We start from the raw sequence: 57,671 nt of genomic DNA, 5'->3' as shown, positions 1-57,671 counted from the left end.
TTACTCGCCTAAATTATATGATGAAATTGACCTAAGACTTAAGCTTTACTAGGCATTTCAGCATATCTACCTAGTTACCCACAAGTTATCCACACTGTTGGTATCATTTAGAATCGTTTTTTAGTAAAATGATGAACATTTTATGTGATTGACTGCTGACATTACCGTTCACCATCTGGGCCAATGCTGTATGGTGGTCATAACACATGCCCTAATTTTTTAATCTAGGAAAGGTTTATGCAAAAGATATTTCGGGTGATGATCATCATTGCGATGTTAATCACCGCTTATCTGCTGATTTTGGCATGGCGTGATGATTATGCAGATGCCCCAGCTGTAGACACGGTGCCAGAAACTGCAGCTTCAGTAGGAGCCGATATTCCTTCTACTAGCGGTGCAGCAGGTGATATTCCAGTACAGACGCTACCTGTCGACAACGGTACAGTTGATAGCGCTGTGACTGCTACACCTGCTACTGATGCAGGACTAATCACAGTCACTACTGATCGTTATGACATCAAAATCAATCCAGAAGGCGGTGACATCGTTTATGCTGCGCTAAAGCAGTATGATGCGACCCTTGATAGCGATAAGCCTTTTGTATTGCTAGAAAACAACAGTAACCGCGTTTACGTGGCTCAGTCTGGTCTGATTGGTCAAAATGGTATCGATACTGCAGAAGGTCGTGCCAAATACAGCCATACCGCCAACAATTACGTGATGGAAAAAGGCCAGCAAACCTTATCAGTGCCGCTTACGTATAAAAAAGATGGCGTGACAGTCACTAAGACTTTTACCTTTACTCACGATAAATATCCTATCGATATCAGCTATAAGATTCAAAATGCTTCTACAGCGGCGTGGCAAGGTCAGATGTTTGCGCAGCTAAAGCGTGATGATAGTAAAGATCCTGGTATGTCTGATAAAGGTGCGCTTAGTATGGCAACCTATTTGGGCGGCGCTTGGGGTACACCCGATGATCCCTATAATAAGCTGAAGTTTGGTAAGTTTAATGATGGTGAATTGACCACAACCAGTGATAAAGGTTGGGTTGGCATCGTACAGCATTACTTTGTGTCAGCATGGACGCCTGAAAACTTTACTGGTAAATTCTTTAGCCGCGAAACAGGTGATGATTACTTTATCGGTTTTAACAGTCAGCCTGTCAATGTTGCACCAAACAAGCAAGTAACCTTAAATGCCACGCTATACGCAGGTCCAAAGGTACAATCTGAGCTTAAGGATGTAGCAGTAGGGTTAAATCAGACGGTCGATTATGGTCTATTATGGCCAATATCAAAGATATTGTTTGGTATTTTGGATGGCATTCATAAAGTCATCGGTAACTGGGGCTGGTCAATTATTCTATTGACTATCTTAGTGAAGCTGGCATTGATGTGGTTTTCAAACAAGAGCTACTATTCAATGGCGAAAATGCGTGCCATTGCACCACGCCTTGCTGCATTAAAAGAAGAGCATGGCGACGATCGCATGAAAATGTCGCAAGAAATGATGGCAATGTATAAAGAAGAAAAAGTCAATCCAATGGCGGGTTGTTTGCCGATTCTAATGCAGATGCCGATTTTCTTAGCCTTGTATTGGGTACTGGTTGAGAGTGTTGAACTACGTCATGCACCATGGATCTTATGGATTCAGGATTTATCAGCGATGGACCCGTGGTTTATCTTGCCACTATTAATGGGTGCATCGATGTTTATTCAGCAGCAGCTTAATCCACAGCCAGCTGATCCGATGCAAGCGAAAGTCATGAAGTTCTTACCTATTATTTTCACCGCGTTCATGCTGTTCTTCCCAGCAGGTCTAGTACTATATTGGACTGTGAATAACTTATTTAGTATGACGCATCAATATATCGTCAATAAAAAAGTAGAAGAAGAGCAAAAGCTTCGTACGGTTAAGGTACTGGATTAATCATTTAATAGTTTAGAAGTTTAAAAAACCATCGCTACGGCGGTGGTTTTTTTATGCCCTTAATGTCATATCTGGTATGAATACCTACTTAAGACTACGCCATAGTCGCTGCAGCCAAGCTAGATGATATTGGAAAAGACTTACAATGAGGAGATTACGCTCTTTAAAGATTGCTTTGTCAGTGTGCGTTAAGCCGTCTATAATGGAGTTTTTAGTTATTGAGAGTGCTTGTGGATTCCCAAGAGTTGGCGTTAGCCGCCCCTGAGTCATCAAAAAATCTCGGTTTTTCGAGTCTGCCTACCATTGCCGCTATTGCTACACCGCTTGGACGGGGTGGGGTCGGGGTTATTCGTCTGTCTGGCACACATGCGTATAGCATTGCTTGTACACTGACAGGAAAATCAGCATTTAAACCACGCATGGCGAGCTTCTGCCGATTTTATCAAGCAGATGGTACGGTCATCGATGAAGGGTTGGTGCTGTATTTTAAGGGTCCGCACTCGTTTACTGGCGAAGATGTGATTGAACTGCAAGGTCATGGCGGCATGATTTTGCAAAATCAGTTGTTGGCACGTGTGTTTGAGTTAGGGGCAAAACAAGCCAGCGCTGGAGAGTTCTCTTATCGTGCCTTTGATAATGATAAGTTGGATTTGGTACAGGCAGAAGCCATTGCAGATGCGATTGATGCTACCAGCGCCGCCGCTGCTAGCAGTGCTATTCGGTCACTCAGCGGCGAGTTTTCACAAAAGATTAATCAGCTACTTGAGCAGTTAATTCATCTGCGACTTCATGTTGAAGCAGCCATCGATTTTCCTGATGAAGAAGACGTTGATTTTTTATCTGATGGGGTTATCCAAGATAAGCTTGAACAGACACAAGAAAAAATCCAGCAGGTCTTGGCGACTGCTAAGCAAGGACAATTATTACGTGATGGTATTCATGTGGTGTTGGCAGGTAGACCTAATGCTGGTAAATCAAGCCTGCTCAATCGCTTGGCAGGGCAAGAGCGTGCTATCGTCACTGATGTGGCGGGTACAACGCGTGATACACTACAAGAAACCGTTGTCCTCAATGGTTTGACGCTACACTTGACTGATACGGCAGGCCTGCGCGAGACAGAAGACACGGTCGAGCGTATCGGCATTGAGCGCGCGCGTACAGCGATTGCTCAGGCAGATATGCTGTTAATGGTTTATGATGTAACCCGTGATCTTGAAGAAGAAAGTACCCCATTACAGCTTGCTGAGCAGCTATTTGGTGAGCTACCAGAAGCCAAGCGCTTGTTAATTATCGCTAATAAAAGTGATTTATTAAACAATAGTAGCAGCAAAGAAATAACCTCTATTTCGCAACAAGAGATTCATAATCGCGGTTACGAGCAAGTTAATGTTTCATGTGAAACAGGCGCAGGTATTGATGATTTAGTCGAAACTCTGTGTGCCAAAGTAGGGTTTCATCCACCGGAAAATAGCTTAATCGCGCGAACACGTCATCTAGATGCGTTAAGAAGAACGGCTGAATATTTAGCAGAAGCTCATGAGCAGCTAACCGTTTTTAAAGCGGGTGAGTTAGTTGCTGAAAGTTTGCGTCAAGCTCAGCATAGTCTGGGCGAGATTACCGGGGAATTTAGTGCAGATGATTTGTTGGGCAAGATTTTTGGCAGTTTTTGCATTGGTAAATAATCTTATTTACGGTTATAAATTTGAATGATGTAGCTGTAAAGATGGGATTATGACTCGTTTAATAGTGCTTCATATAAAGACAAGGAAAGCCGTATGCATTGCCCTTATTGTAATGCGTCAGAGACAAAGGTAATCGACTCGCGTCTTGCTGCTGAAGGTGCGCAAGTGCGCCGCCGCCGTTCATGTAATAGCTGTCAAGAACGTTTTACCACCTTTGAAGTGGTCGAAGTGGTGATGCCTCGTATTATCAAGTCCAGCGGTAAGATTGAACCTTATGATAATGATAAACTACGACGCTCAATTTTATTACCACTACAAAAACGTCCTATCACTATCGATGAGCAAGAAGGGATGATTAGCCGGATTGAAAAGCGTGTACGGCAAATGGGTGAACGTGAGGTCAGCAGTAAAGTGCTTGGCGAAATCATTATGAGTGAGCTTAAAACGCTTGATGATGTTGCTTATGTGCGCTTTGCTAGTGTTTACCGTGACTTTCAGGATATTGATGCTTTTCATCAAGAGATTGCCAATATACGCCCTAATGATAAATAACATTGAGTTAAGGTTTTGATGCTTTCTTAAGCCTATAATTTTATGCAACTTCATGAAACCATTTATAATAATATCTCATCATTTATTAAGCCCTTTTTTATGTCAAATTTAGACCATTCTCAAGATGCGAAAGACCGCTATTTTATGATGCTTGCTATTGAGCAAGCAAAGCTTGGCTTGTATACCGCTCGACCCAATCCTGCTGTAGGGTGTGTCATTGTTCAAGCAGAGGAAGTTGTCGGTCAAGGCTTCCATCCTAAAGCTGGTCAGCCGCATGCTGAGGTATTTGCTCTAAAAGATGCTGGTATAAGAACAGTTGGTGCTACCGCTTATGTCACTTTAGAGCCTTGTAGTCATACAGGTCGTACGCCGCCTTGTGCAAAAGCACTGATAGAATCTGGCGTTATAAGAGTTGTCGTTGCTGGACAAGATCCAAATCCACAGGTGACAGGTCGCGGTGTGAAATTGTTAGAACAAGCGGGTATTGAGGTGACGGTTGGTATCCTTACCGCGCAGGCAGAAGCGTTAAATAAAGGCTTTCTAAAGGCCATGCGTACCCAAATGCCTTATGTCAGGCTTAAGATTGCGACCAGCCTTGATGGTCGTACGGCGATGGCGACAGGTGAATCAAAGTGGATTACAGGTCCAGCTGCGCGCGAAGACGTACAAAAACTGCGTGCGCAAAGTGGGGCTATCATTACTGGTAGCGAAACGGTTATTGTCGATAATCCACAACTAAACGTACGCTCTAGCCAACTGGGTATCGCGCCTGAACAAGTTCCACATCCTAAAGTGGTGATACTTGATAGGCGAGGTCGTTTAAACCATGATCTACAGTCTGACTATCAGTTATGTCGTCGCCCAGATACTCTGTATTGGCGTGAAGATAATTTAAGAGAACTATTAAAGGTATTAGTCACTGAGTATCAGTGTTATGACGTATTGATAGAAGCAGGTGCCAGTGTTGCTGGTAGCTTCTTACAACAGCAATTGGTAGATGAGTTGATTGTGTATCAAGCGCCATGTCTGTTAGGGCAAAAAGCGCGAGCGATGGTTAAAATTAACCCCTTATCGCTAGCTCAGCAGTTGCGTTTTGATATTCAATGTCATGAACAGCTTGGTTCTGATCTGAAATTGACCTTATTACCCATTTAATTGTTAATTATCTATCCACATTCTTAAGGCAAGATATAATTGTTAGGAGTAAATAATGACTACTAATATTAGTTTCACATGAAACTGTGTATAACTTTGTTCCACATGAAACTTTTTTTTTGGCCGAATGTTAATTTTATAAATAAATTGTAGTAAAATCAATTACTTGTATTATAGTGATTAGATATAAAAATATTGAGTGAAAACAATATTAATTGTGGATAACTTGTTAATAACTAAGGCTTTTAAGCTTACAGGTAAGTGTTATCCATTACTTATCCACAGTTTATCCCGAAATATATGTCATATAGCACATTTATTACTGAGAAAAGCTATGTATAACGACAATGAAATAATGAGAAGAGGTTGATATGTTTACCGGAATTATAGAAAGTGTGGGAAAGGTTAAGTCGATGCAACCTACAGGCGGCGACATTCGCTTGACTATAGAGTCTGATGGCTTAGATTTTAGCGATGTGAAGCTTGGAGATTCTATAGCTTCTAACGGTATTTGTCTGACGGTTGTAGATTTTGGTAGTAATCATTACTCCGTTGATGTTTCACGTGAAACTATAGCGCGAACAGCGCTAGAAGATTTGAAACCGGGACATATTGTCAACTTAGAGAAGGCAATGCTACCGACTACACGTTTTGGTGGGCATATTGTCGCAGGTCATGTCGATGGAGTAGGGGTCGTTAGTAAGTTGCAAAAGGATGCACGTTCTATATATATCGAAATTGAGATACCAAAAGAGCTGGCGCATTATACAGCGACGAAAGGATCTATTACCATTGATGGTATTAGCCTCACGACTAACTTAGTGCGTGATAATATTGTTTCACTCAATATCATTCCGCATACAGCTCAAGTGACCAATATTGCACAGCATTGGTTGGTAGGAGAGAAGGTCAATGTGGAGGTAGATATTGTGGCTAGGTATTTGGAGCGTTTATTAAATAAGTCGCAGGAAGACAATGCAAATATTAGCCCGCAAAGCAATATTACTGAAGCTTTTTTAGCAGATAATGGCTTTATGAAGTAAGTCATATTTGATACAACAGTCTTATCTTGCTGCGAATTTTATATTAGCAGTAAGTGAAAAGTATAGAAGCTATCTTGTTTTGGCATGGTTTTGTGTAAGTGATCACTAACATCCCTTATGAGTTTTAGTAGTGTTTTTTAGGGTTTAATCAGTGCTGTTAAGACGTCTTGTAGTTTATCCTTATTAATAGGTTTGGCTAAAAACTCATCCATACCTACCTTTAAGCACGCTGAGCGGTCTTCTTCAGTATTGTTGGCTGTAAGTGCAACGATAGGAATATCATCGCCTTGCGCTCTAATTGCCTGAGTTGCTTGCAATCCATCCATCACTGGCATCCGGCAATCCATCAGAATAAGATCAATCTCTTGACGCTGCGCTTGCAGTATATCTAATGCTTGCTGACCGTCTTCTGCCACCACACTACGATAACCAAGTTTGGCGAGCATTTTGCAGGCAATTTTTTGATTGGTAGGACTGTCTTCTACCACTAAAATCAGAGGTGAGATGATTTCATTAGATCTATTATCTGCTGACACTACAACGCTGTCGTTATACTTAATATCTGCTGCTTGTATGAGTATCTGTCTGGTAGGAAGTGTTAAGCGCAGTAGCTCAGAGAGCAGTAAATTCACATCTAGCGGCTTGGTTAAAAATCCATCACATCTATCCAGTAGTATAGAAGCGATACGGCGCTCAGACTTCATACTGAGTAATATCTTTGGTAGCGATACATTAGCCAATAAGTGATTTAATGTATGCTGTTTGTCAATATTGCTAGATAACGTATTTGCTAAATCTTCTTCTTTTATTTGTTCCTCTACCATATTGGCATGGAGGCTTTTTTCATCTTTCATCTTTGATTGATTAGATAAAGCAAGCGTAATGCTTTCATAATAATCGTAGTCGAGGAGCAATATTGGAGCGAGTGTACGCTGGTTTTGCATCAGTTCGTCGTTGAGCTGCTGTAGGGTCACGCTATCAGTAGACGTAAAAATAGTGACTGTTATAGATAAATGGGTACATAGGCGTTTTAGATGTTCAGCGGCAAGTGGTTGATTGATGATGGCAATAAGATGCAATCGCGTTAACTGCTGATTGAGGTGGTAGATGGGTTGATAGTTTGGATTTTGGCAAGGCAGATAAAGATCAAAGGTACTTCCGATATCAGGTGTGCTATGTAAATCTATAAAACCACCCAATAATTTAGCAAAACTATGAGCCGTTGTCAGTCCTACATCTGCTTGACTGACTTGAGTATGAATTTGACTGGCTTTTTGCGAGTAACTCGACTGGTCTAATTGCGTATTTTCTAGTTGAGCTGTTTGATTAAAATAACTATGAAGTTTATCTCTCTGGGTTGTCTCTAAGCCAATGCCACTATCTTGGATACTAAAGCGCACCCAGTCATGCGCTGGGTTTGTCTTTTTGTTGGTATTATCAGGCACTAATTTATTAGTTGCACCGTTCACTAAATCATTAACCAGAATGGTATTTTTGGCAGATAGTTGTTCCGTATTCATAGCTTCAATCGTCAGTACAACGTAACCTGAACTGGTATATCTAATAGCGTTATCCAGTAAGTTACGTAAGATTGTCTGCAGACGTTTATGGTCGGTATCGATGAGGCGAGGGCAATCAGGAGTGAAAAAGTATAGTAATTCAAGCCCATGTTGTCTCGCATCTTTTGTGACTAAATGACTGACATGTTGCCCTATTTTATAAATGTCGACAGTTTCAATATTCAAACGAGTTTTTCGAACTTCTATCTCCCCTATATCCAGCATCTCGTTGAGCATAATAAGCATAGCATGACTGGTTTCAATCAGAGTATTGACAATCTGGTGCTCTTTGACAGTCAAAACGCTAGTATCAATCGGTTCTAAAGTATCAATCATAGCCTCTAATGGCAGCCGTAAGTCATGACCCATCGTTGATTTGAGTGCATTAAATTCATCAAGTTGTCGCTGTATTTCTATATTTTGTTGCTGCAGCTGTTCGTTTTGGCTTATCAAATCATTTACATTATTCAGTAATACGGTAAAACCGTGAACCTGACCATGCTCACCAAACCACGGGGTAATATGTAGCTGATAAGCTTTTTTATTAGCCAGCCCATATACCATAAACGTACGCGTAACACGAAGATTTTCTAGTTGTTGCAGCAGTAGCTGGGTAGATTCATCTTCAGTAAAAACAAAATCTGTTAATTTATAATTGCTGTCATTTTGAAAGGCAGTAGAGAATACTTGCTCAAAACGTTGATTAAAGAAGCTAATTTGACCTTGTCTCATAATCATCAGCATCGGTAGTGGGGCGTGATCAACCAAACGCTCTAGGCGATGCTTTAGAGTGGTAATATGACGATGATTGTTATGCAATTGATAGTTAATCCGACTAAGTGCATGACCCAATTGCAAAAATTCAGGCGTAGATTCTTTGCTGACAAACGGTGGTGGTGTATATGCCTCTTTTGCATGACTGCTTAAGTTGTCGGTATAAAGCAGTAACTGTACCCAATTGGCGCGGCGTTTTAAGGTATATAGTAGTGCCAAAGTAAAAAACATGATGGCGGTCATTAAAGGCAACCAATAGCGATAAGATACCCAGTTAATATTGAGCGGCTTATGACGCAAAATGGTATAAAATTTATGACCACTTTTAAGCTCGATGGTTCCGACTAGTTTTTCGTTGGATAACGTATAGGTGCTATGAGTATTCTTATTTGATAATAACGAAGTCTCAATGCTTGGAAACATAATCCCCGTAAATTCAGGTTCATCAGCTTCAGTTTGATGGTAAATGAAAGTTTGGCCGGAGGGCATCATAAAAATCAGCTGATAACTGATTCCTGCCAAAAAAGGCTTCTCTACTATCTTTTTGACGGCGGGGTTTATAGGATTGCTAAGCTCGGAAATCTGATACTGCAGGGTATGAAACGTCTCTACACTGTGCTGCTTACTCTCATTCTTCATCTCATGAAACATGATGAAATAATACAATGACAACATGGCGAGTAATGTCAAAGTATAGAAAGCCAACAGGCGTTGCAGAGACTGAAATTGTGGCATAAAGGCATGACCCTAAGTCGGCATAATAATACACAGTAAATTTAAAATGGTTTGGTTAGATTTTACTGCTATATTCTTTATTATTAGCCTACAACAAAGCAATAAACAATATTGATAGCTAGCTAGTATATGACAATGTGAAAAATGAGACTGAATCTTATTGCTATTATAAAGATAATCAGACGCATTAGTAGCGCTTGATTGTGGCTATTACAATCATGGCACAACGCCACAAACTCACCTATAATAGCTTTATTACTTATTAATATTGCCTAAACTATGACCACACTTGCTTGTACTCCTGATGTATCTCTTAATAATGATAACTTTAAACCGACGTGTACAGAGCCGTTAAGAGTGGTATTTGCTGGCACGCCTGAGTTTGCCGCTGTGAGTCTTGAGGCATTAATCAAGCAGCAACAGGCATTGAATATCAGTATTGTGGCGGTCTATAGTCAGCCTGATCGTAAAGCTGGCCGCGGACAAAAGCTGGCGGCATCTGCGGTCAAGCAAGTAGCATTGGCACATGATATCGCTGTTGAGCAGCCAGAGACCTTTAAAAAATCAAGTGTAGAAGGGGTAATAGCAAGGCAAACTTTGCAAGATTATCAACCTGATGTAATGATTGTTGCTGCTTATGGGTTGATTCTTCCTATTGGTGTCTTGAATACGCCGACTTATGGTTGCTTAAACATCCACGCCTCATTATTACCACGCTGGCGTGGTGCAGCGCCTATTCACCGCGCATTATTGGCTGGTGATAGCGAGACTGGCATTACTATTATGCAGATGGATAAAGGGCTTGATACTGGAGACATGCTTTATAAAGTCAGTGCTAGTATTGAGTCTGATGATACGGCTGCCAGCCTACATGATAAAATGGCTGAGCTTGGTGCGACCGCTATTATTACTGTGCTACAAGATTTACCACATTATCAAGCTCAGGCTATAGTACAAGATGACAGTCAAGCCAATTATGCTGAAAAGTTAGTCAAAACTGAGGGTGAAATTGATTGGACGCAGTCTGCCACTGTGATTGAACGACAAATTCGTGGCTTAACTCCTTGGCCTGGTGCTTATACTTTTTTGGCAGGTCAGCGTGTCAAAATTTTAGCCAGCTTGCCTGTGAATGCATCGCAACCAACCGATAAACAAGCAGGTACAGTTATTAGTGTGGGGCGCAAGGCAATTTTAGTCGCTTGTGGTAAAGATAATAATATTGATACTGATGTAAATAGCGAAAAACCGCAAGCCAGTACTTTAGCGATCACTCAGCTACAGTTTGCAGGTAGCAAACCTGTGAGCGCCGAACAAATCTGCCATAGCAATCAGCTTAATGATGGCGTCCAGTTTAGTAAAGAAACGAAATAACTCCATTTAGATATACCTAATCCAAATCGCACAAGACGCTAACTATTAGACGTCAAGGAAATTCAATTTAATGAGACAAACCAGCACTGCACCAAGAAACAACAAGCTCAAACCATCAAGCAACCTTATCATGAATGGTAGCGTCCGCGTCCGCGTGATTCGCACTTTGCTGGCGATTCAAAACGGTCAGTCGCTTGCAAGCGTCCTTGATCCGTTACTAAATAGTCTGCATGATGGGGATAAAGGTTTTGCTCATGCGTTATTGCTAACGACGTTGCGCCAATGGTACGCCCTTGAGCGCCTACTCGATAGTCTAGCTGATAACTCGATTGATGAAAAAGAAGTACGTACGACGATTCAAGTAGGTTTGACGCAGCTGCTCTATTTGCAAGTGGCTGACCATGCGGCAATTCATGAAACGGTTGAAGCAGCAAAAGAAATCGAATTTGCGCATGCGACGGGTTTAATCAATGCCATCTTGCGTAAGGTTGCTAAGAACCCAAGTAAATTCCGTAAAAAGTGTGATAAAAAGCACAGCTTACCCAATTGGCTTGCCTATCAGCTTAAGCAAGATTGGAGTGAGCAGTATGACGATTTGATGCAGGGTCTACGTCAACCTGCGCCAATGTTTTTGCGAGTGAATACAGCGGTTACCTCGGTAGAAGATTACCAGCAAGCATTGGTGGAGTTTGAAGTTGAAGCGGACTTAGTTGAGCTAACAAGTGGCTTACAACTCGACAACTCATCGGATACAGCCACTTCTAATAGTATATTAACCAAAGGTCTTAGACTACATCAAAGCACTGCAGTCAATGCCTTACCACAATTTGCCCACGGGGCGGCTAGTGTACAAGATATGCATGCTCAGCTTGCAGCACCGCTTATCCATAGCGCTCTACTCAATAAGCTGAGTGTTAAAAACGATGATGCAGACGGCGATATGGATACGAGCAACAACGAGATCCGCATTTTAGATGCCTGTGCAGCGCCGGGTGGTAAGCTTGCTCATTGGTTAGAATTAATCAGCTCAGATGAGCAATCGCCTTTGTTTCACGTGAAACAAAACGATGAATTTGTTTCTCTAGTTTCGAAAGTGAAGCTAACTGCGATAGATAATGAAGCGCCGCGTATCGAGCGTATTTACGATAATTTACAGCGCTTGAATTTAAGTCAGCACGACTTACAGCAAGCTGAGAAAAATATTGAGCTCAATATTGTCTGTGCTGACGCGACGACATGGCAAGGGGCTGGTAAGAAAAAGAGCAAGCTCGTATTTGACGCTATATTGCTAGATTCACCTTGTACGGCGACTGGCGTGATTCGTCGTCATCCTGATATCAGTATCTTGCGTACTGAAGAAGACGTCGAGCAAACAGCACTTTTGCAAGCCGATATCTTGCATAATCTATGGGCACAACTTAAAGTTGGTGGTTATCTGTTATACGTTACTTGCTCTATTCTAAAGCAAGAGAACGTCGAGCAAATGCAGGATTTCATGACTCATTATAATAATGTAGTAGCTGTTGAATTTAGCGACGATTGCAACTGGGGTATCGAACAAGCGATTGGTCGCCAGTGTTTGCCAATTGATAGCAAGAGCGGTGATGGTTTTTATTATGCCTTGCTGCAAAAAACTGCTGAATAAACTGTTTTAATTAATCATCTCATTGTAGACAGGACAATCTAATGAAATATATCAGTACCCGTGGTCAGACAGCGCCGATGGATTTTAGTGATGTGCTATTAATGGGTCTTGCGCCAGACGGTGGTTTGATGTTGCCTGAGCATTATCCGAATATTGATAGTGCCACGCTTACTGAGTGGCGTGCGCTGAGCTATCCACAGCTTGCGATGGCGATTATGCAGCGCTTTGCGACCGATATTCCTGCGGCTGATCTGCAGGATATTATTGAGCGCACTTACACCGCTGATATATTTGGCTCTGATGAGATTGTTCCTGTCCGCAAGCTTGAAGATGATTTATACATTTTAGGCTTGTCGAACGGTCCGACATTGGCATTTAAAGATGTTGCTATGCAGTTCTTAGGCAATGCCTTTGAATATGTACTGAAGAAGAAAGACGCGCGCATCACCATTATCGGTGCAACCAGTGGCGATACAGGCAGTGCAGCAGAATATGCGCTACGCGGCAAAGAGAATATCGAAGTCTTTATGCTGTCACCGCACGGCAAAATGAGCGAATTTCAGCGCGCACAAATGTATAGCCTGACTGATAAAAACATCCATAATATTGCCATCGACGGCATGTTCGATGATTGCCAAGATATTGTCAAAGCGCTACAACAAGATGCTGATTTCAAAGCGGCTTATAACTTAGGCACAGTTAACTCGATTAACTGGGGTCGTATCTTAGCGCAGATTGTTTATTACTTTAAAGCTTACTTTGCCGTGACTTCAAGTAACGACGAAAAGGTTAGTTTTAGTGTGCCATCAGGCAACTTTGGTAATATTTGTGCTGGTCATATTGCACGTGAAATGGGGCTGCCAGTTAATCGTCTAATCGTCGCGACTAATGAGAACGATGTACTGAACGACTTCTTTAATCAAGGTGCTTATCAGCCACGTCCGACTGCCAAAACCTATATTACTTCAAGTCCTTCAATGGATATCTCTAAAGCTTCTAACTTTGAGCGTTTTGTTTATTTGTTATTAGATAAAGACAGCGCCCGCGTCCATGAATTATTTGAAGGTGTGAAATCTGGTCAAGGTTTTGATTTGCCTGATTTGATGGAGGCGGTCAACACTCGCTACGGTTTTGCAGCAGGTAAGTCGACCCACAATGACCGTTTACAAACCATTAAAGCGCTTTATGAGCAGCATGGAGAGTTGGTTGATCCGCACACCGCTGATGGTATCAAAGTTGCTAAAGAGTTACAGCGCGAAGGTGAAGTGATTGTTTGTGCCGAAACAGCACTACCGGTTAAGTTTGCCGATACGATTGTTGAAGCAATAGGTCAAATAGATATTGCTCGTCCAGCCCATACCGAAGGTTTAGAGAGCTTACCGCAACATGTGGTGGTGCTTGATAATGAGGCTGAGTTGGTTGCTGAGCAAATCCGTCAACAGGTCACGCCAAATCCTGCCTAGTCGATTTTATTTTTAGTTAATTGTTAAGATGAATATCCAGTCTAAGGTTACGCTATTGTAAAAAAGTGTTTATCATTGTGTTATGGTAGATATAATTGTAATATTAGAAAACGCGTCAGTAGGTCATCGGTTTACCAGACGCTTTTTTAGCAATCATACCTGTCACTCATATCAGTCACTAACACTGAATAGCTGCTCTATAGACGTTATGATAAGGTGCTATAAGTCTTTATTTTTCCTTAATTCTTTATTGTTATTTTTAAATAAAGGTAAAATAAGCCAACTTAAGTAGCCTTGATTATGGCGCTAACAGCGTTACATATTGTGGATATAACCATGAAGATGAGCTTAAAAAATATCGTAAAAGCGCTATTGGTGACAACCTTTAGTGGTGCAATGCTGATGAGCACCGCCCACGCTAATAATCCGCCGCCGACCATTAAAGCGGATGCGCCCAATCGCTATATTGTCAAAAAAGGCGATACTTTGTGGGATATCTCAGGACGTTATCTGGATAGTCCATGGCGCTGGAAAGAGATTTGGGCGACCAATAAGCAAATCAAAAACCCTCATCTTATTTATCCTAATGACGTTTTGATTTTATGCGTCATACAAGGTAAAACTCTGATCGGCGTTGATACGGGCGAGGGTTGTGCAGGGATTGAAAAACAGTTAACAGGCAATGTGGTGACTACGACAGTCGCTGTTACCTCTGCTGTCAATAGCATTCCACCGATTCCTTGGTCTGCCATTCAGCATTGGCTTGATAAGACACTGATTGTCAATCCGCAAGATTTTAATACCACGCCTTATATTCTAGCCTCTAAAAAAGGCAATTTAATTACGGCTAGTGGTGACAAGGTTTATGCCAAAGGCGTGCCACTGCTTGTAGGTCAACGTTATGGTATCTACCGTGAAGGCGAGATGTATATCGAGCCAAAAACGCAAAAAGTCATTGGTTTAGAAGTCACACAAGTGGCAACGGGATTGGTTACGTCTACGGCAACCAATGGCGTGACGAGCTTGCAGCTTATCGACAGTTACGGTAAAGAAGTTCGTGAAGGCGATCGAGTATTTGTTGAATTAGACAATGCTATCCCACCAGTCTTTTATCCGACGCCTGCAACCGTTAATCGCGGTGGTATGATTGTTCGTGTGATGGATTCTATAAGCTCAGCTGCCAAAGGTAGTGTGGTGGCAATTAACTTGGGTCGCATACATGGTGCGAAGCCGGGTGATGTGTTGACTGTTTATCAAAAAGGCGCAGTCATACGTGATATCAAGGACAATGATACACCGGTACGTTTGCCGAGTGAGCCAAGCGGTATGGTGATGGTGTTCAATAGTTTTGACAATATCAGTTATGCTTATGTGCTTGAGTCTGAGCTGCCACTGAGCATTGGTGATCAGCTGTTGCCACCTCCTTATTTATAACCCTGCCTCAAGTTTTAGCGAGCAGATCTTAAATAAGCCTATAAGAGTCATACGATGATGACGGTAGCCACTTTTACTTTATCAGATGAGCAGCGTGCAATACTGGCGCTTTGGTTTGAGCTAAACGCGTCATTATCGTCTTATCATAAACTTATCCATACCTATGGCAGTGCGCAGCTTGCATGGCAAGCTGGCGTAGAGTCGTGGCGTCAATTAGGGATTCATCATAGCCATTTAACTCGTCATGAACATCCAGAGAAAACGCGCGCAAGCATCGATACCATTCAACAAGCATTGATAGAAGAGAAGTACGGTCTATTATTTGCCGACCAACCTAATTATCCTGCTCAATTGTTAGAAATCTACGATCCGCCGCCGCTGTTATTTTATCGAGGTAATAGTGAATTGTTGCGTTGGGCGCAAATCGCTATTGTTGGCAGTCGCAAGCCGACGGCACACGCGCAAAAAATTACCTTTGATATGGCACAGTATCTTGCACAAGCAGGCTACGTCATTACCAGTGGACTTGCCATTGGTGTGGATAAACGTGCCCATCTTGGCGCATTGGCACAGACCGATGCAGCGTGCCAAGGTCGCACAGTCGGCGTTATGGGGACGGGTATTGATATTAATTATCCCAATCATCACGATCATCTGTTTAGCCAAATTATTGAGCAAGGTGGTTGCATCATCAGTGAACTATTACCGCATACGCTACCACATAAGCATACTTTTCCACGTCGCAACCGCTTGGTTGCAGGGTTGAGCCTTGCGACCATCGTCACTGAGGCAACCATTAAAAGTGGCTCGCTTATTACTGCGCGCCTCACATCCGAGCAAGGCAAGCAAGTTTTTGCAATTCCAAGTCATATAGACAATAGTAATGCTGAAGGGTGCCATCATCTAATACGTGAGGGTGCGACCTTGGTTTATCATCCTCAGCAAGTATTGGATGATATCAGTGTGCAATTGCCAAGCCAGTCTCAGCAGCATCAACTTGATCATAATTCAAAAGCACAAAGTCTTGATAAGTCAGTATTTAAGCAGTCTGCTACCATTAAAAAAACAATAAAACCTCAGGAAGTGAAGCCAGCGCCTAGTATTACTGTACCTGAGCATCTAACCACCTTGTTTGAAAAGTTGGACTGGCATGGTCAAGATTTGGATGCACTTATCCTTGTGACTGAGCTTGTGCCCGCACAATTGATTGGGCAGTTGATGGAGCTAGAGCTATTGGGCGCAGTGACGATCCAAGGTGGACGCTATTTACGTATTTAATGATACTAATATTTTTAAATATACTTGCAGCACTGCATTTTTTGTAAAATAAATTCACGCTATCTCTTTTCATTCTCTTTGTTCTAAAGGCATTATTTATGTCCTTATCTATACCCCTTATTACTGACTCTACTATTCAAGCGGCTACTTGGCTTAAAAAGGGGCAGCTACTTGCTTATCCAACCGAAAGTGTGTGGGGCATTGGTTGTGACCCATTCAATAAGCAAGCAGTCATGCGGCTACTTGATATCAAGCAGCGCCCAATAGAGAAGGGGATGATTGTGGTCACTGATAGTCCCAGCCGCATTACGGCTCTGCTAGAAGGTTTGAGTATTGACCAACGTCAAAGGGTGCTTGATAGCTGGCAAACTGATTCGAAAGACGCTACTGTTAAACAAGCGCATACTTGGCTACTACCTATTCCAAAAAATCTGCCGATTACTATTCCATCGTGGATTACGGGTACTCATGATAGTGTTGCCGTGCGTGTTATTGGTCATCCATTGGTCAAGCAACTGTGTGCGCAAATGGTGTCAGTTAGCAATCCTTACGGTTTTGTCGTCTCAACAAGCTGCAACCCATCAGGAAAGCCACCTGCTCTGTCACTCATCGAAGCACAGAGTTATTTCTTAGGTGACAATGTAAACTCAAATGAGTACGTTGGTTATCTTAAAGGGGAAACACTAGGCTATCAATTGCCAAGCCAAATAGGCGATGCATTGACAGGACAAGTTATTCGATAGTTTAATATTTAATAGCCAAAATTTCGTATAACTATCTCTGCTTCTCATTACTTAGCCCTAACGTCTACACTTGTCCCCTTGTTTTCATAGTGTGCTTTTTGTCACACTGATGAGAATATAATCAATAATAAGGATAATAAGTGATGAATATTCTAATCAGTGGTGGTTCGGGATTTTTGGGTAGTACTTTTAGCCAAGAGCTCTTGAAGCGCTATCAAGAGATGGGAAAAGAGTTACAGATTACTTGGTTGACCCGTGATAGTAATCAAGCACATCCTAGTGATATCACAATGATGACCTATGATGAACTTGCAAAGTCAGATGCATACTTTGATGTGATTTTAAATCTAGCGGGTGCAGGTATTGCTGATGCGCGCTGGAGTGACGATCGTAAAGAGCAATTGCTAGCCAGTCGAATGAAGCCGACAAAAGATATACTGGCATTTGTTGCCCGCAGTCATGTAAAGCCAAAATTGCTTGTTAGTGGTTCCGCGATTGGTTGGTATGGCAATCAAGGCGTTAAACCCTTGACCGAGAGCAGTGGTTTTCAGACAGATTTTGCCCATCAGTTATGCGATGACTGGGAGCAACTGGCGTTACAAGCAACTGAGTTTGGTGTGCCAGTGACGCTTGTACGTACGGGTGTGGTCATCCATCCTACAGGCGGTATGCTTAGCAAGCTTTTAACCCCTTTTAAAATGGGTATTGGTGGGCAGTTAGGTAATGGCCAACAAATCATGAGTTGGATCAGCCGTGATGATTGGGTAGCGGCAGTAACATTTATTATAGAGCAGCAGCTTGATGATAGTGCTTTTCAGGTTAATGAGAATACGCTCCATCCAGCAAGCAATAACGACATGAAAATTTATAATCTAACCGCGCCAAATCCTGTCACTAATCATACTTTTACCAAAACATTGGGCGCTTGGCTACATCGTCCGACCTTTTTTACTTTGCCGGCGTTTTTACTTAAGCTGATATTTGGTGAAATGTCGACCCTGCTTATTGATGGACAGAAGGTGCTGCCGAAAGCCTTGCTTGATGGTGGGTTTGAGTTTAAACATCAAACGTTTAAAGAAGCCTTGGAACAACAAGCAGTAAAATAGTACTCATCAAATCTGGCATAATAAATCTATAGTAAGCGCTATAGCTATTTCATAGACTAAAAAAGCGGATTGTTTCATGTGAAACAATCCGCTTTTTTGGTTTTTATAAAGGGATAAGCACATAAATAGTGTCAGGTTTCAATAAACAAAAACTCTGTCTTCAACAGGTAAGAATATTGACGTACTATACGTGCGTCTTTGGCTGGTTAAATTTTGTTATGTGGCTTTTTATAATAGGTACGCAACTACTGGTGTTTATGACGAGTATGATATTTTGGTGGTTAATCAAACCAAAATCTCGCTTTAGTCGTATAAGTTTAGTCCTCAGTATTTTTGTGATTAATAATACTTTTCTTATCTACGGGCTGAGTGAGTTTTGGCGAGAGCGCTTTCATGTCTATCTGGCCGCCAGTATTTTGCAAGGCTTTATGTTGTATGCTGGTTTGGTCACCGCTATTATTTATACTCAGGTTTTTAAACGGAAGCTCAATAACGTATCCATTCGCGCGTTTGCAGTCGCTGTTTATACGGGGATTATAAGCTTGGCAGTGTTTAATGCCTACTCTCCAGTCATTCATCATTTGACGGTAAAAACGGACAAAAACTTAGTCAAACCGATGAGAATAGCCTTAGTTTCTGATACCCATTTGGGTAGATGGTTTGGTAATCAGCAGATAGATAAAATGGTTGCGCTAATAGATGGGCAAAATCCTGATGTGGTGCTTATCGCTGGTGACGTCATGAACGACTCTACTGATGCTTATGATAAAACCAATATGCATGAGCATTTATCAAAATTAAGAGCGCCACTTGGTGTCTATGCAACTTTGGGTAATCATGATTACTCTGGTAATGAGATTGCGATTGCCGAAACGATTGAGCGTGCCGGCATACAGGTGATTGATAATAAAAGCGTATGGTTGGATGATGCTGTATTGCTGGTTGGGCGTTCAGATGCGACAGACCCTAAGCGTCCTGCGGCAGCAGATTTGATGGGTGACATTCAAACTGATAAACCAGTGCTGTTTTTGGAGCATAGTCCTGAGGCTTTAGCAGAAATAAAGGATTTGCCAGTTGATTTACATTTATCAGGGCATACCCATGGCGGTCAAATATTTCCTTTAACCGTTTTACTAAAATGGTTTACGCCTTTGGTTTATGGCTTTAAAGCAGTAAATGGTAGCCGGTTTTTGGTCACTTCAGGCTATGGTATGGGGGCGGTGCCATTTAGGCTAGGGACGCGCTCTGAGATTTGGTTGATTACTTTACAACCAACCTAATGCGCTTCAATATATTGTGATTAAATGAATTTAGCTCAGAATAAAAACACAGTGCTTAAACCCCACTCAAGGATTTGCTCATGCGTTACGCCTTTATTCTCACCATTATTGTGCTGCTAGAGCTTTTTAGCACGGGTGCAGCGCTCAGCTTGCAGTGGTGGCTGCAGCCTTGGATAGATTCGACAACTACATCGATTGCGGTATGGATAGGGGTGTTTTTAATCACTCATGTTTTATTATTACTAAGCGTTACCAAGCTATTTTCTAATAGTTATCGCTGGATGAGTGGTTGGATGTTGGTGATGCATTTCATGATGCTGACTGCGGTAGCGACTGGTATATTGTATGGAGGGTCTTGGCTTTTAATTCCTTTACTTGATAGTACGCTTGACCATTCAGAGATAATTGCTGCTGGATTACGCATTTTTGCGCTGTTGTTTTTTATAGGGCTGTTTGCATATGCTTTATATAGCGCTTATATACCCGTTGTGCGTGAGCTGTCGATTCATATTCATAAAAATTTAAACAATCCATTGCGTATCGCGGTCGCTAGTGATTTACATTTAGGTCGGTTATTTGGTAATAAAGCTATTGAGCGGCTGCATACCATGCTAAGCAAGTATCAAGCAGATATCTTATTGATGCCAGGCGATATCATGGATGACAATACACAGGCATTTAACACTTATAATATGAAAGATAGCTTGGCAAAACTTGTCGCCAGTTTGCCATATGGTGTCTATGCGACGTTGGGTAATCATGATTTATATGGTCATGAGCAGCCCATCAGTAACTCTTTACGCGCGGCGGGCGTGCAGTTGTTAAATGATGAAGCAACACACTTCATCCATCAAGGAGAAGTGGTATGGCTTATGGGACGCTTTGATAATCACAAGCGTCAGCGTGTCGCAACGACTGAGCTGCTCGCACAAGTCAATAGCGCTGAGCCCGTGGTTCTTTTAGATCACAGACCCAGTGCTATCATCGAACACAGTCAGCTAGCAATAGATTTGCAAGTATCAGGACATACCCATAACGGTCAAATATTCCCTGCTAATTTTATCGTCAGCGCGATTAACCGTTTAGGTTATGGCTATGAAGCCATTGGCAAAGGACATTTTGTGGTGTCCTCGGGCTATGGATTTTGGGGGATACCGTTTCGACTAGGCTCCCGATCAGAGATTTGGATAGTCAATCTTATAGGGACCAATATAGGTACTCAAATTTAAAATCAATAAGCACTCAAATATTAAAATTCTAATTAAGCGCTCAATAGCGCCCTTGTTTTTATGATTTCACGCACAAAATTAGCAAACCCTGTGATGATATGCTGAGTTTCTTGCCCTAATCTTTGATGAACGCTCATAAAGTGAATAAATCCATGCGGTGCGCCAAGTACCGTATGGGTTTGTACGGCTATACCAAAACTCTTTAGCTGATTGGCATAAGCAAACGCTTCATCACGTAAGACATCTAATTCTGCTGCAACGACATAACTTGGACAAACCTGTCGATTGTCCCCAAGCATCGGTGAAGTCAGGATATGCTGACGCGGTAACGGACTATTTTCTAAACAAGCGGCATCAAAAATGGCAACGTCAGCATGGTCGAGTAATAGACCTTCACCATATAGTTCCCAGCTTGGATAATCGGTCTCAATATCGGTCACAGGATACAAGGGCATCTGTGCCATAGGATGTGGTAAACCTTGTAATATATCAAAGGTCTTTTGACCTTCATCACCTAGATCCAACCAAGCCTCTTTATTTGGCGTGATGATTTGCTGAGCCATCAAAGTAGATAATCCACCACCTGCGCTATCACCTGCTAATACAATGCGTGATGGCAAAGCACCAAATTCTTCACAATGTTCAGCCAACCAAGCATAGGCACTGATACAGTCTCTTACGGCAGCAGGGGCAGGGTGTTCAGGTGCTAAGCGATAATCAACACTAACGACCGGCCAACCCGTCTGCTCACAAATAGCATGACAAAATTCATGATGGGTATTAAGGTCACCAATACAAAATCCACCACCATGAAAAAACAATAGCACGGTCTCATCAGGATTACTGGTTTGCTCTTTTTTAAAGCCAAAACCATTATCAGAGGTCTCATTTTGATAGCAGCGAATGGTCATATCACCGTCGTCGGCATTGGCAATCGTTCTATCTTGCCAACTGATAGCGCTATCGCCTTTTTTATGAAACTGTTTCAAATTGCTAAGCAGGTTGTCAGAAGCTTGTTGCCATACTTTTGGTGCTTGCATAGCGACCGCATCTGTTGCAAAGCGTTTACGCAGCTCAGACATCTCTATCAGCTGCAAAGGCGTTTTTAGCTTGCTATTGACCGCAAGTATTAAGCGCAGATGGGCATCAACATGCAAATATTGCTTTGAAGTAGGTCCATCTAAACACTTTATCAAACTCTCAAGAATCGGCGTAGGTAAGCAGCCAAAGCTTTTTATGGCATAGTGCAGTAGATGTGGCTGATAGTTGGTCATCAGATGGTGCTCGAGTATCTTTTCTTTAATAGATAAGCCTTTATCCTCGCGACTATCTTGCAAAGCACTCTCTTCTATATCTATTATTTCAGCTGATACATTGATATCAGGGTTTTTGGAGTTCTTATCTTGTCCAAATGACATAAGATTTAGGGTCTTCACCGCTTTATTGAGTAAGGTGTTGACTGATAGTACTGTTGAATTAGACATAACACCTCTTATAAATCATGGTGAGTGCTTATTAATGATAAGTACTCACTGTTAGTATTTTGCTAACATTTGGCAAATGTGTAATGACTGTTATGCAGTCAATTTTGATTATAGCAATCATAAAATAATCAAAAATTAAGTTGGGTATTCTTTGGTAATAGTTTGGGTACAAAGCGTAAAGGATTGGGAATAAATGACGACTTTTTGTACCTTTTGTTGGCTTAACTACATATTTATGGTTAATAAAGATCAGCAATGTGTATGCAAAATTGATAGATATCCGGCTGTTTTTTCTTTATTTGCATAGTGTTTTTTATTGGTGAGAAAAATTCCTTGCATTGGGCTTGAAATTTGCCTGCACAACCTTTATCAAGCAGCTATTGAAAGGTGATTACATATAGTTATACAAAGAACCAGTAATAAAGGTTAAGTAGGCAGTATAAGCCTATGAATTATGAGTAAATGCATTAGTAATAACCACAAAGTGGCGAGCGCTGTGCCAATTTTTTGTGTGCTACATTGCATCATTATTACGACACTATTAAATAATGACACTATTAAATAATGACACTATTGAATTATGACGCTATTAAATTATGACACTATCAAGGAGTTATCATGAGCGAGCAAAATAACAACCACGAATCGATCGATCAAAATGTTTCACATGACAATGTTTCACATGATAATGTGGTACACGATGAGAGTATCTTAGAAGAGACTTTAAAAGAATTTGACCCACAAAATAATGCTGGTGAAGAAAATGTCATCGAAAATGATATTGATCTTGATACTTTTAAAGCCCGTATCGCTGAGCTAGAAGGCGAAGTTAAACAAGCTAAAGAAAGTACCGCTCGTGCCAATGCCGAAACTTACAATGCGCAAAAGCGTATGGAGCAAGAGGCAGATAAGAGCAAACGTTTTGCACTACAGAAATTTGCCAAAGAGCTTTTGGAAGTGGTGGATAACTTGGAGCGTGCGATTGAAAACGTCAATGCAGACGATCCTGTTACTGAAGGCGTGAGACTGACACATAAAGCATTGCTAGATGTGCTGAACAAAAATGGCGTCGAAGTGGTCGAGCCACAAGGCGAAAAATTCAACGCTGATTTTCATGAAGCGGTCGGTATCGACGCTGATGCGCCAGCCGATACTGTTGGTACAGTCTTGCAAAAAGGCTATAGTTTAAATGGACGTCTATTACGTCCGGCGATGGTACGTGTCGGTCAGTAGTAAGTAGGACAGGCGCTAAAGCGGTAGTATGCTAAGCATATAACGTCGCCAATGTAGTCCTAGATGCTTATAGAGTATATAGGCAAAAGATATTCAGTCTTTAACTGTGCTAAACCTTATTATTAGTGAGGGTTTTCACAAAAAATCACACAAAAGGCATTATTTGCATGGTTATCGACTTGAAAAAATACATAAGCAAACCGATATAAAGCAACAAGTGACCGACTACGATCTAGTGATCGACGGTCTGATGAAATAAAATTTTATTTAAAAATAAATTAGGAGCAATTCATTATGGGTAAAGTCATTGGTATTGATTTAGGTACAACCAACTCATGTGTCGCAGTAATGGAAGGTGATAAAGTTAAAATCATCGAAAATGCTGAAGGTACTCGTACCACCCCATCGATTGTCGCTTATAAAGATGACGAGATCCTTGTTGGTCAGTCAGCCAAGCGTCAAGCGGTTACCAACCCAAACAACACGCTTTTTGCTATCAAGCGTTTGATTGGTCGTCGTTTTGATGACAAAGTCGTGCAAAAAGACATTGGTATGGTGCCTTACAAAATCGCCAAAGCCGATAACGGTGATGCATGGGTTGAAATCAACGGCAAAAAACTAGCACCACCACAGGTTTCTGCGGAAATCTTGAAAAAAATGAAAAAAACAGCCGAAGATTATCTTGGTGAAGCCGTTACTGAAGCAGTCGTTACTGTACCTGCTTACTTTAATGATTCACAGCGCCAAGCAACTAAAGATGCCGGTAAAATCGCCGGTCTTGATGTAAAACGTATCATCAACGAACCAACTGCTGCTGCTCTTGCTTATGGCATGGACAAAAAGCAAGGCGATAGCACTGTTGCAGTTTATGACTTAGGTGGTGGTACCTTTGACGTATCAATCATCGAAATCGCTGATGTTGATGGTGAGCAGCAGTTTGAAGTATTAGCGACCAATGGTGACACTTTCCTTGGTGGTGAAGATTTTGACTCAGCATTGATTGACTTCTTAGTCGCTGAATTCAAAAAAGACCAAGACGTCAACCTAAAAGGTGACTCTCTTGCGATGCAGCGTCTCAAAGAAGCGGCAGAAAAAGCAAAAATTGAGCTATCAAGTGCCCAAAGTACTGAAGTAAACTTGCCGTATATCACTGCTGATAGCAGTGGTCCTAAGCATTTGGTTGTGACTATCAGTCGCTCAAAACTTGAGAGCTTAACTGAAGAATTGGTACAACGTACCATGGGTCCTTGTAAGATTGCCCTTGAAGATGCAGGTATAAAAATCGGCGATATTGACGACGTCATCTTGGTTGGTGGTCAGACTCGTATGCCTTTGGTACAGCAAAAAGTGCAAGAATTCTTCGGTCAAGAGCCACGTAAAGACGTGAACCCTGATGAAGCAGTAGCAGCCGGTGCAGCTATTCAAGGTGCGGTATTGTCTGGTGAAAAAACCGACGTATTGCTACTTGATGTGACACCATTGACGCTTGGTATCGAAACCATGGGTGGCATCTTGACGCCAATCATTGAGAAAAATACCATGATTCCGACTAAGAAATCACAGGTATTCTCAACGGCTGAAGACAACCAGCCAGCAGTTAGCATTCAGGTTTATCAAGGCGAGCGTAAAATTGCGAACCAAAATAAACAGCTTGGTCGTTTTGACTTAACTGATATTCCACCAGCACCACGTGGTTTGCCACAAATCGAAGTAAGCTTTGACATCAATGCTGACGGTATCATGAATATCTCAGCGACGGATAAAGGCACTGGTAAAGCTCAAAGTATCCAAATCAAAGCGGATTCTGGTTTATCGGACGAAGAAGTTGAACAAATGATTCGTGATGCTGAAGCCAATGCTGCTGAAGATGAGAAATTCGCAAATCTTGCGCAAGTGCGTAATGAAGCGGATGGTCGTATCCATGCAGTACAAAAAGCGCTAAAAGATGCGGCTGATAAAGTATCTGACGATGAAAAATCATCAGTAGAAGCGGCTATCTCTGAGCTTGAAGCAGCGGCGAAAGAAGATGACCATGAAGAGATCAAAGCCAAGCTTGAAGCATTAGACAATGCCTTCTTACCAGTTAGCCAGAAGATTTATGCTGATGCAGGCGCTAGCGCCGAAGGTATGGATCCAAACCAGTTCCAACAAGGTGCGGATAATGCTGGCGAGAGCAACCAAGCAGACGACGATGTGGTCGATGCTGAGTTCACTGAAGTAGAAGACGACAAAAAATAATTATACTGCTAATAAGTAGTTAAATAAAAAACGCATCCTTCGGGGTGCGTTTTTTTATTTCATTAATAAGATTGCAATTCACATGTCACGCTTTAAAAGCGCTTATCATCAGTACATCATAAGTCAAATTCACATGAGGTTGACCATCTTTATTTAATTCAGAAAACTGTTGCCAGTAATCTTGCTCAAATTGTTTTAGACGGGACTTGGTCCATGTAAATGGCTGACCACTACTTGACTGATCTTGCGTTCGATTAGTCGAAACCCCTGTCAGCTTCATATGTTTAAGAACAGCGTAGGGATTGGCAAAAGGTACATCAAAGCGCTGAGTTAATAGTTTGATATTCTCAAAACCTGCGACTTCTAATGCTGATTGCCACTCACTGATAGCTGGATAATGTAACCCTTGACCCGTTAGTTGCTTAATTTGCAAAAAGTTATCTGGCGTAAAAGTATTAAAGACTAATTGCCCTCCTGCTCGCAAACGCTGGGCAGATTGTTTTACAAAGCTCAATGGGTTATCAAACCACTGTACCGCATTTGCACTGACTATTAGGCTGTGCTCTATCAAACTAGGGTTTATTGAATTAGAGCCTTTGGATAATTCTATGGTCTCAGCATCGCCAATCATTATGTTGGCTGTTGGTACTATCGATTGCAATATCGCTGCCCTTTCAGAACATAGATCATTGATAAACCAGTGCTGACTTTGAACGTTCTCTGCCAACAACCGTGTCATCTGGCCTGTGCCTGCACCGATTTCAAATACGCTATCTTGCTTAGTACGAGCGATAAGGGCAAGGAGATGCTGACAGATTTGCGCTTGAATATGGGCATGCTGGTCATAATCGCTAGCAGTGGCAAAGTGACGCGCGATGGTTTGTTTTCTTGTGCTGAGAATGTCAGGTATAGCAGGAGGTTTCATGTTGTTTGTTGCATCCAAATAATTCGCTTAACGCTAAAAGAAAGTAGTTACTAAAAAATAATCGCATTATAAATGCGCTATCAGCCGCTGACACTCCTCATGGCTAAGCGCTGCATTCATCACTAAGCGAATACGAGCAGTATTGGCAGGAACAGTAGGCGGTCTGACAGGTAAGGCATAAAATCCTGCTGCTTGTAGCTGCTTTGCTTTTTTGACAGTGAGCGCATTATCGCCTAGTATATAAGGCACGATAGGGGAGGCATAGCCTGCATCTTGATGAATTAACGACACGCGATATCGTTCGGGAATAGCGTCACTAAGCGTGGCGGATAGCCGTGCCAAATGAAGGCGCTGCTCCGTTAAGTTTGGCATTTTTGCTAAAATAAAACGTGTCCATGCGTGATTAATGGGTGGTAATGCGGTGCTAAAAATGAGGGGGCGCATCTGATTAATTAGCCAGTGTTTGACGACACCATCACACATGATATAAGCGCCAATAGAGGCAAAAGCTTTACCAAAAGTTCCCACCAGATAATCAATATCAGCCAGTGTTTGGGTTTCTTCTGCCAATCCTAAACCTGAATCACCTAAGATACCGATAGCATGGGCTTCATCGATATACAGCTCAATACGAGCATCTTTTGCTTTTAGTTGTACCAATTGCGCCAAGTCAGCGCGGTCACCATCCATACTAAAAATACTCTCCGTGACAATAATAATGCGCTCAACACTTGAATCTGCTTGCTCAATAAATTTGGCTAAATGCTCATAGTCGTTGTGACGGTAACGACGATAGCTAACCAGCTTACTTTGGCTGAGGCGTATGCCATCAATAATACTAGCATGCACCAGTTTATCTGCCAAAATGAGCGTTTTGATTGGCAATGTCGTCAGTGCAGGCAAAATACCTATATTGGCATGGTAGCCGCTGTTGAATACCAGTACCGATTTTGATGGGGATAGGTTTTTCTTGTCTACAGCGTTTTGATACCATTCTTGTAGTTCAGACTCCAATGCTTGCAGATGTTCATCGTTACCTGTCAAGAGCCTAGAGGAGGTGGCACTCATCCTAGGCATACTATCGACTGGAAATTGATTGAGTTGATTAAGGAAATCGCTCTGGAGTTGCTTATTACTGCCCAAGCCAAGATAATCGTTGCTAGCGATATTGAGTAATCGCTTGCCTTCGATAATCACATATTGCTCGTGGTGTTGTAAGTTAGGTATCTGACGGTATTGATTCGCTGCTTTTAGCGCGTTGAGCGACTCTTGCAGACGATTGATAATAAGAGCAGTCATTGATGTCCCTTTTTTTATTTAGTCGCTTTTATTTGATCGTTTTTACTTATTAAAATGAGTTTCTTAGTAAATCGTCTCAAGAATAAGTAGGGATTATTGCACAAACTGAGTGGTTGTAACAAAAGATTTCATATATCGGCCTTTGTAACTTGAACACTGATAAACACTTGCAAAACTTAACTTTCTTACCATTAAACACTGACAGAGTTTCTGACATGGTTTGTTACTATGTATACATCGTTAGCAAACAAGGCGATATGACTAAAAAGTCCACATAAATAAATAACTTGTTTGTCCACAGTGATTTTAAGGAGATACACATGAAAACTCTACAGAAAACTCTAATTGCATTAGCAGCCGGTTCATTACTAAGCATGGGTGCACAAGCTGCCGTTTCTTATGGCAACGGCTACACTGGTCAACCATACGTTGGTGCTAAAGTCGGTCAATTTGATTTAGACGTTGATGGCGCTGATGATCCAACCGCATATGGCGTATACGCAGGCTATAATTTCGATCCTAACTTTGGTATGGAAGCTGAATTTGTAGGCTCAGATGACGCAGATTACAGAGGCGGTGACATCGACGCAAAAACTTACGGCGCTTATGGTACCTACCGTTATGCTTTCCCAAATACTGGTTTATATGCTAAAGGTAAGCTAGGTGTTGCAAGAACTGAAATAGAAGCGACTGGTACTTCTCCAGCAGGTTTTTATAACGGTTCAAACAAAGATACTAGCTTAGCTGGTGGTGTAGGTCTTGGCTACTCAGTGAACCCTAACTTCAGTGTTGAAGCTGAATATGACAAGCTAGGTAGTGACGCAGATCTTATGACTGTTGGTGCACAGCTAAAGTTCTAATTTCTTGATACTTAATCTCTTTATATTAAAGTATTAATAAGAACGCCCAAAATAAAAAACGATCGCTTCGGCGGTCGTTTTTTTTTGCTTTTTTTAAGCACAATATAACTAGTCTTAGTTTAAGGCAAATATGGATGTGCTTTAATACTAAGAAAGTTGATAGGATTAAGACATTGTTTTTATAGCGCTTTTAAAACGTCCTTGGAGGAGGAAATGTGCTACATTGAAAGCTAGGATAACAAAGATAGGGAATAAAGCAATGATGGAGACTCTTTGGATGATTGAACCTTGGCATTGGCTGGTATTAGGCTTTTCGCTGCTGATTGTCGAGATGTTTGTGCCAACCTTTGCCAGTCTTTGGTTTGGTGCTGCTGCTATCATAGTGGCTGCGCTTGCATGGCTTCTGCCTGTTTCGGTATCCGTACAAATCATTATCTGGTTACTCCTCTCCGCTATCTTTTTGCTGGCATGGTTTAAGTTTATCAAACCTTTATCGGTTGATCGTACTAAAGCAGGACTTGGCGGCAGTGTGATCGTTGGTGAAACAGGTATGATTATTGCGCAGCCGCAGCCAGATAGGGCGGGCATGGTGCGTTTTAATGTGCCTATTGTGGGTGCCACTGAATGGATGTGCCGTACTCGAGGTGAGCAAGTGGCAGTCGGTGATCGAGTAGTGGTAACAGATATCGTTGGTAACGAGCTGATTGTGAGTAGCATGACATCGAAGGCAGCTGTGAACCAAAATATGCGCGTATAATAATAAGGATAAATTATGGAAAGCTTTAGCATTGTTATGGTGGTTTTGGTTGCACTGGTAGTCTTTACCGTGTTTAAAGGTGTGCGAATCGTACCACAAGGGTATAAATGGGTGGTACAGCGCTTAGGGAAATATAGCCAAACGTTAGAGCCAGGTCTAAACCTTATTATCCCTTATGTCGATGATGTTTCTTACAAAGTCACGACCAAAGACATCGTCCTTGATATTCCGTCACAAGAAGTGATTACCCGCGATAACGTAGTGATTATCGCTAATGCTGTGGCTTACATTAATATTATTCGCCCTGATAAAGCGGTCTATGGCATCGAAGATTATGAGTATGGTATTCGTAATCTGGTACAAACGTCTTTACGTTCAATCATCGGTGAGATGGATCTTGATAGTGCCTTATCTAGCCGTGATGAAATAAAAATGAAGCTAAAGCATGCCATCTCAGAAGATATTGCAGATTGGGGTATCACGTTAAAGACAGTAGAGATTCAAGATATTAATCCGTCGCAAACCATGCAGGCATCAATGGAAGAACAGGCAGCGGCAGAGCGTCTACGCCGAGCGACAGTGACCCGTGCTGATGGTCAAAAGCAAGCGGCTATCTTAGAAGCAGATGGGCGTTTAGAGGCCTCACGCCGTGACGCTGAGGCGCAGGTGGTACTGGCGAAAGGCTCAGAGGAGTCTATCCGTCTAATCACTGCGGCAATGGGCACTGAAGAGATGCCGATTGTCTACTTACTTGGCGAGCAGTATATTAAAGCGATTCGTCAGCTGGCTGAGTCTGATAACTCAAAAATGGTGGTATTACCCGCTGACATTCTAAGTACCGTAAAAGGCATGGTCGGTGATAAGCTTAAGGTTTAAGCAGCTGTGCTTTGACCACATGCTATAAGCACAACGTATAAAAAAAGCCAGTGAGTATGCTAAGCACTGGTTATTTTTTTGCCTTTAATTTATCTATCATTTTTTATGAAATACCGTTTTTGAATACTAAGAATATTGAGATAAGGAAAATGATAATGACTGAGCAGAAGCTAAATATAGAAATAATCTCAATTGTGGATTTTCCGCAAGGCAGTCCATTACCTTATAGCGTGCTTGACGCAACGCATACTAATGCTGCCTATCCTGAGAAAAATTTAGAAATACGCGGTGGTGGTTATGGTTCAGATGCGGCGGCACATCCAAGCAATGCTAATCAATTCTATGTACTTACCGATCGAGGTCCCAATGCCGACTTTGATGGTATTGCTGGTAAAGGTAAGCAGTTTTTAGTGCCCAATTATACGCCGTCTATTGGATTGTTTGAGTTACAAGCTGATGGCAAAATCATCAAGGTAAAAGAGATATTGCTTAAAGATAGCAATGGCAATCCTATCTCTGGACTACCGAATCCAAAAGCCTTTGGCGGTACCAATGAAGTACCTTATGATATTAATGGTCAACCGATGACGGTGAATCCAGATTTGCCGTTTGATGAAGTGACCAACCCTATCAGAAGTGATATCAATGGTTTAGACCCTGAAGGACTTGCGGCACTCATAGATGGCAGTTTTTGGGTCAGCGATGAATATGGTCCACATCTCGTCCACTATGACGCGAATGGGGTGGAAATTGCCCGTATCAATCCTTTTGCGCATGACGAACGCAATAATGTGATTATTAACGGTAAGCAGGTGTTATTACCGGCAGAGTTTACCAAGCGCCGCGCCAATCGTGGTATGGAAGCATTAACCATTACGCCTGACCAGACTACGCTTGTAGGTATCATGGAGTCTTCTATGGACAATCCTGACAAATCGGGTCGTGGCTCTAGTTTGGTTCGTATCGTCACTATTAACTTAGTTTCAGGGAAAATAGAGCAATATTTATATCGTCTTGACGCAGCAGAGCATGTAGCGTCAGGGATAGTCGCTATCAATGAACATGAATTTTATCTCATTGAACATGACCGCAAGTTTCCATTACAAGATAAATCGGCAAAAAAACTCATTTATAAAGTCGATATCTCTCAGGCAACAGATATCGAAACCATTATCAGTGCTGATAATCCACATATCATCCAACAAGATCATACTTTCGGTTTGACTATTGACGGTCAAACGCTCGAGCAATTGATAGCAGAAAACGAAGTAAGCTGGCAACTACTCGAAAAGCTAGCTATCAAGCCTGTTAAAAAAACTTTGGTCGTCGATGTGCTTGCTACGCTAAATTATCCGCATGATAAGCTTGAAGGATTATGGTTACGGCAAGACGGCTCGTTAGGTTTGCTCAATGATGATGATTTTGCGATGACAGATACAGAGATAGTGGATGCAAAAAGCACGATTGAACAAAAATACCTAGATAAAGAAAAAACCATAGAGGATGCCAATCGATTATATCTTGTGATGCCTACTGCATAAAGACGGTCTCTAATAATAAGACATTAAATTTATCACTAACCAAAAAAAGACCTCAATCGAGGTCTTTTTTATTATTTATATTTTAGAGGCCAATGATTTAAATAACTTTTGAGAAGCGGTCTTTATGTTTTTTATCCAGATATTCATCGAATACCATGGCTACATTACGACCCAATAAGCGACCTCTTGGTAACACGCGAATGCCAGCAGCATCCATATCAATCAAGCGGTCTTCTTGCATTTCACCAAGCTGTTGAATCTCATGAATAAAGTAGGTAATAGCATCGATGCCAAATTTCTGATTGATGTCTCTAAAATCCATATAATCGTGACACAGTAAATTCATAATCACGTATTCGCGTAAGCGATCTTTGATAGAGGTTTTAATCACGTTGACCGCCGGCATGATGGTAGGATTATTACGTGCTGCATCGATAGTGTCTTTATATACCTGCAAATCGGTGTGATTTTGTAGGATATAACTGCTGTTGGCATTGGCAATTTGACTGATTGAAGACACGCCAAAGCCCAGTAAATCACAATCGCCCATGATGGTATAGCCCTGAAAATTACGATGCAACTTGCCTTCACGCTGGGCGATGGCCAGCTCATCATCAGGTTTGGCAAAATGGTCAATACCAATATATTGATAACCGGCTTCAGTTAAGGTATTGATGGTATTACCGAGCATTGTGAGCTTATCAGATGGAGTAGGTAAATCGTCCTCTTTGATTTGACGCTGCGCCTTAAAGCGTTCAGGCAAATGAGCATAATTAAATACCGACAAGCGATCTGGTGACATCTCGATAATACGGCGTATGGTTTTATCAAAGGTTTCAGGCGTTTGATGTGGTAAGCCATAAATCAAATCGACATTGATAGAATGAAAGCCTAATTCGCGCGCCTCATTTAATACATTTTCAATAAGCTCTGCTGAATGTACACGATTAACGGCAATTTGTACGGTCTCGTCTAAATCCTGTACGCCTAAGCTGACGCGATTAAAACCTAAATTACGCAATATTTTTAAGGTCTCGCTACTGAGCTCGCGCGGGTCAATTTCGATAGAGTAATCACCTTGATCTTCTGGTAAAAACTCAAACTGGGTCTGCAAAAACTCCCACAGTTGTATCAACTCATTGTCTTGTAAAAAGGTTGGTGTACCACCACCGAAATGTAGCTGTTTAACCAGTGGTTTTTTACCGTCTTCTGGTGGCGTTAATAAGCTACGTTTGTGTTTAACTTCAGCAATTAGATGCTCTAAATAATTGCCTGCATCGCTATTCTTTTTGGTGATGATTTTATTGCAAGCACAGTAATAGCAAAGATGGCGACAAAACGGGATATGGAAATAAAGCGATAACGGCGCATGGACTTCGCGCGCTTGCAGAATTTTTGTCTCAAGCCCTTCTGGTATCGATGAAAACTCTAAAGCAGTTGGGTAAGAGGTATAGCGTGGTCCCGAACGATTATACTTATTAATAATATCTTGATCGAATGCTGGCAGCTGTTTGCTGGTGATGCTGCCACGAGTACTGGCATATGGATTGTCCGGTTGCATAACAGGACGCACTGTAGTGGGCTGCTCGCTCGCATTGATGGCGTGTTCAGGTGTGCTATTGATATCAAGTTGTTCTGACATGCGAGATTCCTCGTTTGACTGTATCGATCGCTATTTTGAATAAGACATTTATGGCTTTGCTAATAGCTGTATTTCTTAAGAAAGTGAATAAAAAACGATTGAAATAAGTAATGACTAGTATAACAAATCACAGCTTATAGTGGCATGGACAGCGAGGTTAGTTATACAGCGACGTTAACCATATAGCTATAAAGTTGTATAGCTAGGTGATAAAAAAAAGACTCTAGGATTGTCCTAAAGTCTTTTCTATTACTATCAAATATTACGCTAATTTTATTCTCTTAATTGAATCTTATTGCCAATGGCTTGCTTAGATATTTCACCAGCGCTAAAAGGCAGACGAATCCAGTCTTTAGCAGAATAACGACGGGTCTGATCACGATGGAAAGGACGAGTCGTATCACCAGCTTGCGAGAAGGCTAACAGCGCTTCAACGACAGGGCCTTTACTATCAAACGTTACTGATTGCATATAAGTTGGACCATTGGTCACTGGACCATAAGTGCCATCGCTGTTTTGACTTGAGCTTGCGACGTTGAAGACGCCTTCAGGACCAAAGCCACCATGCATAGGAATTTTCTCACCGTTTTTGCTTGCATCAATAACGAATTGCAAGCTGCCTAATGGGGCATCAAGCGCGATATTTTTACTGTTAAAGTAAGCAATTGAGTCACCTAATGCTCTACGCGTGTTCTCATTAATGATTAGATCACGTGGTGTATTCACTGGATCGGTTTCGTTAAAAGGAGTTCTGAATCCTGCATTAGTAAGTCCACTAACACGAAGGTTGGTCCAAAATTTTCTAAAGATATGAGCGCCTTTGCTATCAAGATTATTACGACGATCCCAAGTAGCTAAGACATTACATGCTTGAGTAGCATCGATAGTACTACCGCCAGTCAGAGGTAATATAGGAAGTTGCTTACAATTAGCTATTACATCATTGAGTACCAGTTCAGCCGCATAACTACGATTACCATAGACAACTTCTTCCATATTTTTTATGTTAAAAGTAGTACCACCTAAACCATCTTTATTATCTAATCGATCCAAGATTTGCGTAAACGCCATGCGAGTCCGCAATGACAATGGAGTGGCTTCAGGAGTTGATACTCCAGCGAAAGACACTAAATTACGTTGTAGTAGTGGTGAGAATCCAGTTAATGGTTGTTTTGCATTACTGAGCCAATAACTGTCGTTAGAATTAAGGGCATAATCATCACGTATTATGAATGGTAAGTTTGAACCACCAAAAATCCCCGCTTGCGGAGAGTCAGCATCATTACCCCATTCACAGGCAGCAGTACTACCATTAAGTGCAGGTAAGTCTGAGGCAATCAGCAGAGGAAGAGCAGCTCCAGCGTTAGCACTACAGGCTGCTAGCTTTTCTCTAGTGACATTAGGTACGGTTGAAATATCAGCATAAAGCGCTTTACCGTTACGATCAGTAGCAATGGTATTGACAAACCCTAGGCCTAGAATGTTTTGCATTCTATCGACGAGATCCTCAACGCTAGTGGCCATATTCATACTGCGCCACTGATTAAGTGCTCTTGGGTTTTCAGAGGCAGCATCACGGATAGTATAAACGACGTTATTAGCATCACCCCATGCTGGTAAATTAGGATTAAGTAGTTTAGCGTTTAAGATTGGTCCATATTGTGAAACATATATGTTTCGAGTCATTGTTTGATTGTTTGGCATCTTAATAGTGACTGGAACCGTTTCAATATCACGTTGTTCAACCATGCCTGCGCTGTTGACATAGTTGTATTTAAAAGGATTACCCTTGACTAGACTAAGCTGATAAAGCGTAAAGCGCTTAGCAGTCGATACCGTATGGCTCCAAGCCACGTCTTTATTAAAGCCGATATTGATAAAAGGTTGCCCTTGCTGAGCTGAACCCATCACGTCAAGCTCATCTGGTATTGTGGTATGAAACTCATAAAAACGCTGTACGCCTTCCCATGGTTCATGCGGATTGCCATACATCACGCCACTATCAGTACCTGTTACTTCACTACCAAAGGCATAAGCGTTACTACCGCCATCTAATACATTAATAGTCGTCATATCGAATTTTTCAACCGACTCTGCTGTAGGTTCAGGGCTACTCATTCTAGAGCTACCCATGACGATACCTGACACTGGGGGAGCTGTGTCTACGATTTGTCTGACGAAGTTAGAGAGTCCGCCACGTAAGTTGGCTTTGCCATAAACCGTCAACAAATCATCTAGCGTGATCTCACGTACCCATTCGGCATTGGCACAAGCAGGATCAATGTTAGCCACACCTGTATCACGTAGATAACGGCTAAAGCCTGCAGCATAGCCTGTGACCGCATCGATAGTTTCAGGGTCTTGCGCTGCTAAAAATTCAGCACGCCTGGCGGGGGTGTTATACCAGGTGTAAAAAACGTCGCTTCCTTCGTTACCTTGAGCACCTAAATAAAGCAGGCTTTCACCTCTAGCAACGACAACTTCACGCGCTAGCGAACAAAAATTATCTTCGGCAAAGGCATAACCTACACCGTAGCCCAAGCCTTTATAGTCTTTAGCGGTGATATGCGGGATACCAAACTCAGTGCGCTGGATATCTACTGCATAGGTGTCATTAGTATTTCCATTGCTACTAAGATTGTCACTATCCGAACAACCAGACAATCCCAACGAAACTGCCGCCGTTAATAGCGTAAGTGTGTACACACGCCGATTAAGCATTTTGATGCTCATAAGCTTACCCATCCATGGTTAATTGGTATTATTTAAAGCTGTAACAGAAAATCATTCAACATGCTTTAAACGATCAATAAATTCCTTTTATTGCTCATGCTTTTTTATTGTTTAGGTTTATTAACCGTCAGGCTTTTCAGTGGTTAATCGTGATGTCAGTTAAAACATCAAAATGTACTTAAAACCTATAGAAATTTGATGAATAAGATAAACAAAAAGCATTTCTCAATCATATAACAATTTCAAACGTCTACGCTAGTGAATAAACCAAACAAATAAATACGCAACATTTGCGCACTTGTTAATAATCCTCTATGATCGATAAATCTCTCTATAGGAAAGGCTTATGTCGTTTGCTCAAGTCTATACCCGCTCGGTAGTCGGGCTGCACGCACCTGAGGTCATCATTGAAGTACATTTGTCGCAAGGACTGCCAGCATTGACCATTGTTGGTTTGCCTGAAGCGGCGGTACGTGAGAGCAAGGATAGAGTGCGCTCAGCGATACTCAATTCTGGATTTCAGTTTCCTAATAGACGTTTGACGATTAATTTAGCACCTGCCGATTTACCAAAGGATGGTGCTCGTCTTGATTTACCGATTGCTATCGGTATTTTGGCAGCCAGTGATCAGTTAGATCCAACGGTATTGTCAGGGTTTGAGTTTATTGGGGAGTTGGCGCTCAATGGTGAGCTGCGGCAAATAAGCGGTAGTTTGGCGGTTGCACGAGCAATGAAAGCTGAAGTATTGGCGACGCAACTGTTAAAAGGTGATGAGAAGATGATGTCGTCAACACGGCAACTCATTGTCCCAACCATCAATGGGGCAGAGGCTAGCCGTGTAGAAGGAATAACCGTATTGGCAGCGCCAAATTTAAAGGCTGTATGCAATCACTTGCAGTCACTTACCGACAGCAGTTTTTTGGATGAACGCTTAACCGAAGTAGAACCGAATCAAATACAGAAGCATATAGGCTATCAAGTAGATTTGGCAGACGTAAAAGGACAGCATCATGCACGGCGTGCCTTAGAGATTGCAGCGGCAGGTGGTCATTCATTGTTACTTACAGGACCACCGGGTTCAGGCAAAACCTTGATGGCGTCACGCCTGCCAACTATTTTGCCGGATTTGAGTGCAGAAGATGCGTTAGAAGTTGCCAGTACGTATTCGGTTGCTGATAGTGATTATGATTATGGCACACGACCTTTTAGACAAGTTCATCACACCATATCAGCAGTGGCATTGGTCGGTGGCGGTTCACGTCCCAAACCGGGTGAGATTACCCTTGCCAATAAGGGCGTATTATTCCTTGATGAGTTGCCTGAATTTGACCGCACAGTATTAGAAGTACTGCGCCAACCACTAGAGGCAAAACAAATCACTATTAGCCGTGCCAACTCACAGATGACCTTTCCAGCAAATTTTCAACTGGTGGCAGCGATGAACCCGTGCCCGTGTGGCTATGATGGTGATGGCTCAGGGCGTTGTCGTTGCAGAGCTGAGCAGATTAAGCGCTATCAAGATAAGCTATCAGGTCCGCTACTTGATCGTATTGATTTGCATATCACCGTACCAGCATTACCGATTGCGGATCTGCAAAATGCTCAGGCGGGAGAAACCTCCGAGCAAGTACGTACTCGAGTATCGGCAGCACATAATCGCCAATTAATACGACAGAACAAGGTCAATAATGAGCTGAGTCCTAGTGAAATTGATAAATATATTCAGTTAGGGGCGGGCGAGCAGCAGCTATTACAGCTCGCTCAGCAGCGCCTTAATTTATCTGCTCGTGGTTACCATCGGGTACTACGCGTTGCACGAACGATTGCTGATTTGGCGGACAGCGCGGATATCACGAGCGCCCATGTATCTGAAGCGCTCAGTTATCGTAGTAAATGATAGTTTTAAGATTTAATTATAGTAGATACACTTTTAAAAGAATACAGTGCTACTGGGATTAATTATTCGCAGCCTCTGTCTGCGTAGACACAGTAAGCAAGAAAAATTGATACCAGTAGTACCTTATAATTTTTGTACTTCTTTTATTTAAGACTGACTATATTTGCAGGCTAAATCTTTAATAAATAGTCCACCAAAGCGCTAAAATCATCAAAGGCTTCGGTAGGGTTGAGCTCACGAATATCTTGCCCATAGTTATAACCATAAGACAATGCGAGCGTGTCCATATTGGCATTTTGTCCCGCTAAGATATCATTTCTTGAATCACCAATCATGACCGCTTGTTCTGGATTAACATTCAATGTCTCACAGACATGTAGCAGTGGCGCGGGGTCTGGTTTTTTGCTAGGCAAGCTATCACCGCCAAGCACTTCGCTAAAGATGTCTTGCCAGCCAAAGGATAGCAGTATTTTTGGTACAAAACGAATCGGCTTATTGGTGACCAATGCCAGCTTATATCCTGCTGCTTGTAGCTTTCTGAGCCCACTATCAACATCGGGGTAAGCGACAGTTTTGCTGCCACTGAGATTTTTATAAGCGTCAAAAAACACTTGCTCAGCATGGTCGACGCTTTCTTTAGTTAATTCACCCTCTAAAACCTCTATCTTACCAACCAAGGCGCGCTCAACAAGCATTCTTGAGCCATTACCGACCCAGTTACGAATGCTATTGAGAGGATAGGGCGTTTTGCCAAGGGTAGTCAGCATCGCATTGGTCGCATCCGCTAAATCTGGCACGCTATCAATAAGGGTACCATCAAAATCAAAAATTAAAAGTTGCTTATCCATTATTTCTACCCGTTAAAAGTTCTGCATTTTTTATTCATACTTGTTTGGTGGTGATTACCATAGCATAAGAAAACAGTAAGCCTTAATTTTGCTATCCTATTCAATATCTTTATAGCGCTCTCGGTGTTCAGCTTTCATCGCTAAATAATCTTTATTTTCACGGCATAAATCCCATTTTTCCTTAAAAATACGTGCCGACTCTGCTTTGATAGGGTCTTCGGTTTGCCGAGGCAGCTCTTCACGTCCATGAGCACCGCTTTGACCTTTTTTATCATCAGGGACTGCCCCTTTATACTTTTTACCGCCTTTATGATTGGCATAGCGGCGGGCACGGGTAAAACCCATTTGAATAAATTTGCGTGCCATATCAGCGCCTACAAAGTCATTGGCTGCTAGATAATCTAAAAACATCTGATAAATAGTATCGCTACTCTCAAGCGCAATCTCAGGGGTGGCAAAGCGCCAATGCGGTAGGATTTCAGACTTATAAGGTTCTACCAATAATACGCCTTGTTCACCGCGACCGACACGGTATAGCTCAGGCTGCGCGCGCAAATCTAAATTTTTATAATCCAAGTCATAATCAAATTCTCTCATTATCTTACCTATCGGCTATCCATAGATGCCTTAGTATAAAGAGACTACACGATTTAAATGTAGCATAGATATGTTATAGATAAGTGAAAGTGAGCATTAACAGAAGTGAGTCATGATTGCAGGCATAAAAAAAGCCTCAAACAGTGATGTTTGAGGCTTTTTAGAATACTTTAAACGAATGGTGGCTCGAGGCAGGTTCGAACTGCCGACACACGGATTTTCAATCCGTTGCTCTACCGACTGAGCTATCGAGCCGTCTTCGTTGAGGCGCTATTAAACTAAATATAGCGCTTACTGTCAAGAGGTTTTTGCATTATATGTAATAAAAGGGCAAAAATAATGAACGATTCATCGAAATAAGCCTATTTAGGCTAAAATTAATCCTTGACGCGTAGTAGCTCGTATTCAGTCATAATACGATGAATCTCGGCATCAACCGCAACAAATGCACGCACGCCTTTTTTGACTTCAGCATCATAAACCAGTTTGATAAACTTAGCATCAATCGCACGACCGCGATTTTGCAGATGTACGGTGAGATACTGCAAGCGTTTGGCATCGGTCTGCCCATCATCAAAGCAAGCAACTGCGGCGATAGGCTTGTCATTAAACATACCGACATACAGCGTTTGACCACGTTTAAAACCTTGCTCAATAATAGCCAATACGTCAGCACCATCAGGCTGGCTATCATCGGTGTCATAGAGCGCCTCTAAGCGCTCGGCTAATTCGTTTTCACGAGTAGGCTTTTTGATGAGTGGCGCATCCAAACTATTGATGGCAATGGCTTCTAAAGGCATGTTCAATTCCTATAATTTAATACAGCAAGGCATAATAGAATCAGCAAAGGTGACGATTGATAAAACTGAAGCTATTATTTTAGCAGAATACGAGAATTTTGTGCGTGGTTTACTGCTTGGTCATGGCAGTAAATGGTAGGGTTTGCTATGATGAAGATAGACAAGGTTCTGTGTGCATCAAGCCTCATATTTTGGCTTGTTGAACAGGCTTTTTGAATAAGCATTGAACTTATTTTTAGCCTGATTGTTTTATTATCTATTTTAGACGCTAGTAAGAATATATTGGGCATTTTTCGCCCTATTTTATTGACCGCTTTTCATTTATAGAGAGTAGCCATGACCGCCAATTTAACGACGACAGCCAATATACCCAATACAGCTGAGCAAGATCCTACGCAAAAACTAAATTTACATGGTCGCCCTGAACGTATCGCGACTGTTGAGCGTATTACTGCTGAGACCCAAGTGACCTGTACGGTCAATCTTGATGGTACAGGGCAAGGTACTGTGGACACTGGCGTCCCGTTTTTGGATCATATGATTGACCAAATCAAGCGTCACGGTTTGTTTGACTTAGACATCAAATGTACCGGTGATACTTTCATCGATGATCACCACAGTGTTGAAGATACAGGCATTACGCTTGGTCAAGCATTTAACAAAGCATTAGGTGATAAAAAAGGTATCCGTCGTTATGGGCATTTTTACGCGCCACTAGACGAAGCATTGACGCGTGCGGTTGTTGATTTATCTGGTCGTCCAGGTCTGCATATGGATATTCCCTTTACGCGCTCGCATGTCGGCACTTTTGATGTCGATTTATTTAGCGAATTCTTCTATGGTTTTGTGAATCATTCGTGGATGACCGTGCATTTAGATAATCTAAAAGGCAAAAACAGTCATCATCAAATCGAATCTACCTTTAAAGCCTTTGCTCGTGCGCTACGTATGGCGTGTGAATACGATGAACGTGCGCTAAATACCTTGCCATCGACCAAAGAGGCGTTTTAGATGAGTCGTGCCACAAAAATTGCACTATTAGATTATGGTATGGGTAACTTGCACTCAGCCAGCAAAGCATTATCAGCGGTCGGGGCAGAAGTCTCTATCACCAATGACCCAAAAGTCGTGGCGGCAGCAGATAAGATTTTCTTCCCAGGCGTCGGTGCTATGCGTGATTGTATCGCTGGCATGCATGCGGCAGGTATTGACGAGGTCATACGTCAGGCGATATTTAATAAGCCTGTTATGGCTATCTGTGTTGGCATGCAGGCGTTGTTTGAGCAGTCTGCTGAAAATGGTGGCACGCCCTGCCTGAGTATCTTAGATGGCACAGTACCCGCTTTTGATCCGGCATGGAAAGATGAAAAAGGGGTACAAATAAAAGTACCGCATATGGGCTGGAATACTATTAGTGGTATGGATTTTACTCATCCATTATGGAGTGGTATCGAAGATAAGGCGCATTTTTATTTTGTACATAGCTATTACTGCGAGCCAGCAGATAGCTCGCAAGTGGCTGCTATTTGTGATTATGGTCAGCCGTTTTGTGCCAGTATCTTGCAAGATAATTTATTTGCTACCCAGTTCCATCCAGAAAAAAGCCATACCGCAGGTTTGCAGTTATTAAAGAATTTTGTAGACTGGGATATTTAAAAATAAGTATGACTTAGTTGCGCAGTCAGGTTGGCAAAGGCACAATCTGAGCGAGGAAGGAGCACAGTACTGCTTTGCTCTCGCGCAAAAGAGTTTGCATGGTCGCAAACTCTTTTTTATTCTTATTTTAAGCTTAATGACTTCCTACTCTCTTATATGTGGAATAAATAGTGGACTTTTATCTCTTTAAAAACGGCGTCGTGAGTGCCACAGGATTAGAAAAAGATGCCCTACATATCTATGTGGGCATCAGTGTTTATCTATTGAGCGTTATTTTGCTGCGTCCAATCTTCAAAAAATACAGTATCAGAGCGTTTATCGCTTTAATTATGGTGACCTGTATTGCTTTATTAGGCGAGTATTTGGATAACCGTCAGACCATTACCGAGCTAGGTCTCGCAGGGATAGAAAGCGCAGAGCTGATGGCAAGTATCCACGATATTATCAATACTTGTATGCTGTCGTATGTGCTTTATGGACTTACCATGTGGACGAAGATTTTTCAGTCAATCAGTACAGTCAAACCTATGATTAAAAGGCAGAAAAAAACGGACTATTCATAAGTCCGTTTTTTTTACTATGTAACTATTTTTATCATTGAAGTTATGATGCTTTGCTATTTTTAGCCGCATCATATAACTCGCGTACCACCTCACCAATCACTTTAATACCATCAGTAAGTGTCCGCTCATCCGCAGCGATACTCATGCGGATACACTCGTGTGCATGCTGGTAATCGCTAACATCGACACCTGGGAAGAAGTACTCACTTGGCACAATAAGCGTGCCTTTTTCTTTTAGGCGCTCGTAGAGCTCAAGCGTACTAATCGGCAAGTCTTTAAACCATAACCATAAGAAAATCGCGCCTTCAGGCTTATGAATGACTAGAGGATAATCGCCCAATGCTTCTTTTAATAGCTTCACAGCGAGGGTCGCCTGCTTTTGATAAAACGGTTTGATGTCGTTATCTGACAACTGCTTGATACGATCGTTTTCTACCAATGGCGTGGCAATGGCTGCACCAAAGCGTGTCGGCGCTAGGTTTACTACCGCATTCATCGCGCTGACGGCTTCGATTACTTTGGCATCGGCCACGATGATACCAGTACGCATACCGGGTAGGCCAATTTTAGACAGGCTAAAGCACAGAATCGTATTGTTATCCCAATTCAGATGCGCGTCAGAGTAGATGATATTGGGGAAGGGCATACCGTAGGCATTATCGATGATAAGAGGTATGTCATAGCGTTTGGCAATCTCGGCCAAATGCGCCATTTCGTCATCGGTAAGCACGTTGCCAGTCGGATTGGTCGGGCGTGAGCAGCAAATCGCGCCGATACGACCTTCCTTTAACGCTGGCAAGTTTTCTAACGCGTCAAAATCCACACGATATTTAAAGAAGCCTTCCTCACCATCATGCGTCACTTCATCGATATGCGGTAATACGGCGGTGAAATGCTGACCTTCGACATGCACATCACTATAGCCGATATACTCAGGGGTCAATGGCAGTAGAATAGATTTGTCCACAGCTCCATTCTTTTCATCAGCGAAAGCGCCGCCAAACAGATTAAACAGATAGAAAAATGCATTCTGTGAGCCATTGGTCAAAGCAATATTTTCTGACGTCAGATTCCAATCATAATGACGGTTAAAGAAGCCAACCAAGGCATCGATAAAGGCCGAGTCACCTTGCGGATTAGAGTAATTCGCCATGCTGATAATCGCGCTACTATTGGCCTCACCTGCATCGTTATCATTACCAAGCGCTTTATAAGTCTCCAAAAACAGCTCATTAACGGCATCAATTTTGGCAGGGTTACCACCGCCTAGCATATTGACAGGTTGATCACTTTTTAGCGCATCGCCCAGATCGTCCATCAATTGTGAGATGCCAGTGGGCTGGGTGAATTTTTGACCGAATTTTGAGAATTTCATAAGGTTACCGCGTATTATAGAGAGTTATTAATGGGGTATAGAAATGCATACCCCTACTGATAATATGGGCGTTAGTATAGCAAATCGTCAGTTCTAAACGAGTTGGAATCGTACAATAAGATGATATTAAATCATCGCCCGAACCCGCGCCATAATCCCGCGTCCAATCACCAATCTCACATAAATAATGGCAATGGCAAACAGCAATGCGATTAATGCCATACTACCGATACTCAGGCTTGTCCACGGCACACTAAATTGTAGATTAAACCATTGGGTGAGGGCAGCCCATGCGCCAACGCTGGCGATAATGATCGCGAATGTCGCCGCACTAATTCCCAATACCCCAAGCTCTAGTATGTTTAGCATATACAAGTCGCGTTTTTGCATCCCTAGCAGCCTAAATGAGGCGCTTTCTTGCAATCGGTCTTGTGAGGTGGATAATAACGAGCTAATCAAGACCATAACCCCAGTCAGTAAGGCGAGTAGCGTAAAGACGTAGACCAAACGGCTCATTTGCACCACAAGCTCTTGGATTTGCTGAGCGATTGCGGTCCCGTCTATCGTCGTCACCGCAGGGAATTGTCGTACCATTTTTCCTTGCAGGTCTGGGATATCATCAGCGTTTACATGGGCAGTGGCAAATTGAATCTGCGGGGCAGCAGAGAGGATAGCTGGCTCAAATAAAAAGTAAAAATAAGGACTGGGACCTTGCTCGAAACGCGAGCGGATACTGGTGATCTGCCCGACGATTTCAATCCCTTGAATATTAAAACGTACCTCATCACCCATACCGACATTGAGTAAGCTAGCAGCAGTATCCAAAATAGATAAGGGCGCAACGGTTGACGCTGGGTCTTTATTCTCCGTGCTAATGGGCGCATACAGCTGATTGTCTGCTACAGCATCCGTAATGAATTCAGTGTCCATTACTGTATCTGCATAGCTTAGATTAAAGACACGTGCAGGATCATCAAAGCCATCAGCAGGCTCGATATCCTGTACCGGTATATTATTAGCAGTCACTACTCGAGCGCGAATGACAGGGTAATAGCTCACTGGTGCGCCAATAATGCTATCAATATCAGTATGCTGATCGCTCTGAATATCTAACAAAAACAAATTGGGTGCATCTTCAGGATAAGCGTTAATAAACTGGGCATTGATACTGTGATTGAGCGTTGTGATGAGGGTCAGTACTGCCACCGATAATGCTAAGGTGACAAAAAATAATGCTGATTGGTTGCCCTTACGCGCAAGGTTATGAATCGCAATACGCTGCATCCAGCCGATTTTTGCGTTACTTGCGATACGTGCTAGTAACCACAGCCAGCCGCGTGCCAATAGCCAAAACATACTCACAAAGCCAATTAAACCGATTAATAACTGGGCGCCAAATAACCATCCACCTACTTCATAAACAAAAAATACATATAAACCAGCTAGCATTAACCCGTACCAAAGTAACGGCAAGCGTTTATACCAAGGCAGGTGTTGCACAGCTGAGCTTGCACCTTGATTAAGCAAGGTAGCAGGTTTGGTGGTATTCAATGTGCTCAAGCCACGTTGGGCGATGAGTAGCGTAAGCACCAAGGCTATGACGGTGGTTTTAATGGCACTGATAGGATTAATAGCCAAGCTGACATCCGCTGGTAAGATAGCCACAAGATAAGGCTGACCAACTTTGAGTAAGCCAAAGCTGACTAAAATTGCTGCGATACAAGCGATGATGGCAGTGATAATAAGGAGCTGATAGTAGCTGCGTTTTAGCGACTTAAGGGGCTCACCCAGTGCCAAACGTATCGCATTGCTCGACTGCTGCTTGGTCACAAATGCTGTGATGACGCCATACATAGCCACTGCGGACAATAACAATACAGCAATGACCAAAAGCTTTAAAAACATCAATACATTATCAGAGATACGCGATACCGAGGTGTCCGCAGATTCTGCATCAGAGAGCTCGATATCAGGATAATTGGTCAGTATTTGCGTCAGTTTATCGCGCTGGGTTGCCATCAACTCTGCATTACCTGCCAGCTCAATACGGTAATTAATACGGCTACGCTGTCCCAATAGATTGGTTGCCTCTAGCGCCTGCTGTGGCATCAAAATACGCCCACCAAAGCCAAAGGCGCTCAGCGGACGATCAGGCTCTTTTGTCAGCACATCACTAATGATAAATTGCGCATCACCAATAGTGATTTGGTCACCAATATCAGCGCTTAAGCTTTTGAGCACTTCGGGGGCGACAACTACATTATTGGCTGTAAGCTGCTGCCATAAAGGCTGTCCTGATGCCAGCTCGACGTCACCATATAATGGGTAGGATTGGGAAACCGCTTTTATGCTGGCAAGCAAAGTCTGCTCATCAGTGACGACCATCGCGCTAAACTGATAGTCAAAGACCGTTTGTGTATCGGCAATGGTATCAATCTGCGTTAATACTTCGCTTGGCCAATCTTGCTTACTGTTTAAGATTAAATCGCCACCGACCAAAGCACGCTGATTGTCATTGATATAGGTGTCAACTGACTGCTGGATAGAGTCCAGTGTGAGGTAGGTCGCAAGTGACAGCGTCAAAGTCAGTAAAAATAATACTGGATATATCCAGCGCTGCCACCAGCTGCGGCTGAGTGCTTGCGCGCCCAATCCTTGTAAACCTAAAGTACTAGTCAATAGCTGGCGTACGATACCGCCACTAGCGTCTGACTCTCTAGCCATGCTATCGGTATTATCAGTCGATGAGGTGTCTTCTACATTTTTATTATCCATCAAGATATAATCCGCCCATCATGCATGGTGATAACGCGATCTGCCATTTCAGCTAGTGCTGAATCATGGGTGACCACCACCAACGCTGAGCCAGTTTTCTGACGCAAATCCAATAATAATTGCATCACTTGATTGGCATTTTGTTCATCTAAGTTGCCGGTAGGCTCATCAGCAAATACAATCTTTGGGCGTGATACCAATGCACGTGCAACTGCTGTACGCTGCTGCTCGCCACCGGATAATTGGTTTGGCAAGCTATGACGCCTATGACCCAAATCAACCGCCTCAATCAACTCCTCGACACGCGCCGCATCTGGACGACGGGCGATGTCCAATGGAAAAGCAATATTTTCAGCAACGGTTAACGTTGGTAGCAGATGAAAAGACTGAAAGACAAAACCCATATCACGCTGACGAATAACCGCCAAGGCATCTTCATTTAATCGGCTTAAGGTCTGACCTGCCAACTCAACGTCGCCGCTATCAGGATAATCTAATGCCGCTAACAAACCCAACAAGGTGGATTTGCCAGAGCCAGATTTACCCATGATCACCACAAACTCACCAGCATTAACATGAATGTTGACGTCTTTAATAATAGATAAAGACTGGTCACCAACGTGTACGGTTTTATTTAGCTTAGTGGCAGTGAGCAGCGCTGCTTGCGAAGTAGGTAATGCTAATGTCATTGTGCTGTCTCAGTAGGCGTATTGGTCACATTCGACGGATTTATTTTTTTAAGCTCAGGCTGTAATATCGGCAAGATATTGTTATTAACGATCAGCGCATAACCTTCTTTGGTCGGATGAATGGCATCGGCTTGATTGAGCTTAGGGTCGCCGCCCACACCGTCTAAAAAGAACGGAATAAGCGTCACGTTCAGGTCTTTCGCTACTCTTGGATATATCGCTGCAAAAGATTTTACATAATCAGAGCCAAGGTTATCATAGATCTGCATACCACCTAGGATGACCACGCTATCATTGTCTTGTAACCGTTTCACAGCAGTACGAATATTGGCTTCAACCGTCGCGACATCAATACCACGAATAGCATCATTGGCACCAATGGTCAAAATAGTAACATCAGGTTTGTTCTGTAATACCCAATCTAATCGATTGACCAAGCCTGTACTGGTTTCGCCACTCAATCCTGAATTAATGACTTTAATGTCTTTATAACCCAGTTCCTGCAAGCGTGTTTGTAGCTGGGCGGGGTAATTGGCATTATTATCCACCCCAAGCCCTTCTGTTAACGAATCACCTAATGCCAATATGGTCAAAGGCGCTTGTTGTTCAGCAGGGTTCGTTGTAGATGTGGTTTGAGACAATTGGGTATCGGAGGGTTGACTGCTGTTTTGAGTACTATCTTGAGTGCCAGTATCCGTCTGAGCTTCATTAGCATCAGGCGTTTTTTGGCAACCACTGATTGCGATTGCTACCGTCAATGCTACAATCGTGAGCAAGCGGAAAGGTTTGTTTATCATAATTCTGCTGTCCTATAGGCAATAGAGCCAGTCTAGCAGAATCAGATAAACAGCAATATGGTGCAAAAGTTAATCGATTAATGATAAAAACTAAACCTTCTTCCCATCGACCATCACCGGACGGCTGACCAGCCACGCAAATCCTACGTTTACCACCATCAATATCAGCATAATCAATAAGGGTAAATCCCAGCTGTCCGTTGCTTCATGTAACCAACCAGTCCCCAATGGACCAAAAAACGCAATCAAATAACCGACAGCTTGCGCCATACCCGACAGCTCACTTGATTGATTGGCGGTATAAGTACGCATCGAAAACAGCATCATACTTAAGGTAAAAATCGCTGAACAACCAATGCCCATCAGCGCCGACCACAACCATGCCAAATCAGCAGATAAATAGCTGACACCTAAGATACCAATCACATTTAAAACCGATGCAAGTACCGCCAGTGCCTGAATAGGTCGTCCACGATTGACCAACCATGTTAAGCTTAAAATCGCCACAGGTGCCATAAACTGGAATACCGAGTTCATCTGTCCCGCGCTTACTGCTGACAAGCCTTTACTGAGCCAAATCGACGGTAAAAAACTGGCAGCTGTATAAAAAAGCAGCGATTGTAAGCCCATAAATATCGCAATTTGCCAAGCAAAGGGTGTGCGCCACATAGAGATGGGCGATGGGGCTTGAACGCCTTCAGCAAGCGGTACTACGGGCTGATGGTTTGAAGAACCCAAACGCAGTCGTAGCAGCACCCATATTATTAAGGCAAAGACGCCCAAAATCGACCAACCACCAAGCGCCCATTGCCAGCCTACTTGCTCAGATAATGGCAAGACCACGCCCGCGACAATCCCTGCCGACACGGTCATAGTGAGACTGAATAATCCAGTAACTAAAGGAATATGATTGGGCGTACGTTGCTTGATAACAGGCGCCGCAAGGGTATTGGCAAAACCAATCGCTAACGTCAACAGTAATGTGCCGCCCAAAAACCCCATCCAAGTCGGAATAAGGCTGCGAATAATCATACCTATTGTTAGGAGGCTAATCATTGCAATTAAAGTGTTTTCAAGCCCAAAACGCTTACCAATCGCTGGCGAAATGAAAGCCCCAAGTGCAAAAGTCAGCATCGGCACCGCGCCAAGCCAGCCAATTTGGGTTTCGGAGATATTGAGCGCTCCTTGAACCACCGGTGCTATAGAACCTAGTGCCACAATCGGCGAGCGCATATTGGTCGCCAATAGAATCATGGCACATAGCACCAGCCAAAACGTAAAGCGCGAAGAGGGCAGCTGAAACGGTGAAGGATTATCCATCTGAGACTGTAAAGGCAAATCATTTTGCACATTAGGAGAGGTAGACATGGCAGCACGACTATTATTAGAATAAGAAAAAGGACACGTCATTAAACAGCGCCGAAGAGTCGTCGCTTGCAAAATAACACCGAAAAAATCTCACAAAGAAGATGAGTGAGACGAAAAAATAGAATGTCGAAATATTGGCAGAAAGCAATTCATATGAACTTGCTACCTTAACGGGTAAGGCAATATGAATATCTATAAGTAGTGATGTAGAACAATAACGCTGCGCCATAAAAAATAGCGCCAGCCCTTTTTTTATAAGGTCTGGCGCTATTATAAGAACAAATGACGGCTAAATACTACCAGCGTATGGTAACAAACCGACTATTTATATTGATTTGCCCAATTGAGCCGCTTTTAAAGCGTTCTCTTGTTGTTCAGCGATTAGAGAATCGCATTTATTAGGGTCATCACCGCAGTACGAGCATTTCTCATTGCCCATCAATTTGGCAACACCGCCACAAGACCCTCTAAGCGGCTTTTTATTGACCATATAACCGATACCCATAAAGATAAAAAACAGCATGAATACGGTAAAGGTGATAGCAAGCATGGGAAGCAGTTGGCTAAGCATAGAGGAGACCTCGCGTTAAAAGTAGGACGGTTATCTGTGTGATAACCTCTTAATAGTATAGCAAAAATTCATCTTGTCCGTTTGAGCTTCTCAGCTGAGTAAGACAATTTAAGAAAAATACCGAATTAGCTTCTATTAGTGTTTTTAGATTTAGCTGGACTTTTTATCAGCACGTAATGCTTGCATAGCAGGTGTTTGCACCACTTGCCAATCATCAATGCTGTCCGCAGCTGCTTCTATGCTCACACCATCTGCCAACACGACAAACAATGCCGCTATGTTTTGCTCCTTGGCGACGCTCAAAGCTTTTCTGTAAGGCATAGCAGTTAAGGCGGTTGCCCAAGCATCAGCCAGCGCGACGGTGTCTGCCGCGACGGTTACCGATGGCGCACCACCTACAATCGGCTCACCTGTGGTCGGGTCAATGGTATGACTGTAGTGCTTACCATCAAAGACGACTGAGTTCCGATAGTTGCCAGAGGTCGCTAGATGCATCGTGTTGCCATTATTTATCGGTTGGCGAATCACTGCCATAGTTTGGCGCTCGCTGACGGTACTACCTTCAATTGGTGCATCTATCGCAATTTGCCAAGGTTGTTGTTGCGCACTGACACCAGAGGTTGCCACCTCACCACCAATCTCAACCATATAATTGCGAATTTGATAATTGTTTTTTAGCACATCAGCGATGACATCGACACCATAGCCTTTAGCCACTGCTGAAAAATCAAGCCCAATGCCATCTTTGGCTTTATAGATAGTCTTATCTTTTTGAATGATACTTTCAAAGTCGACCAAGGCTTTGGCTTGCGCAATCTCAAGCGCCGTCGGTGGACTTTGCAAACGCTCAACGGTCATCGTGCTACCAAAGCCCCAAGTGTCTATCAATGGCATCACTGTAGGATCAAAGGCACCACGCGATAGCTCATAAACTTGTCTTGAAGCTACCAGCACATGATTAAAATCTTCATCGATGGTAATAGGCTCATCTTTGCCTAATTGATTAAATTTAGAGATGGTAGAATCCGCTTGATAAGTGGACATACTGTCATTGATATCTTGCAGGCGCTTATCGATGGCTGCTTGTATAGCCGCTTCATCAGCACCCTTAGGCAGCTGATAGCTAATATGATAGCTGGTGCCCATGGTCTCACCGCTCAGATTATTATAATCGGTCTTTTGCTGGCAAGCGCTCATCCCTAGTGCGGCGCTTATAACGATGATAGGTAGTAGGGCAGTATTCATCGATTTGACAGAAAATGAGAGTGGTATTGATTTTTGCATGCTTGGGTTTTTCATATGAGTCATCACAACTTGATATAGCGAAGGGATAAATGAGGCGTTAGCTATTAAATAAGCTAAGCGTTGCCTATTTTACACCCCTTGTCACCCATAACGCCAATTGTCAGCTTAAAACATTTTCAGATATTGATTGCTATGTAATATATATAGCTAAAATACCTAAAAAAGCTACGGTAGGGCTGGTATGAATTTTTTGCGGTCTATGTAGGCATAGCAAGCAAGAAAAATTAATACCAGCCGTACGTGATGTAGCGATATCACATGTCACTAACTATAGTTATTTAACATGCTAGATTTATTTGACTTGCGACTCACGAATGAGCTTATAAAGTTTTGGCGGTGATAGGCGATTAACCTTGGTGGCGAGCTTTTCTTTGCGACCAGCAACGATAATATACTCTTCCCCTTTGGTAAGGGCTTTGACGACTTGCTTGGCAAAGCTAGTCGCAGTTAGTCCTTTATTGGTTGCCGCATCCATCGTCCCTTGTGCACTACCGTCGCCAGTCAAGGCATTAATAGAGATATTGGTTTGAATAAATCCTGGGAATATCGTTGCTACTTCTATCCCTTGCTCGTGCAATTCAGCACGCAGACTGTTCGCCCACATATGAATAGCCGCTTTTGCCGCACCATAAGCACCGCGATATTGTGTACCGAGTAACCCTGCAACACTTGATATCATCACTATTTTGCCGCCACCTTGTGCGAGCATATCTGGCAATACCAATCTGCTCAGACGCGTCTGGGCAAAGTAATCTATCTCCATAATTTGTCGCTCGACGTCTTCAGTGGTATCCATGATAAGCGCGCGTTGACTGATACCCGCATTATTAATCAGCCAATCGATTTTTCCTGCTTGAGTTTTAGCGGTAGCGTATGCTTGTTTTGCTTGCTCAACATCGGTTATATCAAAAGGAATAACGATATGGTTTTTACTATTTTTACAGCGGCTTTTTACCAGTGCTAGTTTCTCTTCATCACGTCCACTTAGAATAATACGAGCGCCGCGTTTGGCAAAGGCAATGGTTAATGCGTCGCCGATACCGCTTGACGCGCCTGTTACCCAAATGGTCAAATCTTTATAGTTGGTTTTCATAGGAATCCTTTCCGTTTCACCCATAAATTAAGAGCCTCAATTGAGACTCTTAATTTAGCATATATTATTCTGTTAATTGTGGTTGCTTAACGATTAAGCTTAACCACCCTAATTAACCACCAAAGTCATCAAGCATGATATTTTCATCTTCAACACCCATGCTGTGCAGCATATCGATGACCGCCGCATTCATCATCGGTGGCCCACACATGTAGTATTCACAATCTTCTGGATTTGGATGGTCTTTGAGATATTCCTCTAACAAGACATTATGGATAAAGCCTGTATAGCCATCCCAATTATCTTCTGGTAATGGATCAGACAATGCCACATGCCACTCAAAGTTAGCAAACTCTTCTTCTAGCTGATCATAATCTTCAACGTAGAACATCTCACGAATAGAACGCGCGCCATACCAGAAACTAATCTTACGATCAGAGTTGAGGCGTTTGAGCTGATCGAAAATGTGCGAGCGCATCGGTGCCATACCAGCACCACCACCGACAAATATCATCTCAGCTTCGGTCTTTTTGGCGAAGAACTCACCATAAGGACCAGATACTGTGACTTTATCGCCAGGTTTTAAGCTAAAGGTCCAAGAAGACATTTTGCCCGGTGGAATACCATCAGGACCGCGTGGCGGTGGACTGGCAATACGAATGTTAAATTTGATTAAACCTTTCTCATCTGGATAGTTAGCCATCGAGTAAGCTCGGATAACAGGCTCATCAACTTTTGAGACGTATTTAAAGATGCCAAAGTTATTCCAATCGTCTTGATACTCTTCAGCAATATCAAAGTCTTTATAATGCACTTCATGCGGTGGCGCTTCTAACTGTACATAACCACCAGCACGGAAGTTCACTTCTTCGCCATCTGGAATCTTCAGTACCAATTCTTTAATAAAGGTCGCAACGTTATCATTAGAGATAACTTCACATTCCCACTTTTGCACATCAAAGAATTCAGGATCGATCTCAATTTTCATGTCTTGCTTAACAGCTACCTGACAGGCAAGACGCATATGATTGCGAATCTCACCTTGGGTAAAGTAACCTTCTTCAGTAGGCAGAATAGATCCGCCTCCTTCAATCACGCGGCAACGACACTGCGCACAAGTACCACCGCCACCACAAGCTGAAGATAAGAAAATACCTTCGCTTGCCAATGTTTGTAGCAGTTTGCCGCCTGCAGGTGTTACAACGTCATTCTCGGGATTATCATTAATATGGATAGTAACATCGCCTGAACTGACCAGTCGTGAGCGCGCTGCCAAAATAATGGCAACGAGACCCATGATGATCAAGGTAAACATAGCAACGCCACCAATCGCCGTAGCGTAATCCATGGTAGGTATCCTTAATCTATGGAGTAGGGAAGCGAAAAGACGTCATTGCGTTTTCTCTGAACCCCTACCGAATAAATGAATTAAATAGGTCAAATCGCTAAACAAGCTTTTAAGCTCAGCGGCTTAAATTGACATACCGCCAAACGACATAAAGCCAAGTGACATCAGACCAACCGTGATAAAGGTAATACCAAGACCGCGCAGCGGTGCTGGAATGTCTGAGTATTTCAATTTTTCACGAATACCTGCCAATGCGGTAATCGCCAGTGCCCAACCAAAGCCTGCGCCGACACCGTACACCACTGATTCACCAAAGTTATAGTCACGTTCTACCATGAACAGTACGCCACCTAAGATGGCACAGTTAACGGTAATAAGTGGCAAAAACACACCGAGTGCGTTATACAGACTTGGGACGAACTTATCCAAGAACATCTCTAGAATCTGTACGGTGGCAGCAATCAAACCGATATAACTGAGTAAGCCTAAGAAGCTTAAGTCGATATCAGGGAAACCTGCCCATGCCAGCGCACCATCTTTTAGGATGAACTGGAACAGTAGGTTATTTAGCGGTACGGTAATGGCCATCACGACAACGACTGCTACCCCAAGACCGATAGCGGTTGAAACCTTTTTTGATACGGCTAAAAAGGTACACATGCCTAAGAAGTAGGCCAGCGCCATATTCTCGATAAAGACCGAGGTTATAAATAAACTGACATAATGTCCCATTAGTGACCGCCCCCTTGAGCCATGCCTTTAGATTGCGGCTTCATTACAAATTCAGCGTCTTCGACCTGATCAGGTTTCCATGTACGGATAATCACGATAAACAGGGCGATAATGAAGAATGCTGACGGTGGTAGTAGCAATAGACCATTTGGTACATACCAGCCACCATCGGTCGCAGTTTGTAAAATGGTGATACCAAACCAGCTGCCTGCACCCAAGATTTCACGAATACTGGCGACAAATAATAATACGGCTGAATAACCCAAACCGTTACCGATACCATCCAAGAAACTTGGAATAGGCGGATTGCTCATCGCAAACGCTTCAGCACGTCCCATGACGATACAGTTGGTGATAATCAAACCAACAAATACCGACAAGCCTTTACTCACATCATAAGCGACCGCTTTTAGTATCTGATCGACCAAGATAACCAATGAAGCAATAATCGTCATCTGCACGATAATACGAATACTCGATGGGATTTGCTTACGGATGATAGAGATAAAAAAGCTTGAAAATGCGGTGACCAAGGTCAATGCCACGCTCATCACCAGTGCATTTGCTACACTGGTCGTTACCGCCAATGCCGAACAGATACCTAATATCTGTAGAGCAATAGGGTTATTATCAAAAATGGGCGAGGTTAAAATACTTTTTGTATCAGCCATGTTATGCCTCCTTGCCGTGTGCTGCTGGTATCACTGCTACCAGTTCGGTTACAGAATGCGCCTGCTGTTGATGTAAGTTTTGACCCAGTTTTTTATACGGGCTTTGACTTGCTTTTACTTCAGCGTCTACCAGTGTTTTACCACTCTCTTTACGCAGCTGATCTAAGTACGGCTTATAGCCTTGCTCACCCAACCAAAACTGGATCATGTTACTGACGCCGCGACTGGTCAAAGTTGCACCACTAATACCGTCAACCCAGTTCTCTTTAGGATTACCAGCTTTGGTCACGCCAGTAGCAACGGCACCTTTGTCATCATAAGAGTGAATACCACTCCACATCGCACGCCATTCTGGCTCTTCGATACGAGCGCCTAGACCTGGAGTTTCTTTATGGTCATAGAAACTGATACCTTTGATGGTATTCATGTCGCTTTCAAGGGTTAAGAAACCATAGATAGTACCCCAAAGACCGTAGCCTTGGATCGGTAGTACCACTATTTCAGGTTGTCCAGCGTCGTCATTTTTGACATAAACTTTGGCATATTTAGGCTTACGACCGATACCGGCAGGATCATTACCACCCAAATCTTCACTCAGTGCTTTATTCTTAGTTGCTTGGCTGGCGTCATAAGCATTACGGTCAGGGATGCCAGCAGCGGTCAGCGCGTCATCATCAAGGTAGTTGCCTTTATTTAGGTCAACGATTTTTACCTCAAAATCTTTAAAACGCTCCGCCACATCTTCATTGGTATCAGACGCAGGGTCAAACATACCAGCGGCAACCAAGATGTTTTTATTACGGTCTAAGCGCGCGTTTTCTACTTGCGCAGGCTTTAGACCCACAGCCGCAGCTGAGACCAATACCGAACACACCAAGCATAGCGTCAACGCCACACTTATGGTTTTTGCGTTATTACTTTTGGGCTTGGACATAGCGAACCCTCCGAGCAGTTTGGCGTTTGATATTTGCTTGAGTGACAAAATAGTCAAACAGTGGCGCAAATAAGTTAGCAAATAAAATGGCTAGCATGATGCCTTCTGGGAAAGCTGGATTAATGACACGAATCAATACGGTCATAAAACCAATCAAGATACCGTAAGCCCAGCGCCCTTTATTGGTATGCGCAGCAGATACTGGATCAGTTGCCATAAACACGGCACCAAAAGCAAAACCACCGATCACTAAGTGCCAGTAAAAAGGCAAGCTCATCATCATATTGTCTTCAGAGCCAATCATATTAAACACAAGAGATGTGGCAATCAGACCCACCACACAACCTGCCATGATGCGCCATGAGGCAATGCGCGTCCAAAGTAGGACAGCAGCACCCATTAAGATAGCTAGCGTCGATACTTCACCGATACTGCCTTGCATGTTGCCTAAGAATGCATCACTCCACGTGATGGCATTGCCATAAACATCGACAAAATCTTGTGGGACAACCCCAAGGGCAGCAAGACCAAGTGGCGTTGCACCTGAAAAACCATCAACCGCGGTCCATACTGAGTCGCCTGACATATAAGCCGGATAAGCAAAGTATAAGAACGCACGACCCGATAGGGCAGGGTTAAGGAAGTTTTTACCTGTACCACCGAATACTTCTTTTGCCACGACCACACCAAAGATAATACCTAAGGCAACTTGCCATAATGGGATATCGGGTGGCAGACATAGTGCAAACAGTACAGAGGTAACAAAGAAGCCTTCGTTGACTTCATGACCACGGACGACGGCAAAGATAATCTCACAGAGAATACCAACCCCAAAGGTCACAAGATAAATCGGTAAGAACTGCATAGCACCGTAGACGAAGCTTGCCCAGATACTGTCTGGATTGTAGCCTGCCATACTGGTAATAATGGTGCGCCAGCCTTCAGGCTGTAAGCCGAGGGTTGCAATCGCAGTCAATGCTTGATGACCGATATTGTACATACCCCAAAACATTGCTGGGAAGGTACATAACCAGACGGTAATCATAATACGCTTAAGGTCAATACCGTCGCGTACATGTGATG

48 protein-coding genes and 1 tRNA gene (2 of these 49 cut by a window edge) are annotated in these 57,671 nt (G+C 42.7%); 26 read left to right on the top strand and 23 right to left on the bottom strand.

Translation table 11 applies throughout. From position 1 onward, the window contains the following. The 6 genes from yidD to M0221_RS12470 form a co-directional block, all read left to right on the top strand. Positions 1 to 35 carry the final stretch of a membrane protein insertion efficiency factor YidD gene (gene yidD / locus M0221_RS12495; protein ID WP_483283966.1) on the top strand. It extends 340 nt beyond the left edge of the window, so 35 of the gene's 375 nt are visible here — the last part of the coding sequence; its start codon lies beyond the left edge, outside the window; the stop codon is at positions 33 to 35. A gap of 202 nt (positions 36 to 237) precedes the next feature. After that, positions 238 to 1,932, top strand: a complete 1,695-nt coding sequence (gene yidC, locus M0221_RS12490; RefSeq protein ID WP_011514771.1) for a membrane protein insertase YidC — start codon at positions 238 to 240, stop codon at positions 1,930 to 1,932. Between the two features lie 245 nt (positions 1,933 to 2,177). Beyond that, positions 2,178 to 3,614: a tRNA uridine-5-carboxymethylaminomethyl(34) synthesis GTPase MnmE gene (mnmE, locus tag M0221_RS12485; RefSeq protein WP_483284791.1), complete on the top strand. Its 1,437-nt coding sequence runs from the start codon at positions 2,178 to 2,180 to the stop codon at positions 3,612 to 3,614. Between the two features lie 93 nt (positions 3,615 to 3,707). Next, a complete protein-coding gene (nrdR, locus tag M0221_RS12480) occupies positions 3,708 to 4,166 on the top strand; it encodes a transcriptional regulator NrdR (RefSeq protein WP_020444555.1) in 459 nt (152 codons plus the stop codon). A gap of 99 nt (positions 4,167 to 4,265) precedes the next feature. Further along, positions 4,266 to 5,321: a bifunctional diaminohydroxyphosphoribosylaminopyrimidine deaminase/5-amino-6-(5-phosphoribosylamino)uracil reductase RibD gene (ribD, locus tag M0221_RS12475; protein WP_483283965.1), complete on the top strand. Its 1,056-nt coding sequence runs from the start codon at positions 4,266 to 4,268 to the stop codon at positions 5,319 to 5,321. Positions 5,322 to 5,692: 371 nt separating this feature from the next. After that, positions 5,693 to 6,364, top strand: a complete 672-nt coding sequence (locus M0221_RS12470) for a riboflavin synthase (protein WP_133104027.1) — start codon at positions 5,693 to 5,695, stop codon at positions 6,362 to 6,364. A gap of 137 nt (positions 6,365 to 6,501) precedes the next feature. On the opposite strand, the gene M0221_RS12465 is transcribed toward M0221_RS12470, so the two are convergent. After that, positions 6,502 to 9,432, bottom strand: coding sequence for a response regulator (locus M0221_RS12465; protein WP_483283964.1), 2,931 nt, complete (start codon positions 9,430 to 9,432; stop codon positions 6,502 to 6,504). 279 nt (positions 9,433 to 9,711) lie between these two features. Here M0221_RS12465 and fmt point away from each other — a divergent pair, with 279 nt between their 5' ends. From fmt to M0221_RS12420, 9 genes are all read left to right on the top strand, one after another. Next, complete coding sequence (gene fmt, locus M0221_RS12460) at positions 9,712 to 10,803, top strand: methionyl-tRNA formyltransferase (RefSeq protein ID WP_483283963.1); 1,092 nt, start codon at positions 9,712 to 9,714, stop codon at positions 10,801 to 10,803. Positions 10,804 to 10,873: 70 nt separating this feature from the next. Beyond that, complete coding sequence (locus M0221_RS12455; protein WP_483283962.1) at positions 10,874 to 12,448, top strand: transcription antitermination factor NusB; 1,575 nt, start codon at positions 10,874 to 10,876, stop codon at positions 12,446 to 12,448. 41 nt (positions 12,449 to 12,489) lie between these two features. Further along, positions 12,490 to 13,911 carry a threonine synthase gene (thrC, locus tag M0221_RS12450; RefSeq protein WP_483283961.1) on the top strand — a complete coding sequence of 474 codons (1,422 nt, stop codon included), beginning with the start codon at positions 12,490 to 12,492 and terminating at the stop codon, positions 13,909 to 13,911. A gap of 336 nt (positions 13,912 to 14,247) precedes the next feature. After that, positions 14,248 to 15,345 carry a LysM peptidoglycan-binding domain-containing protein gene (locus tag M0221_RS12445; RefSeq protein WP_226939318.1) on the top strand — a complete coding sequence of 366 codons (1,098 nt, stop codon included), beginning with the start codon at positions 14,248 to 14,250 and terminating at the stop codon, positions 15,343 to 15,345. A 54-nt stretch (positions 15,346 to 15,399) separates the two neighbouring features. Continuing rightward, positions 15,400 to 16,623, top strand: coding sequence for a DNA-processing protein DprA (dprA, locus tag M0221_RS12440; RefSeq protein WP_483283960.1), 1,224 nt, complete (start codon positions 15,400 to 15,402; stop codon positions 16,621 to 16,623). A 98-nt stretch (positions 16,624 to 16,721) separates the two neighbouring features. Next, positions 16,722 to 17,366 carry an L-threonylcarbamoyladenylate synthase gene (locus M0221_RS12435; RefSeq protein ID WP_483283959.1) on the top strand — a complete coding sequence of 215 codons (645 nt, stop codon included), beginning with the start codon at positions 16,722 to 16,724 and terminating at the stop codon, positions 17,364 to 17,366. A 143-nt stretch (positions 17,367 to 17,509) separates the two neighbouring features. Continuing rightward, positions 17,510 to 18,472: a TIGR01777 family oxidoreductase gene (locus M0221_RS12430; protein ID WP_483283958.1), complete on the top strand. Its 963-nt coding sequence runs from the start codon at positions 17,510 to 17,512 to the stop codon at positions 18,470 to 18,472. A 335-nt stretch (positions 18,473 to 18,807) separates the two neighbouring features. Further along, entirely contained in the window at positions 18,808 to 19,752 is a 945-nt protein-coding gene (locus M0221_RS12425) for a metallophosphoesterase (protein ID WP_483283957.1), read from the top strand. Between the two features lie 80 nt (positions 19,753 to 19,832). Next, on the top strand, positions 19,833 to 20,981 hold the full coding sequence (locus M0221_RS12420) for a metallophosphoesterase (protein ID WP_483283956.1): 1,149 nt from the start codon (positions 19,833 to 19,835) through the stop codon (positions 20,979 to 20,981). A gap of 32 nt (positions 20,982 to 21,013) precedes the next feature. On the opposite strand, the gene M0221_RS12415 is transcribed toward M0221_RS12420, so the two are convergent. Then, positions 21,014 to 22,465, bottom strand: coding sequence for an alpha/beta hydrolase (locus tag M0221_RS12415; RefSeq protein WP_483283955.1), 1,452 nt, complete (start codon positions 22,463 to 22,465; stop codon positions 21,014 to 21,016). A 618-nt stretch (positions 22,466 to 23,083) separates the two neighbouring features. Here M0221_RS12415 and grpE point away from each other — a divergent pair. Then, entirely contained in the window at positions 23,084 to 23,698 is a 615-nt protein-coding gene (gene grpE / locus M0221_RS12410) for a nucleotide exchange factor GrpE (RefSeq protein ID WP_483283954.1), read from the top strand. 294 nt (positions 23,699 to 23,992) lie between these two features. Next, positions 23,993 to 25,936, top strand: a complete 1,944-nt coding sequence (dnaK, locus tag M0221_RS12405) for a molecular chaperone DnaK (RefSeq protein WP_011514754.1) — start codon at positions 23,993 to 23,995, stop codon at positions 25,934 to 25,936. An 85-nt stretch (positions 25,937 to 26,021) separates the two neighbouring features. On the opposite strand, the gene M0221_RS12400 is transcribed toward dnaK, so the two are convergent. Beyond that, the gene (locus tag M0221_RS12400) at positions 26,022 to 26,861 is read right to left on the bottom strand and encodes a methyltransferase domain-containing protein (protein WP_483283953.1); all 840 of its coding nucleotides are present in this window, start codon (positions 26,859 to 26,861) and stop codon (positions 26,022 to 26,024) included. 66 nt (positions 26,862 to 26,927) lie between these two features. Then, a complete protein-coding gene (locus tag M0221_RS12395; RefSeq protein ID WP_483283952.1) occupies positions 26,928 to 28,160 on the bottom strand; it encodes an 8-amino-7-oxononanoate synthase in 1,233 nt (410 codons plus the stop codon). Between the two features lie 320 nt (positions 28,161 to 28,480). Here M0221_RS12395 and M0221_RS12390 point away from each other — a divergent pair, with 320 nt between their 5' ends. From M0221_RS12390 to M0221_RS12375, 4 genes are all read left to right on the top strand, one after another. Next, positions 28,481 to 29,020, top strand: coding sequence for a porin family protein (locus M0221_RS12390; protein ID WP_011514751.1), 540 nt, complete (start codon positions 28,481 to 28,483; stop codon positions 29,018 to 29,020). A gap of 259 nt (positions 29,021 to 29,279) precedes the next feature. After that, positions 29,280 to 29,777 carry an NfeD family protein gene (locus M0221_RS12385; RefSeq protein ID WP_011514750.1) on the top strand — a complete coding sequence of 166 codons (498 nt, stop codon included), beginning with the start codon at positions 29,280 to 29,282 and terminating at the stop codon, positions 29,775 to 29,777. A gap of 15 nt (positions 29,778 to 29,792) precedes the next feature. Beyond that, positions 29,793 to 30,653: an SPFH domain-containing protein gene (locus M0221_RS12380; protein ID WP_011514749.1), complete on the top strand. Its 861-nt coding sequence runs from the start codon at positions 29,793 to 29,795 to the stop codon at positions 30,651 to 30,653. Positions 30,654 to 30,808: 155 nt separating this feature from the next. Further along, positions 30,809 to 32,194: an esterase-like activity of phytase family protein gene (locus M0221_RS12375; RefSeq protein WP_483283951.1), complete on the top strand. Its 1,386-nt coding sequence runs from the start codon at positions 30,809 to 30,811 to the stop codon at positions 32,192 to 32,194. A 97-nt stretch (positions 32,195 to 32,291) separates the two neighbouring features. On the opposite strand, the gene hemN is transcribed toward M0221_RS12375, so the two are convergent. Together hemN and M0221_RS12365 are read right to left on the bottom strand one after the other, a co-directional pair. After that, entirely contained in the window at positions 32,292 to 33,755 is a 1,464-nt protein-coding gene (hemN, locus tag M0221_RS12370) for an oxygen-independent coproporphyrinogen III oxidase (RefSeq protein WP_483284790.1), read from the bottom strand. Positions 33,756 to 34,109: 354 nt separating this feature from the next. Beyond that, on the bottom strand, positions 34,110 to 36,569 hold the full coding sequence (locus tag M0221_RS12365) for a penicillin acylase family protein (RefSeq protein WP_483283950.1): 2,460 nt from the start codon (positions 36,567 to 36,569) through the stop codon (positions 34,110 to 34,112). 346 nt (positions 36,570 to 36,915) lie between these two features. Here M0221_RS12365 and M0221_RS12360 point away from each other — a divergent pair, with 346 nt between their 5' ends. Beyond that, positions 36,916 to 38,466, top strand: coding sequence for a YifB family Mg chelatase-like AAA ATPase (locus tag M0221_RS12360; RefSeq protein WP_483283949.1), 1,551 nt, complete (start codon positions 36,916 to 36,918; stop codon positions 38,464 to 38,466). A gap of 170 nt (positions 38,467 to 38,636) precedes the next feature. Here the strand turns inward: M0221_RS12360 and M0221_RS12355 are convergent, their stop codons facing one another. From M0221_RS12355 to M0221_RS12340, 4 genes are all read right to left on the bottom strand, one after another. Continuing rightward, positions 38,637 to 39,314 carry a phosphoglycolate phosphatase gene (locus tag M0221_RS12355; RefSeq protein ID WP_483283948.1) on the bottom strand — a complete coding sequence of 226 codons (678 nt, stop codon included), beginning with the start codon at positions 39,312 to 39,314 and terminating at the stop codon, positions 38,637 to 38,639. Between the two features lie 96 nt (positions 39,315 to 39,410). Continuing rightward, positions 39,411 to 39,911: a DUF4385 domain-containing protein gene (locus M0221_RS12350; protein ID WP_201530653.1), complete on the bottom strand. Its 501-nt coding sequence runs from the start codon at positions 39,909 to 39,911 to the stop codon at positions 39,411 to 39,413. 179 nt (positions 39,912 to 40,090) lie between these two features. After that, positions 40,091 to 40,166, bottom strand: a tRNA-Phe gene (locus tag M0221_RS12345). Between the two features lie 122 nt (positions 40,167 to 40,288). Beyond that, a complete protein-coding gene (locus tag M0221_RS12340) occupies positions 40,289 to 40,711 on the bottom strand; it encodes a hypothetical protein (RefSeq protein WP_011514742.1) in 423 nt (140 codons plus the stop codon). On the opposite strand from M0221_RS12340, the gene M0221_RS12335 reads away from it, so the two are divergent. The 4 genes from M0221_RS12335 to M0221_RS12320 all read left to right on the top strand — a co-directional run bounded on the left by M0221_RS12335 (position 40,710) and on the right by M0221_RS12320 (position 42,930). Then, complete coding sequence (locus M0221_RS12335) at positions 40,710 to 40,850, top strand: hypothetical protein (protein WP_020444528.1); 141 nt, start codon at positions 40,710 to 40,712, stop codon at positions 40,848 to 40,850. The genes M0221_RS12340 and M0221_RS12335 overlap by 2 nt on opposite strands. A 197-nt stretch (positions 40,851 to 41,047) precedes the next feature. Further along, positions 41,048 to 41,722: an imidazoleglycerol-phosphate dehydratase HisB gene (gene hisB, locus M0221_RS12330; RefSeq protein ID WP_011514741.1), complete on the top strand. Its 675-nt coding sequence runs from the start codon at positions 41,048 to 41,050 to the stop codon at positions 41,720 to 41,722. Further along, complete coding sequence (gene hisH, locus M0221_RS12325; RefSeq protein WP_201551607.1) at positions 41,723 to 42,367, top strand: imidazole glycerol phosphate synthase subunit HisH; 645 nt, start codon at positions 41,723 to 41,725, stop codon at positions 42,365 to 42,367. A 170-nt stretch (positions 42,368 to 42,537) separates the two neighbouring features. Continuing rightward, the gene (locus M0221_RS12320) at positions 42,538 to 42,930 is read left to right on the top strand and encodes a hypothetical protein (protein WP_011514739.1); all 393 of its coding nucleotides are present in this window, start codon (positions 42,538 to 42,540) and stop codon (positions 42,928 to 42,930) included. 40 nt (positions 42,931 to 42,970) lie between these two features. On the opposite strand, the gene M0221_RS12315 is transcribed toward M0221_RS12320, so the two are convergent. The 13 genes from M0221_RS12315 to M0221_RS12255 all read right to left on the bottom strand — a co-directional run. Next, positions 42,971 to 44,305, bottom strand: coding sequence for a valine--pyruvate transaminase (locus M0221_RS12315; protein ID WP_483283947.1), 1,335 nt, complete (start codon positions 44,303 to 44,305; stop codon positions 42,971 to 42,973). Positions 44,306 to 44,431: 126 nt separating this feature from the next. Continuing rightward, positions 44,432 to 47,080 carry an ABC transporter permease gene (locus M0221_RS12310; protein WP_483283946.1) on the bottom strand — a complete coding sequence of 883 codons (2,649 nt, stop codon included), beginning with the start codon at positions 47,078 to 47,080 and terminating at the stop codon, positions 44,432 to 44,434. Then, complete coding sequence (locus M0221_RS12305; RefSeq protein ID WP_483283945.1) at positions 47,080 to 47,769, bottom strand: ABC transporter ATP-binding protein; 690 nt, start codon at positions 47,767 to 47,769, stop codon at positions 47,080 to 47,082. Before M0221_RS12305 ends, M0221_RS12310 begins: the two co-directional genes overlap by 1 nt. Beyond that, positions 47,766 to 48,566: an arylesterase gene (locus M0221_RS12300; protein WP_483283944.1), complete on the bottom strand. Its 801-nt coding sequence runs from the start codon at positions 48,564 to 48,566 to the stop codon at positions 47,766 to 47,768. Before M0221_RS12300 ends, M0221_RS12305 begins: the two co-directional genes overlap by 4 nt. A gap of 90 nt (positions 48,567 to 48,656) precedes the next feature. Then, positions 48,657 to 49,976, bottom strand: a complete 1,320-nt coding sequence (locus tag M0221_RS12295) for an MFS transporter (RefSeq protein ID WP_483283943.1) — start codon at positions 49,974 to 49,976, stop codon at positions 48,657 to 48,659. 283 nt (positions 49,977 to 50,259) lie between these two features. After that, entirely contained in the window at positions 50,260 to 50,505 is a 246-nt protein-coding gene (nqrM, locus tag M0221_RS12290; RefSeq protein ID WP_483283942.1) for a (Na+)-NQR maturation NqrM, read from the bottom strand. A gap of 150 nt (positions 50,506 to 50,655) precedes the next feature. Beyond that, a complete protein-coding gene (locus M0221_RS12285) occupies positions 50,656 to 51,804 on the bottom strand; it encodes an FAD:protein FMN transferase (RefSeq protein WP_483283941.1) in 1,149 nt (382 codons plus the stop codon). A gap of 298 nt (positions 51,805 to 52,102) precedes the next feature. Beyond that, on the bottom strand, positions 52,103 to 52,903 hold the full coding sequence (locus tag M0221_RS12280) for an SDR family NAD(P)-dependent oxidoreductase (RefSeq protein ID WP_483283940.1): 801 nt from the start codon (positions 52,901 to 52,903) through the stop codon (positions 52,103 to 52,105). A 112-nt stretch (positions 52,904 to 53,015) separates the two neighbouring features. Then, the gene (gene nqrF / locus M0221_RS12275) at positions 53,016 to 54,251 is read right to left on the bottom strand and encodes an NADH:ubiquinone reductase (Na(+)-transporting) subunit F (RefSeq protein WP_011514729.1); all 1,236 of its coding nucleotides are present in this window, start codon (positions 54,249 to 54,251) and stop codon (positions 53,016 to 53,018) included. A gap of 123 nt (positions 54,252 to 54,374) precedes the next feature. After that, the gene (nqrE, locus tag M0221_RS12270; protein ID WP_011281361.1) at positions 54,375 to 54,983 is read right to left on the bottom strand and encodes an NADH:ubiquinone reductase (Na(+)-transporting) subunit E; all 609 of its coding nucleotides are present in this window, start codon (positions 54,981 to 54,983) and stop codon (positions 54,375 to 54,377) included. After that, positions 54,983 to 55,654: an NADH:ubiquinone reductase (Na(+)-transporting) subunit D gene (locus M0221_RS12265; RefSeq protein WP_011514728.1), complete on the bottom strand. Its 672-nt coding sequence runs from the start codon at positions 55,652 to 55,654 to the stop codon at positions 54,983 to 54,985. The genes nqrE and M0221_RS12265 overlap by 1 nt, the downstream gene beginning before the upstream one ends. Before the next feature lies 1 nt (position 55,655). Next, complete coding sequence (locus tag M0221_RS12260; RefSeq protein WP_181209242.1) at positions 55,656 to 56,588, bottom strand: Na(+)-translocating NADH-quinone reductase subunit C; 933 nt, start codon at positions 56,586 to 56,588, stop codon at positions 55,656 to 55,658. Beyond that, positions 56,569 to 57,671: the 3' portion of an NADH:ubiquinone reductase (Na(+)-transporting) subunit B gene (locus tag M0221_RS12255; protein WP_011514726.1), read on the bottom strand. Its footprint extends 133 nt past the window's final position; the window shows 1,103 of its 1,236 coding nt (coding positions 134–1,236); its start codon lies off the right edge, out of view; its stop codon occupies positions 56,569 to 56,571. Before M0221_RS12255 ends, M0221_RS12260 begins: the two co-directional genes overlap by 20 nt.

The organism is Psychrobacter sp. ANT206 (genome assembly GCF_056880555.1).
The sequence above is the reverse complement of the archived record's forward strand: the minus strand, read 5'-3'. Positions and strand labels throughout refer to the sequence as shown.

Excerpts from the sequence above, each read along its gene's own strand:
- yidC (WP_011514771.1), top strand. The coding sequence starts at position 238 with ATGCAAAAGATATTTCGGGTGATGATCATCATTGCGATGTTAATCACC.
- nrdR (WP_020444555.1), top strand. The coding sequence starts at position 3,708 with ATGCATTGCCCTTATTGTAATGCGTCAGAGACAAAGGTAATCGACTCG.
- ribD (WP_483283965.1), top strand. The coding sequence starts at position 4,266 with ATGTCAAATTTAGACCATTCTCAAGATGCGAAAGACCGCTATTTTATG.
- M0221_RS12470 (WP_133104027.1), top strand. The coding sequence starts at position 5,693 with ATGTTTACCGGAATTATAGAAAGTGTGGGAAAGGTTAAGTCGATGCAA.
- M0221_RS12465 (WP_483283964.1), bottom strand. The coding sequence starts at position 9,432 with ATGCCACAATTTCAGTCTCTGCAACGCCTGTTGGCTTTCTATACTTTG.
- fmt (WP_483283963.1), top strand. The coding sequence starts at position 9,712 with ATGACCACACTTGCTTGTACTCCTGATGTATCTCTTAATAATGATAAC.
- M0221_RS12455 (WP_483283962.1), top strand. The coding sequence starts at position 10,874 with ATGAGACAAACCAGCACTGCACCAAGAAACAACAAGCTCAAACCATCA.
- thrC (WP_483283961.1), top strand. The coding sequence starts at position 12,490 with ATGAAATATATCAGTACCCGTGGTCAGACAGCGCCGATGGATTTTAGT.
- M0221_RS12445 (WP_226939318.1), top strand. The coding sequence starts at position 14,248 with ATGAAGATGAGCTTAAAAAATATCGTAAAAGCGCTATTGGTGACAACC.
- dprA (WP_483283960.1), top strand. The coding sequence starts at position 15,400 with ATGATGACGGTAGCCACTTTTACTTTATCAGATGAGCAGCGTGCAATA.
- M0221_RS12435 (WP_483283959.1), top strand. The coding sequence starts at position 16,722 with ATGTCCTTATCTATACCCCTTATTACTGACTCTACTATTCAAGCGGCT.
- M0221_RS12430 (WP_483283958.1), top strand. The coding sequence starts at position 17,510 with ATGAATATTCTAATCAGTGGTGGTTCGGGATTTTTGGGTAGTACTTTT.
- M0221_RS12420 (WP_483283956.1), top strand. The coding sequence starts at position 19,833 with ATGCGTTACGCCTTTATTCTCACCATTATTGTGCTGCTAGAGCTTTTT.
- M0221_RS12415 (WP_483283955.1), bottom strand. The coding sequence starts at position 22,465 with ATGTCTAATTCAACAGTACTATCAGTCAACACCTTACTCAATAAAGCG.
- grpE (WP_483283954.1), top strand. The coding sequence starts at position 23,084 with ATGAGCGAGCAAAATAACAACCACGAATCGATCGATCAAAATGTTTCA.
- dnaK (WP_011514754.1), top strand. The coding sequence starts at position 23,993 with ATGGGTAAAGTCATTGGTATTGATTTAGGTACAACCAACTCATGTGTC.
- M0221_RS12400 (WP_483283953.1), bottom strand. The coding sequence starts at position 26,861 with ATGAAACCTCCTGCTATACCTGACATTCTCAGCACAAGAAAACAAACC.
- M0221_RS12395 (WP_483283952.1), bottom strand. The coding sequence starts at position 28,160 with ATGACTGCTCTTATTATCAATCGTCTGCAAGAGTCGCTCAACGCGCTA.
- M0221_RS12390 (WP_011514751.1), top strand. The coding sequence starts at position 28,481 with ATGAAAACTCTACAGAAAACTCTAATTGCATTAGCAGCCGGTTCATTA.
- M0221_RS12385 (WP_011514750.1), top strand. The coding sequence starts at position 29,280 with ATGATGGAGACTCTTTGGATGATTGAACCTTGGCATTGGCTGGTATTA.
- M0221_RS12380 (WP_011514749.1), top strand. The coding sequence starts at position 29,793 with ATGGAAAGCTTTAGCATTGTTATGGTGGTTTTGGTTGCACTGGTAGTC.
- M0221_RS12375 (WP_483283951.1), top strand. The coding sequence starts at position 30,809 with ATGACTGAGCAGAAGCTAAATATAGAAATAATCTCAATTGTGGATTTT.
- hemN (WP_483284790.1), bottom strand. The coding sequence starts at position 33,755 with ATGCAACCGGACAATCCATATGCCAGTACTCGTGGCAGCATCACCAGC.
- M0221_RS12365 (WP_483283950.1), bottom strand. The coding sequence starts at position 36,569 with ATGAGCATCAAAATGCTTAATCGGCGTGTGTACACACTTACGCTATTA.
- M0221_RS12360 (WP_483283949.1), top strand. The coding sequence starts at position 36,916 with ATGTCGTTTGCTCAAGTCTATACCCGCTCGGTAGTCGGGCTGCACGCA.
- M0221_RS12355 (WP_483283948.1), bottom strand. The coding sequence starts at position 39,314 with ATGGATAAGCAACTTTTAATTTTTGATTTTGATGGTACCCTTATTGAT.
- M0221_RS12350 (WP_201530653.1), bottom strand. The coding sequence starts at position 39,911 with ATGAGAGAATTTGATTATGACTTGGATTATAAAAATTTAGATTTGCGC.
- M0221_RS12335 (WP_020444528.1), top strand. The coding sequence starts at position 40,710 with ATGTTCAATTCCTATAATTTAATACAGCAAGGCATAATAGAATCAGCA.
- M0221_RS12340 (WP_011514742.1), bottom strand. The coding sequence starts at position 40,711 with ATGCCTTTAGAAGCCATTGCCATCAATAGTTTGGATGCGCCACTCATC.
- hisB (WP_011514741.1), top strand. The coding sequence starts at position 41,048 with ATGACCGCCAATTTAACGACGACAGCCAATATACCCAATACAGCTGAG.
- hisH (WP_201551607.1), top strand. The coding sequence starts at position 41,723 with ATGAGTCGTGCCACAAAAATTGCACTATTAGATTATGGTATGGGTAAC.
- M0221_RS12315 (WP_483283947.1), bottom strand. The coding sequence starts at position 44,305 with ATGAAATTCTCAAAATTCGGTCAAAAATTCACCCAGCCCACTGGCATC.
- M0221_RS12310 (WP_483283946.1), bottom strand. The coding sequence starts at position 47,080 with ATGGATAATAAAAATGTAGAAGACACCTCATCGACTGATAATACCGAT.
- M0221_RS12305 (WP_483283945.1), bottom strand. The coding sequence starts at position 47,769 with ATGACATTAGCATTACCTACTTCGCAAGCAGCGCTGCTCACTGCCACT.
- M0221_RS12300 (WP_483283944.1), bottom strand. The coding sequence starts at position 48,566 with ATGATAAACAAACCTTTCCGCTTGCTCACGATTGTAGCATTGACGGTA.
- M0221_RS12295 (WP_483283943.1), bottom strand. The coding sequence starts at position 49,976 with ATGACGTGTCCTTTTTCTTATTCTAATAATAGTCGTGCTGCCATGTCT.
- nqrM (WP_483283942.1), bottom strand. The coding sequence starts at position 50,505 with ATGCTTAGCCAACTGCTTCCCATGCTTGCTATCACCTTTACCGTATTC.
- M0221_RS12285 (WP_483283941.1), bottom strand. The coding sequence starts at position 51,804 with ATGAAAAACCCAAGCATGCAAAAATCAATACCACTCTCATTTTCTGTC.
- M0221_RS12280 (WP_483283940.1), bottom strand. The coding sequence starts at position 52,903 with ATGAAAACCAACTATAAAGATTTGACCATTTGGGTAACAGGCGCGTCA.
- nqrF (WP_011514729.1), bottom strand. The coding sequence starts at position 54,251 with ATGGATTACGCTACGGCGATTGGTGGCGTTGCTATGTTTACCTTGATC.
- nqrE (WP_011281361.1), bottom strand. The coding sequence starts at position 54,983 with ATGGGACATTATGTCAGTTTATTTATAACCTCGGTCTTTATCGAGAAT.
- M0221_RS12265 (WP_011514728.1), bottom strand. The coding sequence starts at position 55,654 with ATGGCTGATACAAAAAGTATTTTAACCTCGCCCATTTTTGATAATAAC.
- M0221_RS12260 (WP_181209242.1), bottom strand. The coding sequence starts at position 56,588 with ATGTCCAAGCCCAAAAGTAATAACGCAAAAACCATAAGTGTGGCGTTG.